The following is a 57671-nucleotide window of genomic DNA, read 5'->3' on the forward strand; positions in this document are numbered from 1 at the left end:
ACTTTGTTGATCTTCGGTTGCAGCACTCTGGTACCAGCGATGTAACCGCTGATGCCTTCCGGGAATACAAACTCGTAGTCAGCGCCAGCGCCTTCACCCGTCAGTTGCGTGGTCTGGGTATCCTGGCGAGTAGTGCGGCCATCGAGTGTGGTGCCGACCAGGGTCAGCGTATGTGCGCCAGGGTTGCCGCGCACATCGATCGCCAGCCATGTCGAACCGCTGTCCACTTCTGCAGAGGTGGAGCCGACTGGCTTGTTGTTCTCGTTGAACAGGGTCGCTTCGACGTTCATTTTGCGGTTGGACAAAATGCCGAAATCAACCTTGGCCAAGCCTTTTTCCAGCACATATTCAGCTTGCTGGGAGGCCACCGACAGACGAGCTGCAGCATCTTCCTGCATGTTCAATTGCACTTCGTAGCGGGTCACACCGCTCTCTTTTTGCGCAAACAGACGGTTATTGCCCTTGACCGGCTCGACGGTGCCGTCTTCGTCACGCACGCCCGCACGGATGAGTGTGTGAGCCTTGTTGATCGCTTCTGCCAACTTGAACGACCAGTTGTTGGGTGCACCTTCCTCGGCCGTATTGATGGAAATCTCGACACTGTAATCCGGGCTTTCGCCATTGGCGGAGAATGCACGAGCCTTGACCTTGTCACCGACCAGCAAGGTGCTCGAAGGCGCAATGCTGCCGACGGAGGTCCAGCCACCCGGCAGCTCCGGCTCAGCCAGGATGTTCACGTCGGCCGGGTTGTAGAACGCGGCGTCGGTGTCACCCACGGTCCAGATCCCCAGGATGACGTGATGACCGGATTTGTCGGCGGGAATGGTGCAGTTGTGCTTGTCGCTGTTGGATGGCTTCTGATTGCCACCGTCGATGGTGCAGAACGGTGTGCTCTCGAAGGTAGCGCGCTTGAGCGCTTCGTTCGGGTTCCAGCCGTTGCGGGTGATGAAGTATTCATGTTTGGTGGCCGGATGAACGGCCGTGTAGTGCCATTGGAAATCCAGAGTGCGATTGTGGATTTCCGTCAGGTGCCAACGGGTGGCGGACTGAGCGTCCAGTGCCGAGAACAGAGAGTGACCGCCACTTGGAATCTTGCCATCGACCGGTCCCTGCAATGGAGCGCCACCGACACCGGCGGGAAAACCCTTGAAGGTTTCGCCAACACTTTGTGGTTCGTATTGCGCGCCGCCACAGTTGGTATTCAAGCCTTTCTGACAGAGCAGTGCGCGTGATGGTGGCACTTCCAGGAAGCCATGAGCGGAAACACTTTGTGACGCCAACATTGCCGATAACAGGATCATTGAAGAAGTGCACGCAGCAAACGCACTTCCCTTGTACGAAGTATTTTTCATCAAATGAGTTCCAGACTTCTTATCGAAATTTAAGGCGCGCATTGCTGGCGCCGATGTTTGCGATATTGCTCAGCGACTGGCTGAGCAAGGGTCCGAACCTTACGTGGATGAATGAGTTTTCTATGTAGGGCAAATCTCTGCTGAATGCAGGAACAGTCTCTTCAGCTCTTTCTCCGACAATGGATGAAAGAATTCTTACAAGTTGTAGCGCCGCCACTAAACAAGAAAAAAGAACATAAAAAAAGCCTGTCCGGCGCCATGCCGGACAGGCTTTAGCAACATCAGAAATCTGTTACTCGTGATATTGCGCCGACAACTCATGCACGGCGCGCAAGAACGCACCCGCATGTTCCGGATCGACTTCCGGTGTGATGCCGTGACCCAGGTTGAACACGTGGCCGCTGCCCTTGCCATAGCTGGCGAGGATACGTCCGACCTCGGTGCGAATCGCTTCTGGCTTCGCGTAGAGCACAGTCGGGTCCATGTTGCCTTGCAGCGCGACTTTGTCGCCAACACGGGTGCGGGCGCTGCCGATGTCGCAGGTCCAGTCCAGGCCCAGAGCGTCCGCGCCAGCATCGGCGATGCTTTCCAGCCACAGCCCACCGTTCTTGGTGAACAGGATCACCGGCACCTTGCGACCTTCGTGCTCGCGGATCAGGCCGCTGACGATTTTCTTCATGTAGGCCAGGGAGAATTCCTGGTACGCCGCCGCCGAGAGGCTGCCGCCCCAGCTGTCGAAGATCTGCACCGCTTGCGCGCCGGCCATGATCTGGCCATTGAGATAGCTGGTGACCGTCTGCGCGAGCTTGTCCAGCAGCAGGTGCAAGGCTTGCGGGTTGTCGTAGAGCATGGTCTTGGTCTTGCGGTAGTCCTTCGACGAGCCGCCTTCGACCATGTAGGTCGCCAGGGTCCATGGGCTGCCGGCAAAGCCGATCAGCGGTACACGACCGTTCAGTTCACGGCGAATGGTGCTGACCGCGTCCATCACGTAGCCAAGGTCTTTGTGTGGATCAGGGATCGGCAGGGCTTCGATGTCGGCCAGGGTGCTGACGACTTTCTTGAAGCGCGGACCTTCACCGGTTTCGAAGTACAGGCCCTGGCCCATCGCGTCCGGGATGGTCAGGATGTCGGAGAAGAGGATCGCCGCATCCAGTTGTGGATAGCGGTCGAGCGGTTGCATCGTGACTTCGCAAGCGAACTCCGGGTTCATGCACAGGCTCATGAAGTCGCCGGCCTTGGCGCGGCTGGCGCGGTATTCCGGCAGGTAGCGACCGGCCTGACGCATCATCCACACGGGGGTGACGTCTACGGGTTGCTTGAGCAGGGCGCGAAGGAAACGGTCGTTCTTCAGGGCAGTCATGTCGGCATCCGGAAAAAAAGTGCGGGCATTTTCTCAGAGCCGGACGCAAAAGGCACGGTTGCAGGCCAGCCTTTTGTCTATCGGGTCAATTTGTCGCGGTGGAATGCAGTGTTTGCAACACCACAAAACACTGTGGGAGCTGGCCTGCCAGCGATGCGGCCACCTCGGTGTGTCAGATTGACCGAGGTGATGCTATCGCTGGCAAGCCAGCTCCCACAGGTATTGCATTGCAGTCAGCCGGACGGGATTAAACGCCCAGGTAATCCAGGATCCCTTCAGCGGCATTACGGCCTTCGAAGATTGCCGTCACCACCAGGTCAGAACCGCGCACCATGTCGCCACCAGCAAAGATCTTCGGGTTGCTGGTCTGGTGCTTGTACTGACCTTGTTCCGGGGCCACGACACGGCCCTGGCTGTCGGTCTGGATGCTGAACTGTTCGAACCACGGCGCCGGGCTTGGACGGAAACCGAAAGCGATGACCACGGCGTCGGCCGGGATGATTTCTTCGGAGCCCGGGATCGGCTCGGGGCTGCGACGGCCACGGGCGTCTGGCTCGCCGAGACGGGTCTCGACCACCTTCACGCCTTCGACCTTGTCCTCGCCAACGATGGCGATCGGCTGGCGGTTGTAGAGGAATTTCACGCCTTCTTCCTTGGCGTTCTTCACCTCTTTGCGCGAGCCCGGCATGTTCGCTTCGTCACGACGATAAGCGCAGGTCACCGACTTGGCACCCTGGCGGATCGAGGTGCGGTTGCAGTCCATCGCCGTGTCGCCGCCGCCGAGAACCACGACCTTCTTGCCTTTCATGTCGACGAAATCTTCCGGCGACTTTTCAAAGCCCAGGTTGCGGTTGACGTTGGCGATCAGGAAGTCCAGCGCGTCGTACACGCCCGGCAGGTCTTCACCGGCAAAGCCGCCCTTCATGTAGGTGTAGGTGCCCATGCCCATGAACACGGCATCGTATTCTTCGAGCAGTTGCTCCATGGTCACGTCCTTGCCCACCTCGGTGTTGAGGCGGAACTGGATGCCCATGCCGCTGAAGACTTCGCGACGATTGCTCAGCACGGTCTTTTCCAGCTTGAACTCGGGGATGCCGAAGGTCAGCAGACCACCGATTTCCGGGTTCTTGTCGAACACCACCGGGGTCACGCCGCCACGCACCAGCACGTCGGCACAGCCCAGGCCCGCCGGGCCCGCGCCGATGATCGCGACGCGTTTTCCGGTCGGCTTGACCTTGGACATGTCCGGGCGCCAGCCCATGGCGAACGCGGTGTCGGTGATGTACTTCTCAACCGAACCGATGGTCACCGCGCCGAAGCCGTCGTTGAGGGTGCACGCACCCTCGCACAGGCGGTCCTGTGGGCACACCCGGCCGCACACTTCCGGCAGGGTGTTGGTCTGGTGCGACAGCTCGGCGGCCTGGAGGATGTTGCCCTCGGCCACCAGCTTCAGCCAGTTGGGAATGAAGTTGTGCACCGGGCACTTCCATTCGCAATACGGGTTACCGCAACCCAGGCAGCGGTGGGCCTGGTCGGCCGACTGCTGGGGTTTGAACGGTTCGTAGATTTCCACGAACTCTTTCTTGCGTTGACGCAACAGTTTCTTCTTCGGATCCTTGCGCCCGACCTCGATGAACTGGAAGTCATTATTCAGACGTTCAGCCATTACTAAAACCTCTTAACAGCAGCTCGAAGCTACAAGCTTCAAGCTGCAAGACAATCACGGTGGCAGGCACATCGCGCACTGCATTTAACTTGCGGCTTGAAGCTTGCCGCTTGCAGCTGCCCTTATTGCGGATTGGCACGGGTGCTGGAAAGCAACGATTTCAGGGTGGCAGCCTTGGGCTTGACCAACCAGAAACGGCGCAGGTAATCATCGAGGTTTTCGGCGAGGTTACGACCCCACTCGCTGTCGGTTTCCTCGACGTACTCGTTCAGCACGCGTTGCAAATGGCTACGGTAGGCTTCCATCGCCTCGCCGCTGATCCGCTGGATTTCCACCAGTTCGTGGTTGACCCGGTCAACGAAGGTGTTGTCCTGGTCGAGCACGTAGGCGAAACCGCCGGTCATGCCAGAGCCGAAGTTGTAACCGGTCTTGCCCAGGACGCAGACGAAACCACCGGTCATGTACTCGCAGCAGTGATCGCCAGTGCCTTCCACGACGGTGTGGGCACCAGAGTTACGCACGGCGAAACGTTCGCCTGCGGTGCCGGCGGCGAACAGCTTGCCACCGGTAGCGCCGTACAGGCAGGTGTTGCCGATGATGGCACTGTCCTGAGTCTTGTAGACGCTGCCCTTCGGCGGAACGATGACCAGCTTGCCGCCGGTCATGCCCTTGCCGACGTAGTCGTTGGCGTCGCCTTCCAGGTACATGTTCAGGCCACCGGCGTTCCACACGCCGAAGCTCTGCCCGGCCGTGCCCTTGAAGCGGAAGGTGATAGGCGCATTCGCCATGCCCTGGTTGCCGTGCTTGCGCGCGATTTCACCGGAGATCCGTGCACCGATGGAGCGGTCACAGTTGCAGATGTCCAGGTCGAACTCAGCGCCGCTCTTGTCGTTGATCGCCGAGGTGGCCATGTCGACCATTTTCTCGGCCAGCAGGCCCTTGTCGAACGGTGGGTTGCGTTCCACACCGCAGAACTGCGGCTTGTCCGCCGGCACGTGGTCGCTGCCCAGCAATGGGGTCAGGTCCAGGTGATGCTGCTTGGCGGTCTGTCCTTCGAGGATTTCCAGCAGATCGGTACGGCCGATCAGCTCTTCGAGGGAGCGCACGCCCAGCTTGGCCAGCCACTCACGGGTTTCTTCGGCGACGTAGGTGAAGAAGTTCACCACCATGTCGACGGTGCCGATGTAGTGATCCTTGCGCAGCTTCTCGTTCTGAGTCGCGACGCCGGTTGCGCAGTTGTTCAGGTGGCAGATGCGCAGGTATTTGCAGCCCAGGGCGATCATTGGCGCGGTGCCGAAGCCGAAGCTTTCAGCGCCGAGGATGGCAGCCTTGATCACGTCGAGGCCGGTTTTCAGGCCGCCGTCGGTCTGTACCCGGACTTTTCCGCGTAGATCGTTGCCGCGCAGGGTCTGGTGGGTTTCGGCCAAGCCGAGTTCCCACGGAGCGCCCGCGTATTTGATCGAAGTCAGCGGCGATGCACCGGTGCCGCCGTCGTAGCCGGAGATGGTGATCAAGTCCGCATAGGCCTTGGCCACACCGGCAGCGATGGTGCCGACGCCCGCTTCCGCTACCAGCTTCACCGAGACCAGCGCCTTCGGGTTGACTTGTTTCAGGTCGAAAATCAGCTGCGACAAGTCTTCGATGGAATAGATGTCGTGGTGCGGCGGAGGCGAAATCAGGGTCACGCCCGGTACTGCGTAACGCAGCTTGGCGATCAGACCGTTCACTTTGCCGCCCGGCAGTTGACCACCTTCGCCCGGCTTGGCGCCCTGGGCGACCTTGATCTGCAGCACTTCGGCGTTGACCAGATATTCCGGGGTCACACCGAAACGGCCAGTCGCGACCTGCTTGATTTTCGAGCTCTTGATGGTGCCGTAGCGCGCCGGGTCTTCGCCGCCTTCACCGGAGTTGGAACGCGCACCGAGGCGGTTCATGGCTTCGGCCAAGGCTTCGTGAGCTTCCGGCGACAGGGCGCCCAGGGAGATACCGGCAGAGTCGAAGCGCTTGAGCACCGATTCCAGCGGTTCGATCTCGCTGATGTCCAGCGGCGTGTCGAGGGTTTTGACCTTCAGCAGGTCGCGGATCATCGACACCGGACGATTGTCCACCAGCGACGTGTATTCCTTGAACTTGCTGTAGTCGCCCTGCTGCACAGCGGCTTGCAGGGTGTTGACCACGTCCGGGTTGTACGCGTGATATTCGCCACCGTGGACGAACTTCAGCAGGCCGCCTTGCTGAATCGGCTTGCGCGGGCTCCAGGCTTCGGTGGCCAGGGCTTTCTGCTCGGCTTCGATGTCGACGAAACGCGCACCCTTGATGCGGCTTGGCACGCCACGGAAGCTCAGGTTGCAGACTTCCTCGGACAGGCCGATCGCTTCGAACAGTTGTGCTCCGCGATAAGAGGTGATGGTCGAGATGCCCATCTTCGACAGGATCTTGAGCAAGCCTTTGGTGATGCCTTTACGGTAGTTCTTGAACACCTCGTAGAGGTCGCCCAGCACTTCACCGGTACGGATCAGGTCGCCCAGCACTTCGTAGGCCAGGAACGGATAAACGGCGGAGGCGCCGAAACCGATCAACACGGCGAAGTGATGCGGATCGCGAGCGGTCGCGGTTTCCACCAGGATGTTGGAGTCGCAACGCAGGCCTTTTTCGGTCAGGCGGTGATGTACCGCGCCGGTGGCCAGGGACGCGTGGATCGGCAACTTGCCCGGTGCAATGTGACGGTCACTCAGCACAACCTGGGTACGACCGGCGCGCACGGCTTCTTCAGCCTGATCGGCAACGTTGCGGATCGCCGCTTCGAGGCCGACGCTCTCGTCGTAGTTCAGATCGATGATCGCGCGTTCGAAGCCCGGACGATCGAGGTTCATCAGCGAGCGCCACTTGGCCGGGGAAATGACCGGCGAGCTGAGGATCACGCGCGAAGCGTGTTCCGGCGACTCCTGGAAGATGTTGCGCTCGGCACCGAGGCAGATTTCCAGCGACATGACGATGGCTTCACGCAGCGGGTCGATCGGCGGGTTGGTGACCTGCGCGAACTGCTGGCGGAAATAGTCGTACGGAGTGCGCACGCGCTGAGACAGCACGGCCATCGGCGTATCGTCGCCCATCGAGCCGACGGCTTCGTAGCCTTGCTCACCGAGCGGACGCAGTACCTGATCGCGCTCTTCGAACGTGACCTGGTACATCTTCATGTATTGCTTGAGCTGATCGACGTCGTAGAACGCCGAACCGTGGTCGTTGTCTTCCATGGTCGCCTGGATGCGCAGGGCGTTCTTGCGCAACCATTGCTTGTACGGATGACGCGACTTCAGACGGTTGTCGATGGCGTCGGTGTCGAGGATCTGCCCGGTTTCGGTGTCCACGGCAAAGATCTGGCCCGGACCAACGCGGCCCTTGGCGATCACGTCTTCAGGCTGGTAGTTCCAGACACCGATTTCCGAAGCCAGGGTGATGAAACCGTTGGTGGTGGTCACCCAACGCGCCGGACGCAGACCGTTACGGTCGAGCAGGCAAACCGCGTAGCGACCGTCAGTCATTACCACGCCGGCCGGGCCGTCCCACGGCTCCATGTGCATCGAGTTGTATTCGTAGAACGCACGCAGGTCCGGGTCCATGGTTTCGACGTTCTGCCACGCTGGCGGAATGATCATCCGCACGCCACGGAACAGGTCGATACCACCGGTGACCATCAGTTCGAGCATGTTGTCCATGCTGGAAGAGTCGGAACCGACGCGGTTGACCAGTGGGCCGAGCTCTTCGAGATCGGGCATCAGGTCGTTGGCGAATTTGGTGCGACGGGCCACGGCCCAGTTGCGGTTGCCGGTGATGGTGTTGATCTCGCCGTTGTGCGCCAGGAAGCGGAACGGTTGAGCCAGCGGCCATTTCGGCAGGGTGTTGGTGGAGAAGCGCTGGTGGAACACGCAGATCGCGGTTTGCAGGCGCTCGTCGCTCAGGTCTGGATAGAAGGCGGTCAAATCCGCCGGCATCATCAGGCCTTTATAAATGATGGTCTTGTGGGAAAAGCTGCAGATGTAGTGATCGACGTCGGCGGCGTTGGCCACGGACGAGCGACGACGGGAGCTGAACAGCTTGATCGCCATGTCCTGATCGCTCAGGCCTTCACCGCCGATGAACACTTGCTCGATCTGCGGCAGGCGCTCAAGGGCCAGGCGGCCGAGGACGCTGGTGTCGATCGGCACTTTGCGCCAGCCGACCAGCTGCAGGCCGGCAGCCAAGATCTCGCGGTTCATGTTCTCGCGAGCGGCTTCGGCTTTGACCGGGTCCTGATTGAAGAAGACCATGCCCACGGCATATTGCTTGGGCAGTGCGACGCCGAAGGTTTCCTGGGCGATGGCTCGCAGGAATACGTCCGGCTTTTGAATCAGCAGACCGCAACCGTCACCGGTCTTGCCGTCGGCATTAATCCCACCGCGGTGGGTCATGCAGGTCAGGGCCTCGATGGCCGTTTGCAAAAGGGTATGACTGGGTTCGCCCTGCATATGGGCTATCAGGCCGAAACCGCAGTTATCCTTGAATTCATCTGGTTGGTACAGACCTGCTTTCATAGACACTTTCTCACCAGGCTGCCTCTTAACGAGGCAAATTTCTTTTCAATTCAACCACTTGCCATCCACGCCGAACGTACGCCAGCTTTGCGGGAGCAAAAGGGAGGTCATTGTACACACCGACACTTGGCCTCACAAATTTGACGACGAAATGTCGCAAATCTATGTCGCATTTGTGAAAGGTTTAAAGCGATCTGCTGTGCTAGTCAAAACTTTTTTAATTCTGACCGCAACGACTCAAAGACTACTGTGACGCAGACACCACAAGGCACGCGGCCTGTAGAGGCGGCATGCGCTTGTAGAAATTTTGAGGTGCCGGGAGAGGCGGCCTGGGTAAGGCCGCCGAATCTTCAGCGAGCTGTGGCGAGTTCCTGTTGGACACTGGCGACAGAGCGTGGCCAAGGTTTACCAGCCTGAACCTTCGCTGGCAAGGCCTTGATGGCGGAAACAGCTGCATCACGGTTGGTGAAACTGCCGTAGGTGATGACGTAAAGCGGCTTACCGTTGAGCACTTTCTTGAAGTAACGGTACTCGCCGCCCTGCTCCTTGACGAAGTTTTGCGCGGTCGCTTCGGAGCTGGTGCCGAGGATCTGCACCACGTAGTTACCCGGAGCCTGACCGGCGTACCAGGTGCCGCCGGCGGCTTTCGCTGGGGTGGCCGGTTTCTCGGCAGGCTTGGCAGCAGCGGCAACGGCCGGTTTGGCTGGCGCCGGGGCAGGCTTGGCGGCAGGCGCTGGAACCGGTGCTGGCTTGGCGGTGGCGACTTGGGTCGGCGCAGGCGTCGGCTTGGCCGCTGGTGTTGGTGCAGGACCAGCCGGGACACCTGCGGGCGGTGCGGTGGTGGTGACGGTCGGCGGTGTCTCGCTGGAGCCTTCCAGCGGTACGCCATCGTCACCTTCGGTGATGCCGCCAGCCGCTTCAGCCAGCGGACCGCGCATCACCGGCTGCGAATTACCGACCAACGGCAATGGCATTGGCTGCGTGTTGCCGGCGAATTCTACGGCTGGAGCACCGCCATTGGCTGTTGGTTGCCCTTGGCCCAGCGGCAGTTGTGCCTGTTCGTTGGCCGGAGCACCGGTGGTCGGCGCTTTGCTGCGACCCGGCATCAACCAGGCGGCGGCTACCGCGACCACGACGACGGCGGAAATCGCCAATACGTGTTTCTTCGGCATATTGAACCCCATACTTGGACGCTTGACCGCTGAGCGGCTGGCAATCATGGCTTCGATCATTGCATCGCGGGCAACCTGGTTGATATTGCCAGGCCAACCCTCGGAGCTTTCGTGAATATCAGAGATCTGATCCGCGGTGAAAAGTTCGATACCCCGGCCTGCGCCTTCAAGACGCTGGTCCAGATATTCGCGGGTCTCTTCTTCGGTGTACGGCTGCAGTTCGATGACGTGGAAGCGCTCTTCTTCAAGCTGCAAAGCCTCAAGCTGAGCGATCAGCGACGACTCACCGAACAGGAACACATGCGGACGACCTTCCGGGGCACCGGCGCCCAGCGCCATCAGGGCTTCGAGCGCTGATTCGTCGAGCTGCTCGGCATCATCCACCAGCAAATAGACTTCCTGACCGGTAAGCGCCAGTTGCACCACCTGAGCCAGAATCGCGTCGATCTCGGGCTGGGCAACGTCCAGCGCCTGGGCGACCTGGCGCAGCACGCCAGCCGAGTCGCCGGCACCCCGGGCGGAAACCACCACGCTCTGTACCGACTGCTTGTTGGTGCTGGCCACCAGCGCCTGACGCAGCAGGGTCTTGCCACTGCCGTGCGGGCCAGTGACCACCAGCAATAGCTGGCTGTAACGTGCCAGGTGGTGCAACTGCCCGAGCACGGGTTTGCGTTGGGCCGGGAAAAACTTGAAGCCAGGAACCCGTGGAGCAAAAGGGTCATGATTCAACTGGTAATGGCCGAGGAAAGCCTCGTCGGCATGCAAACTAGTCATCGCGTTCTTATTAACCTTTAAGCTGAGCCAGGACGCGGTAATCCGCTCCCAGCGTGGCCTGTAGAACCTCTTTCGGATAATCGTCGGTCACCACCGCTTCGCCCATGTGGCGCAGCAGCACCAGGCGCAAACGACCGTCGATCACTTTTTTATCAATTGCCATGTGTTCGAGGAAATCGGCTTCGGTCATCTCTTCCGGCGGGATGACCGGCAGGCCTGCGCGCTGGAACAGGCGAATGCCGCGATCGCGTTCCTGTTCGCTGATCCAGGCCAGGCGTGCGGACATTTCCAGAGCCATTACGGTGCCAGCAGCGACCGCTTCGCCATGCAGCCAGACACCGTAGCCCATATGGGTTTCGATGGCGTGACCAAACGTGTGGCCCAGGTTGAGCGTGGCGCGCACACCGGTCTCTTTTTCGTCGGCGCCGACCACCGCAGCCTTGGCCGCGCAGGAACGCTCGATGGCGTAGGTCAGGGCTTGCTGGTCCAGATTACGCAGGCGGTCGACGTTGTCTTCGAGCCAGGTCAGGAACGGCTCATCGCAAATCAAACCGTATTTGATGACTTCAGCCAGGCCGGCAGACAGCTCGCGGGCCGGCAAAGTATTGAGGGAAGCAGTGTCGATCAGCACCACGTTCGGCTGATAGAAAGCGCCGACCATGTTCTTGCCCATCGGGTGATTGATGCCGGTCTTGCCGCCCACCGACGAGTCGACTTGCGACAGCAACGTGGTCGGGACCTGAATGAAATCAACGCCGCGCTGGTAGCAGGCGGCCGCAAAACCGGCCATGTCACCGATCACGCCGCCACCGAGGGCGATCACTGTCGTGCGACGGTCATGCCGTGCAGTCAGCAGACCATCGAAAATCAGTTGCAGGGTTTCCCAGGTCTTGAAGGCTTCGCCGTCGGGCAGCACCACGGAAATCACCGAGAACTGCGCGAGGCTGCGGGTCAGACGTTCAAGATAGAGCGGCGCAACGGTTTCGTTGGAGATGATCGCCACTTGCCGTCCGCGAATATGCGGGGCCAGCAGCTCAGGCTGATCCAACAAACCTTCGCCAATGTGAATCGGGTAGCTGCGCTCGCCTAGATCGACCTTGAGTGTCTGCATGTGTCCCCACAATGAAGATGGAATCGGGCATCGTGCCTTGAATTAACCAATGTCCACGGCGTCTGCCGGTGTGACGCCGTTCGGTAGCCGTTCGCCACAACCTTGAGCGGTCGTGGCAGGACGCCGAGGATAGCGCATTTCGTGCGGCGCTTTAACGCGGCGGCAGCTGCTGCAAGCGTTCGAGGATATCAAGCACGACCATCCGCGGCGGCCGCTCATCGGTTTCCACCACCAGATCGGCGATTTCCCGATAAAGCGGATCACGGATCGCCAGCAGATCCCGAAGGGTCTTGGCCGGATCAGCGGTACGCAACAAGGGGCGATTGCGGTCGCGGGACGTGCGACCGACCTGCTGCTCGACAGAAGCATGCAGATAGACCACACGCCCACCGGCGTGCAATGCCCGACGATTGGCTTCGCGCATGACTGCACCGCCGCCGGTCGCCAGCACCACGCCGTCGTAATCGCACAGCTCGGCAATCATTGCCTCCTCGCGATCACGAAAGCCCGGTTCGCCTTCCCTGTCGAAGATCCATGGGATATTGGCGCCCGTGCGTAATTCAATTTCCTTATCGGAATCTTTGAATGGCAAGCGCAGCTCTTTGGCCAGCAACCGGCCGATGGTGCTTTTTCCAGCGCCCATCGGTCCTACAAGAATCAAATTTCGCACAGAATCAACGACTCACAGCAATCGCCTGGTTATTCATGATACGCGGAGTGAGAAACACCAACAGCTCGGATTTTTTCTCCGAAACCACGTCACGCCGGAAAAGGCGGCCAAGATACGGCACATCGCCAAGAAATGGCACCTTATCTACAACCTTGCTTTGAGTATTTGAGAAAACACCACCAATGACGATGGTCTCGCCATCGTTGACCAGGACCTTGGCGTTGACCTCGTTTTTCTTGATCGGCGGCACATCCTGGACCTTGTTCAGGTAGTCCGGTTCATCCTTGGTGACCTTGACCTCCATGATGATCCGGTTGTCCGGGGTGATTTGCGGCGTCACTTCCAGCGACAGCGAGGCTTCCTTGAACGACACAGAAGTCGCGCCACTGGAGCTGGCTTCCTGATAGGGAATCTCGGTGCCCTTGAGGATTTTCGCGGTTTCCTTGTCGGACGTGACCACTTTGGGTTGCGAGACGATCTCGCCGTTGCCGGTTTTCTCCATGGCCGTCAGCTCAAGGTCGAGCAAGACGTTGTCAGTGATGAACGCGATGCCGATCCCGGAGGTATTGCTGACAGCCCCCAAGTCGACGAACGGCGAATTGGTGCTGGTGCTTCCCGGCGTGCCGATGGTCGACGACGCGTTCGCACCATTGCTGACGCCTGAAGTATTCCAGTTGCCCTTGTTCTGGATCGAACCGCCCCAGCGCACGCCGAGGCTCTTGTCGTAGTCAACGTTGGCCTCGACGATCCGCGCTTCGATCATCACCTGCCGTACCGGGATATCCAGCTGCGCCACGATCCGCCGCAATTCGTCGAGCCGGTCCTGAGTCTGGTAGGCAATGATGTTGTTGGTACGTTCATCGACGGTGATCGAACCTCGTTCGTCGATTTTCGCTTCGGCGCTGGTCACCGACTGGAACAGCTTGGCGATATCGGCTGCCTTGGCATAGTTGACTTGCAGTAACTCACGACGCAGCGGCGCAAGTTCGGCGATCTGCTTCTGCGACTCCAGTTCCTGGCGCTCCCGGGCAGCGATTTCATCCGCCGGCGCCACCAGCAGGACGTTACCGATCTTGCGCTTGTCGAGGCCTTTGGTTTTCAGCACCAGATCCAGCGCCTGATCCCATGGCACGTTTTGCAACCGCAGGGTAATGCCGCCCTGCACCGTGTCGCTGGCGACCAGATTGAGGTTGGTGAAGTCGGCGATCAGTTGCAGCACCGAGCGCACATCGATGTCCTGGAAATTCAACGAGAGTTTTTCACCGCTGTAAGCGTAGCGATCAGCGTTGCGCTTTTGCAGGTCGTCGGCAGTCATCGGGCGGATGCTGACGGTCAGCTTGTTGTCGGTCTGGTAGGTCGAATAATCGAAGGCACCACTGGGCTCGATGGTGATGGTGGCCCTGTCGCCTGTAGCGATGGCATTGACGAACTGCACGGGCGTGGCGAAGTCCTTGACGTCCAGGCGCACACGTAACGGCTCGGGCAGCCGGGTTCTGGCGAAGCCGAGAATGATCTTGCCGTCGCGCTCCTGAATGTCTGGCGCGATGGACGGATCCGTCAGGTCGATCACCACATTGCCTTCACCTTGGGTGCCGCGCTGAAAATCCACCGCGCGAATAGCCTTGGCTGTTGGCGCAACCGCACGCGCCGGAGCCGGGGTAACGACAGCGGCTGGCTTCGGTGCCCGGGGTTTACCTCCCTGCCCGACCACCACAAACAGGCTGTTGCCCTCGATCCGGGTGTCATACGGGGTCAATTGCGTGAGGTTGATGATCAGCCGTGTTCGGTCCTTGGCTTCCACCACCGTTGCGCTGCGGGCATTGCCGCCGCCCAGATCGCGGGTCTTGCTCGCCAGCTGACTGACGACACCGGGCAAGTCCAGCGCAATCCGCGCAGGCGATTCGGTGGTGTACCCGTGAGGCGCCGGGGGCGGTTCATCGAACGCCAACTTCAACTCGACGCGGTCGCCCGGCAGCGCTGCGACATCCAGCGTCTTGAGGTTGGCCGCTTGTACCATCGGCGACAGCAGCGCTATCCATAGCGACACTCCGAGGGTGGAGAAAATCCTGTTCATTGTTCGAGTTCCACTATGAGTGTTCTTTCAAAGGGAGGGTCCGCGGCCGTTCCAGCCAGGCACCTTCGCCATCCGGGACGATTTCCACCACATCGACTTGCGAGGCGTTGATGGCGACGATCCGCCCATCGTTGCGCCCCAGGTAATCGCCGACTTTCAGCCGATGCACCCCACCAGCACCGCGCAACAGCGCGAAGGAGCCTGATGCATTGGAGATCGTGCCGACCATTTCAAACTGCTCGATATTGAAACCCTCGAGGTACTGCTTGACCCGATTCGGGTCGGGTTTGACATTGCGCGAGCCATGCCTCTGCCCGGTCAGGTCGACTCTGACCTGCGGGGAAAACGGACTGCGCAGGTTGGCGGCGCTGTAGGTGAATGTCGGGTAAGACCGAAATGTCGGCGTTGGTTCAATCTTGCCCGGTGCCCGCAGGCGCATTTCGTTCATGTAGGCGTCCAGGTCGCTGACATCATCGCCGCCGTTACAACCGGTCAGGACCACCAGCAACACCGCCACGGAAAAACCACGAACAAGGCTCATTGATGCAGCCCCTTGTCGTTGTAGCGGTAAGTCTTGGCCAGGATGCTCATGCGCAACTTTGTCCCGCCGTCAGGATTGACCGGCGCCAGGTCAAAATCATGCAGGGTGACGATGCGCGGAAGTCCGGCCACGCCGCTGACGAACGTCGCCAGGTCGTGATAGGCACCGGTGACGGTGATCTGGATCGGCAATTCGATGTAGAACGGCTGGGTGACCTCAGGCAACAGTTTGATTTCTTCAAACTCCAGGCCGCTGCCCAGGCCGGTGCGGGTGATGTCTTCGAGCAGGCCGGGGACTTCGGTATCACTGGGCAGTTGCCGCAGCAGCACGCCAAAGGAGTTCTCCATTTCCTTCATTTGCTGGGTGTACAACTCCAGGTTCGCCGCCATATGAGCCTTGGTGGCGAACTGCTCTTTGAGCGTCGTTTCTTCCTCGCGCTTAAGGTCAAGCTGACTCTCAAGCTCACTCGTGGAAAAGCTGTAACCGAGCGCCAGCACCAGCATCATGACCAGCACACTCACAAGCACCTTGATCGCCGGCGGCCAGGAACCGATGTTGCTGGTGTCCAGTTCGTTGATATCGATCTTGCGCAGTCCTTCGAACCATGCGGACGGACTCATTTCCCATCCTCCACGGCGGCGGGCTGAGTCTGACGAACGGTCAGCTGAAAGACGTTGGCTTGATCCAACTGACCGGCGGTGGTCGCCTTGACCTCCGTCAGGCTCGGCGCATCGAACCAGTCCGACGCATCCAGATTGCGCATCAGGTCGGAAACTCGATTGTTGGATTCCGCCGCGCCAGTGATGGACAGGGTCTTGCCATCCATTTTCACTTCCGTGAAATACACACCGTCGGGCAGGGTCCGGGCCAATTGATCAAAGATGCGCCCGCTGATCGGCCGGTTGCCTTGCAGGTCCTGGATGATGCGCATGCGCTCGACCAGTTGCTGGCGGCGGGCTTTGAGATCGCTGATCTGCTTGATCCGCTCGTCGACCACGACAATCTGCTTGCCGATGTAATCGTTGCGCGCTACCTGCCGGTCGATGGCACTGTTGATCGCCTGATTGGCAATCAATACAGCCCCTGCCGATCCCACCAGCACGCCCGCCAGAATCAATAAAAAGCGTTTGCGGCGTTGTTCGCGCAGCTCTTCGCGCCAAGGTAAAAGATTGATCCGCGCCATCAGTCGAAACTCCTGAGGGCCAGCCCGCAGGCGATCATCATGGCCGGTGCGTCGCTGCCTAGCGCCGCGGCGTTGACCTTGCTGCTCAGCGTCATCTCGGCAAACGGATTGGCCACCTGCGTCGGCGTGCCCAGTTGCTGCTCGATCAAGCGATCCAGGCCGGGAACAGACGCGGTGCCGCCGGCGAGCAAAATATGGTCGACCGAGTGGTACTGACCGGAGGCGAAGAAAAACTGCAGCGAACGCGAGACCTGCTGCACCAAGGCCTCGCGAAAGGGCTGCAACACTTCACTGACGTAATCGTCAGGCAAGCCGCCCTGCTTCTTTGCCAACCCAGCCTGTTCGACAGTCATCCCGTATCGCCGCTGAATCTCTTCAGTCAATTGCCGCCCGCCGAACAATTGTTCGCGGGTATAGATGATCCGCCCGTTCAGCAGCACGCTCAGGGTGGTCATGGTCGCACCGATGTCGACCACTGCCACCAGACGCTCCCGAGAGCTGGCCAATTGATTCGTCAGCAGGCCGAACGATCGCTCCAGGGCATAGGCCTCGACATCGACCACACGGGCGGTCAGCCCGGCCAATGTCAGGGCCGCTTCGCGCACTTCGACGTTTTCCTTGCGACAGGCCGCGAGCAGCACATTGACCCGCTCGGGGTTGCGCGCTGACGCGCCCTGGACTTCGAAGTCGATGGCGACCTCGTCCAACGGATATGGGATGTATTGATCGGCCTCGATCTTCAGCTGGCTTTCCATTTCGTCGTCGGAAAGACCGGCATCCATCTCGATGGTCTTGGTGATCACCGCCGAACCGGCCACGGCCACGGCGACGTACTTGAGGCTGGTTCTAGCCTTGATCAGTACACGAGAAAGGGCCTGGCCCACACCTTCGAGCTCGGCGATGTTTTTCTCGATCACCGCGCTGGCAGGCAGCGGCTCGACCGCGTAGGCCTCGACCCGATAGCGGTCGCCCTGGCGGCTCAGCTCAAGGAGCTTCACCGAAGTGGAGCTGATGTCGATCCCTAAAAGCGTATTGGCTTTTTTATTGAAGAGTCCTGGCACTAGCAATTCCCTATGACTATCCGTGAGTTACGGACTCTGTAATGTGTGTTGCGTTCCCTCCGCCCGTCTTGACAGCAGCCGCCAATGACGCCTGAGCCGGAAAAATGCTTATAATGCCCAGCGTTTTTTTCCGCTTATTCTCAAGCGCGGGTCGTTCGCCTTTAGCCTGAACCCTGATGCGTAATTCATTCTTTGCCCTGGATATCCAAAAGCCTTGATTCGTCTGCTGAAATTTTTCGGTTGGTCCATCGTCGCGGTTTTCTGCGGACTGCTTTTGGGTCTGAGCGGGGCGTTTCTTTACCTTAGCCCCGGATTGCCGTCCGTGGAGGCGCTGCGAAGCATCCAGTTGCAGATTCCATTGCGGGTCTACAGCAGCGACAACAAGTTGATCGCAGAATTCGGCGAAATGCGCCGCACACCGATCCGTTTCGCCGACATTCCCCCCAATTTCATTAATGCGTTACTAAGTGCTGAAGACGATAACTTCGCCAACCACTATGGCGTCGACCCAAGCAGCCTGATGCGGGCCGCCACCCAACTGGTCAAAAGCGGCCACATCCAGTCCGGCGGCAGCACCATCACCATGCAGGTGGCGAAGAACTTCTTCCTGACCAGCGAACGCAGCTTCTCGCGCAAAACCACTGAAATCCTCCTGGCGTTGCAGATCGAACGGCAACTGACCAAGGACGAAATCCTTGAGCTGTACGTCAACAAGATCTATCTGGGCAACCGTGCTTACGGCATCGAGGCGGCGGCGCAGGTCTATTACGGCAAGTCGATTCGTGACGTCAGCCTGGCGCAGATGGCAATGATCGCCGGCCTGCCAAAAGCCCCGTCGCGCTTCAACCCGCTGGCCAACCCGGCCCGCAGCAAGGAACGTCGCGACTGGATCCTGGGGCGCATGTACAAGCTCGGCAAAATCACCGAAGCCGATTACACCGCCGCGATCAACGAGCCGCTGAACGCCAGCTATCACGTGCCGACCCCGGAAGTGAACGCGCCTTACATCGCCGAAATGGCCCGTGCCGAAATGGTCGGTCGCTATGGCAGCGACGCGTACACCGAAGGTTTCCGCGTCACCACCACGGTGCCGAGCAACCTTCAGGAAATGGCCAATACCGCCGTTCATGAAGGCTTGATGACTTACGATCAGCGTCACGGCTATCGCGGCCCGGAATCGCGCTTGCCGGGCAAGACCCGTGAAGCGTGGGCCACCGAACTGACCAAGCAGCGCACTATCAGCAGCCTTGAGCCGGCCATCGTCACCCAGGTCGACAAGACCGGTCTGCAAGTGCTGACCCGCACCGGACAGGAACACGTCAACTGGGACACCATGAAGTGGGCCCGCCCGTTCCTGAACACCAACAGCATGGGCGCCAATCCGAAGCAGCCGTCGGACGTGGCCCAGGTCGGCGATCTGATCCGCGTGCAACGCCAGCCGGACAATTCGCTGAAGTTCAGCCAGATCCCGCAAGCCCAGGGCGCACTGGTTTCCCTCGACCCGCAAAATGGCGCGATCCGCTCGCTGGTCGGTGGTTTTGCCTTCGAGCAGAGCAACTACAACCGCGCGTTGCAGGCCAAGCGCCAGCCGGGTTCGAGCTTCAAGCCATTCGTCTACGCCGCCGCACTGGATAACGGCTACACCGCTGCCAGCCTGGTCAACGATGCACCGATCGTGTTCGTCGACGAGTACCTGGACAAGGTCTGGCGTCCGAAGAACGATACCAACACTTTCCTCGGCCCGATCCGTCTACGTGAGGCGCTGTACAAGTCGCGTAACCTGGTATCGATCCGCCTGTTGCAGGCGATGGGCGTTGGCAAGACCATCGACTACATCACCCGTTTCGGCTTCAACAAGCAGGACCTGCCACCCAACCTGTCCCTCGCGCTGGGCACCGCAACCCTGACGCCGATGGAAATCGCCACCGGCTGGAGCACCTTCGCCAACGGCGGCTACAAGATCACCCCGTACATCATCGACAAGGTCGAAAGCCGCAATGGCGACACGCTGTTCGTCGCCAATCCGCCGAGCGTTCCAACAGGCGGGGCAGCCACTGACGGTATCGCCGCGCCAGTCGCCGAGGCCTTTACGGTCAACGCGACACCGGCCGATGCACTGACCGCCCAACCGACGCCACAGGCACCAGCGGTGGCTGAACGAATCGTTGATGGCCGTACGACTTACATCCTCAACAGCATGCTCGAGGACGTGATCAAGCTCGGTACCGGTCGTCGTGCCTTGGCCCTGGGCCGTAGCGACATTGCCGGCAAGACCGGCACCACCAACGAATCCAAGGACGCCTGGTTCTCCGGTTACAACGCCGATTACGTGACCACGGTCTGGACCGGTTTTGACCAGCCTGAAAGCCTCGGCCGCAAGGAATTCGGCGGCACCGTCGCGCTGCCGATCTGGATGAACTACATGGGTGCTGCGCTCAAAGACTTGCCGCCTCACACGCAGCCAGAGCCGGAAGGCATCCTGAGCCTGCGCGTCGACCCGATCAGTGGCCGTGCGGCCTCCCCGAGCACGCCTGGGGCTTACTTCGAACTGTTCAAGGCCGAAGATACGCCGCCGTCGGTGAATGAACTGGGCAACGGCAATGCGCCGGGCAGCCCGCTGCCGGCGGATGAGCAGGCGCCGATCGATTTGTTCTGATTGCAGCGACAACAGAAAGCCCCGCCTTCGTTAGAAGCGTGGGGCTTTTTATTGCCTGCTGATTTATGTACTGACTGAACCGGCCCCATCGCTGGCAAGCCAGCTCCCACAGGGATTTGTGGTGTGCATGAGTTCTATGAACACCATCGCCCACTGTGGGAGCTGGCTTGCCAGCGATGGGGCCCTTCAAGGCAATCCAAAAACTTCAGGCACAAAAAAGCCCCAGCTCATTACGAGCCAGGGCTTTCAGTTGAAGCGCTACAACGACTTAGCCGTTGAACACGTCATCCACGCTTTTCAGCGGGTAGTTCTTCGGATACGGCAGGGTCGCCACACCGGTCTCGATGGCGGCTTTGGCCACAGCATCGGAGATCAGGGTGATCAGGCGGGCATCCATTGGCTTCGGAATGATGTACTCACGACCGAATTCCAGCTTGATGCCGCCGTAGGCGTCGCACACTTCCTGAGGAACCGGCAGCTTGGCCAGTTCGCGCAGGGCGTTGGCTGCGGCCACTTTCATTTCTTCGTTGATGCGCTTGGCGCGAACGTCCAGGGCACCACGGAAGATGAACGGGAAGCCCAGTACGTTGTTGACCTGGTTCGGGTAGTCCGAACGGCCGGTGGCCATGATCACGTCGTTGCGGGTGGCGTGTGCCAGTTCCGGGGAGATTTCCGGATCAGGGTTGGAGCACGCGAACACGATCGGGTTAGGCGCCATCGACAGCAGGCCTTCAGCGCTCAGCAGGTTCGGGCCGGACAGGCCGACGAACACGTCAGCACCTTGAAGGGCGTCAGCCAGGGTGCGCTTGTCGGTCGCGTGAGCGAAGACAGCTTTGTACTGGTTCAGGTCGTCACGGCCGGAGTGGATCACGCCGGTACGGTCGATCATGTAGATGTTTTCGATGTTGGCGCCCATGCTCACCAGCAATTTCATGCAGGAGATGGCGGCAGCACCGGCGCCCAGGCAGACGATCTTGGCTTGCGGCAGGGTTTTGCCGGCGATTTCCAGGGCGTTGATCATGCCGGCCGCGGTCACGATCGCAGTGCCGTGCTGGTCATCGTGGAACACCGGAATGTCGCACTGCTCGATCAGAGCGCGTTCGATCTCAAAGCACTCAGGCGCCTTGATGTCTTCCAGGTTGATGCCACCGAAAGTGATGGAAATGCGCTTGACGGTGTCGATGAAGGCTTGCGGGCTTTCGGAGTCGACTTCGATGTCGAAAACGTCGATGCCGGCGAAGCGCTTGAACAGAACGCCTTTACCTTCCATCACTGGCTTGGAGGCCAATGGGCCGAGGTTACCCAGGCCGAGAATCGCGGTGCCATCGGAAATGACTGCAACCAGGTTGCCCTTGCCGGTGTATTTGTAGGCCAGTTCAGGATCGCGGGCGATTTCGCGTACTGGTTCGGCTACGCCGGGGCTGTAGGCCAGCGACAGGTCGCGGGCGGTAGCGGTGGCCTTGGTGAGCTCGACACTCAGCTTCCCTGGACGAGGATTGGCGTGATATTCGAGAGCGGCAGTTTTCAGATCAGACATTTTGGCATTCCGCTTTTACTGTTGGACAGACTGGTCAGCGAGGATACGCGCCTCGCAAAATCCCCACAAGACTGACCGGTCACCCCTGTCAAGCGCCCGGCCTTACGACTTTGGGCCAAGAGCCGCGGAACACAAGGGACTGACTGTTCACAATCTACAGAAAAAATGTCTACAATTTTTTATCACTGCGTCACTTGCAGCATCGCCGGATCGGTCAGCGGCAACATCCAGCGCGCCTGGCCATTCTTGAGCCCGCCGCGGCGCGAACGATCCAGCACCCAGCCACGCGCCTCGATTTGCCTGCCTTTGAGCTTTTCAAGCGCAGGCGCATCGAAGCGGGCCAGCAAATTGGGTGCAACGCGCAATACAACCGAATCCTGCAATTCAATCCAAACCCCGCCACGATTACGCTGAACCTTGCTCACACGACCGCTGAGCACGGCAAAACCGGACGCGCTGATCTGATCCGCTTTCAGTACAGGTGACTGTCGCCATACGCCGAGCCCGGCCTGGCGGGCACTGCGTTCCGCCGTTTGCTGACAGTCGACCAAATCGACATTCGGAGGAACCGCCACCAGAAAACCGAGACCTTCGGCGAGCATTTGCGCTTCGAGATTGGCACCGTCGGCGCTGTAGACATGAGCCAGGGTTCGGCCGTAATGGTCTTTGCTTTCTTTTCCGGGCAGCAAACCAACCCGCCCATCGCTCGCCGCCACCAACGCTTCAAGGCGTTTGCGCGCGGCCACGGCGAACGGCTCGTCGGAGCGGCCTTTCTTGCCCAGCTCCGGCGTGTTCAAACCGATCATGCGCACGCTGCGACCGTCGTTCAGGCGTAGCGTGTCGCCATCGACCACCCGCTGCACGGTCACCGATGTCAGGCCAGTCGGGGCCGGGCAGAAAGCCTGGGCTGCGGAGAGCCAAATCGCAGACACAAAAAAGGCGCCCACAAGGGACGCCTTTTTCATCAGCATGGAAAAGCCCACCGGGCTCTTCAACCTTACTCTGCAGCAGCAGGAGCTTTGGTTTTGCCGAAAGCACCGAAACGGTCGGCGAAGCGCTGAACGCGGCCGCCAGTGTCCAGAGTCTTTTGCTTACCGGTGTAGAACGGGTGGCATTCGTTGCAAACGTCGATCGCCAGGGCTTTGCCGAAGGTCGAACGGGTTTCGAACTTGTTGCCGCAGCTGCAGGTAACAGCAACTGCTGGGTATTCTGGATGGATATCAGCTTTCATGGTGTCTTCCTCAGGCTAGCGTGCCGCCACCCAACACTATTGTTGAATACCGCACGTAATTAGGCCGCGGATTCTACCAGACAATGCCAATCACGCAAGCTGTCGCTTCTACCGACCGTCTGCTAGGCTCCCGGCCCAATACGCGATCCCCTGTAGGAGTGAGCCTGCTCGCGATAGCGGTCTGCCAGTCGCTGCAATGTTGACTGCAATATTGCTATCGCGAGCAGGCTCACTCCTACAGGTTATACGTCACACCCCCTTTGTTTGTTGATCGAGATCCCCCGCGTGCCCGACGCCATTCTGCGCCTCGCTCTGCCATCGCCTCTGCGCCGCCTGTTCGACTACCGCGCGCCGGCCGATGTCCTGCGCGCGCAATTGCATCCCGGCATGCGCCTGCGGGTGCCTTTCGGGCGTCGGGAGATGATCGGGATTCTGGTGGAAGTCACCGACACCAGCGAAGTCCCCGCCGAAAAACTCAAACCGGCGCTGGCCCTGCTCGATGCCACACCACCGCTGCCACCCGCGCTGTTCAAGCTGTGCCTGTGGACGTCCCAGTATTACCAGCACAGCCTCGGCGACACCTTGAGTTGGGCGCTTCCCGTACTGTTGCGCCAGGGCGAGTTGGCCGAACCACGCCAGGAGCGCTTCTGGTCTGCCGCGCCAGGCGCGAGCCTTGATGACCCGCGTATCGCCCGCGCCCCGCGCCAGCGTGAAGCCCTGGCGACACTGGCTCAACATCCCCACGGCGTGGCCCATCAGCTGCTGAGCAAATTGATGCTGAGCAAGGACAGCCTCGATCTGCTGCTGGCCAAGGATCTGGTGCAAGTCGAGGTCCGCAAACACGCTCCCGGTGCCCGGCACGAACACTGGCTGGCGCAGCCGGAGCTGCCGCTCAACCCGGAACAGCGAGCAGCGTATGAAGCGATCCGCGCCGGGTTCGACAGTTATCACGCGTTCCTGCTGGCCGGCGTCACCGGCAGCGGCAAGACCGAAGTGTATTTGCAGTTGATCCGCGAAACCCTGGAGGCCGGCAAGCAAGCGCTGGTGCTGATCCCGGAAATCAACCTCGGCCCGCAAACCCTGGCGCGCTTCGAGCAGCGCTTCAATGCGCGCATCGCGCTGATCCACTCGGCGGTCAACGATCGCGAACGCCTCGAAGCGTGGCTCGCCGCCCGGGACGGCGAGGCCGACATCATTATCGGCACCCGTTCGGCGCTGTTCACACCGATGAAAAACCCGGGCCTGATCATCATCGACGAGGAACACGACGGTTCCTATAAGCAGCAGGAAGGTTTGCGTTACCACGCTCGCGACCTGGCATTGGTGCGGGCCAGGCAGGAAAACATCCCGATTGTGCTCGGCTCCGCCACACCTTCACTGGAAAGCCTGCACAACGCCTACACCGGTCGTTATGGCCTCCTACGCCTGAATGAGCGCGCTGGCGGTGCCAAGCAACCGCGCTTCCTGCGCTTGGATGTGAAAAGTCGCCCGCTGGACAGCGGCATTTCCGGGCCGATGCAACAGGCCATCGGCCAGACACTCGCCGCCGGCCAGCAAGTGCTGGTGTTCCTTAATCGCAGAGGCTTCGCGCCGACGCTGCTTTGCCACGACTGCGGCTGGATGTCCGAATGCCAGCGCTGCGATGCGCGCATGACCGTGCACCAGCGCTATGGCGAATTGCGCTGCCACCATTGCGGTTATGTCGAACGCGTCCCGCGCCAGTGCCCGAAGTGCAACAAGGTCGATTTGCGTCCGGTGGGCGCCGGCACCGAACGGGCCGAAGAGCGCCTGAAAATCCTGTTCCCGGACTATCCGGTGCTACGGGTCGACCGCGACAGCACCTCGCGCAAAGACGCGATGAACCAGTTGTTCGCGACCATTCAAAAGGGTCAGCCGTGCATTTTGATCGGCACCCAGATGCTTGCCAAAGGGCACCACTTTCCGCGAGTCACGCTGGTGTCGATTCTCGACGCCGACGGCGGGCTGTTCTCCGGCGACTTCCGCGCCAGCGAGCGCATGGCGCAGTTGATCGTCCAGGTCGCTGGCCGCGCCGGCCGGGCCGAAGAGCCGGGCAAAGTGATCATCCAGACGCACCTGGCCGACCATCCGCTGCTGGTGCAATTGACCGAGCAAGGCTATTTCGCCTTCGCCGAACAGGCCTTGAGCGAGCGTCGCGCGGCGGGGCTGCCACCGTTTGCGCATCTGGCGTTGCTGCGCGCTGAAGCGCATAAGCCGGGACAGGCCGAAGGCTTTCTTGATGAGGCATGCAGCGAGGCTGAGCGTTTGCTGGCCGAGCAGAACCTGAGCGGGATTGAACTGCTGGGGCCGGTGCCGGCGCCGATGGAGCGTCGGGCCGGGCGTTATCGCGCGCAACTGTTATTGCAGGCGACCGCGCGGGCGCCGTTGCATCGGTTGCTGGCCAGTTGGTTGCTGGCGCTGGAGCAGATGCCGAGTGGGCGGGCGGTGCGTTGGTCTCTGGATGTTGATCCGGTCGATTTGTATTGACCTAGAGATCGCCGTTGAATGTGTAGGAGCAAGGCTTGCCCGCGATAGCGATCTCAAAGGCGCCATCGCGGGCAAGCCTTGCTCCTACAAACGACGGCATTTGTCACCACACATCCACAACCTGCCTGCTAAGGTTGGCAAGCCCGCCTCGGCAACGGATAATGCCCAGTTTTTCCACCAGCGCATGATGCGCCGCCGCGCCAGCGGTCGAAAGAGAAGACCATGAAAGACACCATTCGCCAGCTGATCCAACAAGCCATCACCCAACTCGTCAACGAAGGTGTGTTGCCTGAAGGCCTGTCGCCGGCGATCCAGGTGGAAAACTCTCGCGACAAGAAGAACGGCGACTTCGCCAGCAACATCGCGATGATGCTGGCCAAACCGGCCGGTATGAAGCCCCGTGACCTGGCGGAAAAAATCATCGCCGCGCTGCCGGCTGACGAAAACGTCTCCAAGGCCGAAATCGCCGGTCCTGGCTTCCTGAACTTCTTCCAGAACACCGACGCCCTGGCTTCGCGCCTGGATGCCGCGCTGGCCGATGCCAATATCGGCGTGCGCAAGGCCGGTCCGGTGCAGCGCACAGTGGTCGACCTGTCGGCCCCGAACCTCGCCAAGGAAATGCACGTCGGCCACTTGCGTTCGACCATCATTGGCGACGGCGTGGCCCGCGTTCTGGAATTCCTCGGTGACACGGTGATCCGTCAGAACCACGTCGGCGACTGGGGCACCCAGTTCGGCATGCTGATGGCGTACCTGCAGGAAAACCCGATCACCAGCGACGAGCTGTCGGACCTGGAAAACTTCTACCGCGCCGCCAAGCAACGCTTCGACGAATCCGAAGAGTTCGCCGACCGCGCCCGTGGCCTGGTGGTCAAGTTGCAGGCCGGCGATGCCGATTGCCTGGCGCTGTGGACCAAGTTCAAGGACATCTCGCTGTCGCACTGCCAGAAAATCTACGAACTGCTCAACGTCAAACTGACCATGGCCGACGTGATGGGCGAAAGCGCCTACAACGACGACCTGATCAACGTGGTCAACGACTTGAAGGCCGCGGGCATGCTGGTCGAGAGCAACGGCGCCCAGTGCGTGTTCCTCGACGAGTTCAAGAATGCCGATGGCGATCCGCTGCCGGTGATCATCGTCAAGGCTGACGGCGGCTACCTCTACGCCACCACCGACCTCGCGGCCGTGCGCTATCGCAGCGGCACGCTCAAGGCTGATCGCGCACTGTACTTCGTCGACCAGCGTCAGGCGCTGCACTTCCAGCAAGTGTTCGCCGTGGCACGCAAGGCCGGCTTCGTGACGCACCCGATGGAAATGGAACACATGGGCTTCGGCACCATGAACGGCGCCGACGGCCGTCCGTTCAAGACCCGCGATGGCGGCACCGTGAAGCTGATCGACCTGCTGACCGAAGCCCAGGAACGCGCCTACACACTGGTGAAGGACAAGAACCCGGAACTGGCCGAAGCCGACCTGCGCAACATCGCCAAGGTCGTGGGCATTGGCGCGGTGAAATACGCCGACCTGTCCAAGCACCGTACCAGCGACTACAGCTTCAACTTCGACCTGATGCTGAACTTCGAAGGCAACACCGCGCCGTACCTGCTGTACGCCTACACCCGCGTGGCCGGTGTGTTCCGCAAGCTCGGCAAGGACTTCAGCGAAGTCGAAGGCCAGATCGTGCTCGAAGCACCGCATGAACACGAGCTGGCAGCGAAACTCGCGCAGTTCGGCGAAGTGCTGAACAATGTGTCCGAGAAAGGCACGCCGCACATCCTCTGCACTTACCTGTACGACGTCGCCGGCCTGTTCTCCAGCTTCTACGAGAACTGCCCGATCCTCGCTGCCGACACCCCGGAACAAATGCAGAGCCGCCTGCGCCTCGCCGCGTTGACCGGACGCACTCTCAAGCAAGGCCTGGAACTCTTGGGTCTGGAAACTCTGGAGCGTATGTAAGTTGGCTGCCAAGAAAAAACCTGCACCCAAGCGTGGCGCCAGCCGTTACCAAGCTCCAGCGAAGCAACCGATCCCGGGTTGGCTGTGGATGGCCATCGGCCTGACGGTCGGCGCATTCATCGTATTCCTGATGAAACTGGAACCGGGCAAGGGCAGCGACACGGTCAAACGCGAGAAGGTCGAGCAGCAACAGAAAGCCACCAAGATCGCCGAGGCCAACAAGACCCCGCCGAGCCCGACACAACCGGTGAAGCCGAAGTACGACTTCTACACCCTGTTGCCGGAATCGGAAGTCATCGTGCCGCCGGATGCCGTGCCGGAAAAAACCCTGCCGACACCACAAGTGCCGGCCATCCCGACCACGCCGGTGACGCCGGCCGAAGCGGCGAAGATCGACACCGCCCGCGCCCAGGCGGCCCTTGCCGGGATCACCCCGCCACCACCGCCGCCTGTCACCAAAGCGGCGCCGGTGACCAAGTTCTTCCTGCAAGCCGGTTCGTTCCGCAAGGAGACTGACGCGGACAAGGTTCGGGCGCAGATCATCCTGCTCGGCCAGGCTGTGGCGGTTGAATCGGGCACGGTGAAGGATGAGACCTGGTATCGCGTGTTGGTCGGACCGTTCAGCAACCGTGAGCAACTGACCACCGCACAGAAGCAATTGGCTGGCGCCGGTTTCAGCAACCTGCTGTTACAACAACGCCAAAGCCGCTGATCAACTGCTAAAACAGCTCCCACAGGGAACACAACCCCCTGTAGGAGCTGCCGCAGGCTGCGATCTTTTCGAGGTTTGCACGGCCCTCAGCTTTACCACCAAAAAAGCAAGATCAAAAGATCGCAGCCTTCGGCAGCTCCTACGCGCCTCGCACCACTCGTCCCCTCTCCCGTCCTACAGTTGAAATCCACTCCACCACCCCCATATGAATGGGCATAAGGCACTTTCGCCCCGCTGCGTGGAGACTCTTCCCTTGACCACCATCGTTTCAGTTCGTCGCCACGGCAAAGTCGTCATGGGCGGCGACGGCCAGGTTTCTCTCGGCAATACCGTGATGAAAGGCAACGCCAAGAAAGTCCGTCGCCTGTACCACGGCGAAGTCCTCGCCGGTTTTGCCGGTGCCACGGCTGACGCCTTTACCCTTTTCGAACGTTTCGAAGGCCAGCTGGAAAAACACCAGGGCCATCTGGTTCGCGCCGCCGTCGAACTCGCCAAAGAATGGCGCACCGACCGCTCCCTGAGCCGCCTCGAAGCCATGCTGGCGGTGGCCAACAAAGACGCCTCGCTGATCATCACCGGCAACGGCGACGTGGTAGAGCCTGAGAACGGTCTGATCGCCATGGGCTCCGGTGGCGCCTATGCCCAGGCTGCCGCCAGCGCGCTGCTGAAAAAAACCGACCTGTCGGCCCGGGAAATCGTCGAGACCGCTCTCGGCATCGCCGGCGACATCTGCGTATTCACCAACCACACCCAGACCATTGAGGAGCAGGACTGCGCCAAAGGCGACGAGTAAGTCTGTTTCGGCCGCACGCCACGACTCACTTGTTTAAGGTCCGTCAAATATTATGTCCATGACTCCCCGTGAAATCGTCCACGAACTCAATCGCCATATAATCGGCCAGGACGATGCCAAGCGCGCCGTCGCCATTGCCCTGCGCAATCGCTGGCGCCGGATGCAGCTGCCTGAAGAGCTGCGCGTTGAAGTAACCCCGAAGAACATCCTGATGATCGGCCCTACCGGTGTCGGTAAAACCGAGATCGCCCGTCGCCTGGCCAAACTGGCCAACGCACCGTTCATCAAGGTCGAAGCGACCAAGTTCACCGAAGTCGGCTACGTCGGCCGCGACGTCGAATCGATCATTCGTGACCTGGCCGATGCCGCGATCAAGTTGCTGCGCGAACAGGAAATCACCAAGGTTCGCCACCGCGCCGAAGACGCGGCCGAAGAGCGCATCCTCGACGCACTGCTGCCTCCGGCCCGCATGGGCTTCAGCAACGACGACGCCCCGAGCTCCGATTCCAACACCCGTCAGCTGTTCCGCAAGCGCCTGCGTGAAGGCCAGCTGGACGACAAGGAAATCGAGATCGAAGTGGCCGAAATGTCCGGCGTCGATATCTCCGCGCCGCCGGGCATGGAAGAAATGACCAACCAGTTGCAGAGCCTGTTTGCCAACATGGGCAAGGGCAAAAAGAAGGCCCGCAAACTCAAGGTCAAAGAAGCGCTGAAACTGGTGCGCGACGAAGAAGCCGGCCGTCTGGTCAACGATGAAGAGTTGAAGGCCAAGGCGCTGGAAGCGGTCGAGCAGCACGGTATCGTGTTCATCGACGAAATCGACAAGGTCGCCAAACGCGGCAATGTCGGTGGCGCCGATGTGTCCCGCGAAGGTGTGCAGCGCGACTTGCTGCCGCTGATCGAAGGCTGCACCGTCAACACCAAGCTGGGCATGGTCAAAACCGACCACATCCTGTTCATCGCCTCCGGTGCTTTCCACCTGAGCAAGCCGAGCGATCTGGTGCCGGAACTGCAAGGTCGTCTGCCGATTCGTGTCGAGCTCAAGGCGCTGTCGCCACAGGACTTCGAACGCATTCTCAGCGAACCGCACGCTTCGCTCACCGAGCAATATTGCGCACTGCTGAAAACCGAAGGCCTGGGTATCGAGTTCCAGCCAAGCGGCATCAAGCGCATCGCCGAGATCGCCTGGCAGGTCAACGAGAAAACCGAGAACATCGGTGCCCGTCGCCTGCACACCCTGCTCGAGCGTCTGCTCGAAGAGGTGTCGTTCAGCGCCGGTGACCTGGCCAGCACCCATGACGGCAAGGTCATCCAGATCGACGCCGACTACGTCAACAGCCACCTCGGTGAATTGGCGCAGAACGAAGACCTGTCCCGTTATATCCTGTAGGTCACCTACTCTCCTGTGAGAACGTAACACCTGTAGGAACTGCCGCAGGCTGCGATCTTTTCCGGCCACGCCGAAGATCAAAAGATCGCAGCCTGCGGCAGCTCCTACAGATCGTTCCACATAGACGGACGACCAGCCATGACCCAAATCCCCACCGACATCAAGCTGCACAAAGCCTCGAAAACCCTGACGCTCAAATACGCGTCCGGCGAGGAATACACCCTGCCCGCCGAATTCCTGCGCGTGCACTCTCCTTCCGCCGAGGTCCAGGGCCACGGCAAACCCATCCTGCAATTTGGCAAGATCAACGTAGGCCTGAGCAAGCTGGAGCCGGCCGGTCACTACGCACTGAAACTGACCTTCGACGACGGCCACGACAGCGGCCTGTTCACTTGGGAATACCTCTACGAACTGGGGCGACGTCATGACGCACTCTGGGAGGATTATCTTGCCGAGCTCAAAGCCGCCGGAAAGACCCGCGACCCGAACGAGTCCGTCGTCAAGCTGATGCTCTAGTCCGAGCTTCTTGCTCTTTAGAGGGCATTTTCTAATTCCATCTGTTTGAATGCTCGGCTTCTGGGTCGGTTATTGGCCTGCTTGCGAAAAAAATTAAAGTCGGGTAACCAATGGAGCTGGCAAGTTCCCTGCAGTGCTCTCTGAACAAAAAGCATCGATGCAGAATTAACGGTCACCCGAGCAGTAGTACCTGGCATTTGCTGTGTGACTACACAGCAGGACCGGGTACTCGTCTCAGGACAATGGAGCGTCGTAGATGAGTAAACAGAATAACGATGACTTGAAGTATCAGGCCTCGGAAAACACCTTGGGTCTGAATCCTGTCGTTGGGCTGCGTGGAAAGGATCTACTGGCTTCTGCTCGCATGGTACTCAGGCAGGCCATCAGGCAACCGGTGCACAGCGCGAAGCATGTGGCGCATTTCGGCCTTGAACTCAAGAACGTGCTGTTCGGCAAATCCGGGCTGCAACCGACCAGCGATGACCGTCGCTTCGCGGATCCGGCCTGGAGCCAGAACCCGCTCTACAAACGTTATCTGCAAACTTATCTGGCGTGGCGCAAGGAACTCCACGAATGGATCGACGACAGTAACCTTGGGCCCAAGGATATCGCCCGCGGGCACTTCGTGATCAACCTGATGACCGAAGCCTTCGCCCCGACCAACACGGCGGCCAACCCGGCGGCAGTCAAACGCTTTTTCGAAACCGGCGGCAAAAGCCTGCTCGACGGTCTTTCGCATCTGGCCAAGGACATGGTGCACAACGGCGGCATGCCGAGCCAGGTCAACATGGGCGCGTTCGAGGTCGGCAAGAGCCTGGGCGTGACCGAAGGCGCGGTGGTGTTCCGCAACGATGTGCTGGAGCTGATCCAGTACAAGCCGATCACCGAGCAGGTCCACGAGCGCCCGTTGCTGGTGGTACCGCCGCAGATCAACAAGTTCTACGTTTTCGACCTGAGCCCGGACAAGAGCCTGGCGCGGTTCTGCCTGCGCAACAATGTGCAGACTTTCATCGTCAGCTGGCGCAACCCGACCAAGGAACAGCGCGAGTGGGGCCTGTCGACTTACATCGAGGCGCTCAAGGAAGCGGTCGACGTGGTCACCGCCATCACCGGCAGCAAAGACGTGAACATGCTCGGCGCCTGCTCCGGCGGCATCACCTGCACCGCGCTGCTAGGCCACTACGCCGCGATCGGCGAGAAAAAGGTCAATGCCCTCACCCTGCTGGTGAGCGTGCTGGACACCACTCTGGACAGCGACGTAGCCCTGTTCGTCGACGAGCAGACCCTGGAGACCGCCAAGCGTCATTCGTACCAGGCCGGCGTGCTGGAAGGCCGCGACATGGCGAAAGTCTTCGCCTGGATGCGCCCCAACGACCTGATCTGGAACTACTGGGTCAACAACTACCTGCTGGGCAACGAGCCGCCGGTGTTCGACATCCTGTTCTGGAACAACGACACCACACGACTGCCGGCAGCGTTCCACGGCGATCTGATCGAGATGTTCAAAAACAATCCACTGATCCGCTCGAATGCACTGGAAGTGTGCGGCACGCCGATTGACCTCAAGCAGGTGACTGCCGACATCTTTTCCCTGGCCGGCACCAACGACCACATCACCCCGTGGAAGTCCTGCTACAAGTCGGCGCAACTGTTCGGTGGCAACGTTGAATTCGTGCTGTCCAGCAGCGGGCATATCCAGAGCATCCTGAACCCGCCGGGCAACCCTAAATCCCGTTACATGACCAGCACTGAAAAAATGGCGACCAGTGCCGAGGAGTGGCAAGAGAACTCCACCAAGCACACTGATTCCTGGTGGCTGCACTGGCAGGCCTGGCAGGCCCAGCGTTCCGGCGAGCTGAAGAAGGCCCCGGCGAAACTGGGCAACAAGGCATATCCGGCGGGCGAAGCAGCGCCGGGCACGTATGTACATGAGCGGTAACTGACACACCCCGCCCCCTTGTAGGAGCCGAGCTTGCTCGCGATGGCGGCAGGTCAGTCGACACCAATGTTGGCTGTACCACCGCCATCGCGAGCAAGCTCGGCTCCTACAAGGATCGGGGATGAATTCATAAACAGGGCTTGAGCATGCCGCAACCGTTCATATTCCGCACCGTCGACCTGGATGGCCAGACCCTCCGCACGGCGGTGCGCCCCGGCAAGCCTCACTTGACGCCCTTGCTGATTTTCAACGGCATCGGCGCCAACCTTGAGTTGGTGTTTCCGTTTGTCGCGGCGCTGGACCCGGACCTGGAAGTCATCGCCTTCGACGTGCCCGGTGTCGGCGGTTCGTCGACGCCGAATCGTCCGTATCGATTTCCAGGCCTGGCGAAACTCACGGCACGCATGCTCGACTACCTCGATTACGGGCAGGTCAATGTGATCGGTGTGTCCTGGGGTGGCGCGCTTGCCCAGCAGTTCGCTTATGACTATCCGGAACGCTGCAAGAAACTGGTGCTGGCGGCCACGGCGGCGGGCGCAGTGATGGTGCCGGGCAAGCCGAAAGTGCTGTGGATGATGGCCAGTCCCAGACGCTATATCCAGCCGTCACACGTGATCCGCATTGCGCCGATGATCTACGGCGGCTCGTTCCGTCGCGACCCGACGCTGGCCGCCAGCCACGCGGCAAAGGTGCGTTCGGCGGGCAAGCTCGGTTACTACTGGCAACTGTTCGCCGGCCTCGGCTGGACCAGCATTCACTGGCTGCACAAGATCAACCAGCCAACCCTGGTGCTGGCCGGCGATGACGATCCGCTGATCCCGCTGGTCAACATGCGCTTGCTGGCCTGGCGGATTCCCAACGCCCAGCTGCACATTATCGATGACGGGCACCTGTTCCTGATTACCCGCGCCGAAGCGGTGGCGCCGATCATCATGAAATTCCTCGAGGAAGAACGGCAGCGTGCGGTGATGCATCCGCATCCGGCACCACAGGGCGGCTGACCGGCCCGTTTTTTGTATAGGTAAAAAGGGGTGGGCAGGATGCCGCGCCGCGCAACAACCCGTTACAGCGTCTATGGTGTTCTGGTTCGGTGAGTTTGTTTTTGGCCTGAAGACGAAGGAGTGTTGAGTCATGCGCGATAAACCAGCGAGGGAGTCACTACCCACTCCCGCCGCGTTCATCAACGCACAAAGTGCGATTACCGGCCTGCGCGGCCGGGATCTGATTTCGACTTTGCGCAGCGTTGCCGCCCATGGCCTGCGCAACCCCGTGCACACCGCCAAACATGCCTTGAAACTGGGCGGCCAATTGGGTCGCGTGCTGCTGGGCGACACCCTGCACCCGACCAACCCGCAAGACAGTCGTTTCGCCGACCCGGCGTGGGCCCTCAACCCGTTTTATCGTCGCAGCCTGCAGGCCTACCTGAGCTGGCAGAAGCAGATCAAAAGCTGGATCGACGACAGCAACATGAGCCCGGACGATCGCGCCCGCGCGCACTTTGCGTTCGCCTTGCTCAACGATGCCGTGTCGCCGTCCAACAGTTTGCTCAATCCGCTGGCGATCAAGGAAATCTTCAACTCCGGCGGCAACAGCCTGGTGCGCGGGATCAGCCACCTGGTGGACGACCTGCTGCACAACGATGGCCTGCCCCGGCAAGTCACCAAACAGGCATTCGAGGTCGGCAAGACCGTCGCCACCACCACCGGTGCGGTGGTGTTTCGCAACGAACTGCTGGAGCTGATCCAGTACAAGCCGATGAGCGAAAGGCAGTATTCAAAACCGCTGCTGGTGGTGCCGCCGCAGATCAACAAGTACTACATTTTCGACCTGAGCCCGCACAACAGCTTCGTTCAGTTCGCGCTCAAGAATGGCCTGCAAACCTTCATGATCAGCTGGCGCAACCCGGATGTGCGCCACCGCGAATGGGGCCTGTCGACCTACGTCGAAGCGGTGGAAGAAGCCATGAACGTCTGCCGGGCGATCACCGGCGCGCGCGAGGTCAACCTGATGGGCGCCTGCGCCGGCGGCCTGACCATCGCTGCGCTGCAAGGTCACCTGCAAGCCAAGCGACAACTGCGCCGCGTCTCCAGTGCGACTTATCTGGTGAGCCTGCTCGACAGCCAACTGGATTCGCCGGCCACCCTCTTCGCCGACGAACAGACTCTGGAAGCCGCCAAGCGTCGTTCCTATCAAAAGGGCGTGCTGGACGGCCGCGACATGGCCAAAGTCTTCGCCTGGATGCGCCCCAACGATTTGGTCTGGAGCTACTTCGTCAACAACTACCTGCTGGGCAAGGAGCCGCCCGCGTTCGACATCCTCTACTGGAACAACGACAACACGCGTCTGCCGGCCGCCCTGCATGGTGACTTGCTGGACTTCTTCAAGCACAACCCGCTGAGCCATCCGGGCGGCCTCGAAGTGTGCGGCACACCCATCGACTTGCAGAAGGTCACCGTCGACAGCTTCAGCGTCGCCGGCATCAATGATCACATCACGCCATGGGATGCGGTGTATCGCTCGACGCTGCTGCTGGGTGGCGAGCGGCGCTTTGTGCTGTCCAACAGCGGGCACGTGCAGAGCATTCTCAATCCGCCGAGCAACCCGAAAGCCAACTACGTGGAAGGTGCAAAACTGAGTAGCGACCCACGTGCCTGGTATTACGACGCCAAGCAGGTCGACGGCAGTTGGTGGACGCAATGGCTGAGCTGGATTCAGGAACGCTCGGGCGCGCAGAAGGAAACCCTGATGACCCTCGGCAACCAGAACTATCCACCGATGGAGGCGGCGCCCGGTACTTACGTGCGTGTGCGCTGACGCTCAAACGACCCACGGCCGCTGCCGGCCGTGGCATGACTCGATCACTAAGAAGACTGGATGAAAACCCGCGACCGCATCCTCGAATGTGCCCTGCAGTTGTTCAATCAGAAGGGCGAACCGAACGTCTCCACCATGGAAGTTGCCAACGAAATGGGGATCAGCCCGGGCAACCTCTACTACCACTTCCACGGCAAGGAACCGCTGATACTCGGGCTGTTCGAGCGCTTTCAGGCCGAACTGGCCCCGTTGCTCGATCCACCGGCCGACGTCGAACTGGCTCCTGAAGACTACTGGCTGTTCCTGCACCTGATCGTCGAACGCCTGGCCCACTACCGGTTTCTGTTCCAGGACCTGTCGAACCTGGCCGGGCGCCTGCCGAAACTGGCCAAGGGCATTCGCAACCTGCTCAATGCCCTCAAGCGCACGCTGGCTTCGTTGTTGGCCCGATTGCAGGCGCAGGGTTTATTGGTCAGCGATACGCAAGCGTTGGGGCAATTGGTGGAGCAGATCACCATGACCCTGCTGTTCTCGCTGGACTATCAGCGGATTCTCGACCGTGAGGGTGAGGTGCGCCTGGTGGTGTACCAGATCATGATGCTGGTGGCGCCGCATCTGCTGCCGCCGATCAAGGCTGCGACCGAGCAGATGGCGATGCAGTATCTGGAAGATCACGAGTAAACCTGTGGGAGCGAGCTTGCTCGCGATGAGGCCATCACATTCAACATCGATGCCGGCTGACACGCCGCCATCGCGAGCAAGCTCGCTCCCACAGTGGTTTGGTGTCCAAAGATTCCTGCACAAACAAAAACGCCCGACCTTGGCAGGCCGGGCGTTTTCTTGAGCCCTGAAGAATCAGGACTGACTGGTTGGCGTCGATGGAGCTGGCGCGACAGTCGGGGTGACAGCAGGGGTCGGCGCGGTCGCGGAGTTCGATGCGCTCACCGGTGCTGCTGCCGGGGCTGCCGGCTTTGCAGCTGCCACCGCTGGCTTCGCGGCGGCTTTTGGAGCGGCCGGTTTTTTCACCGCTGGCTTCTTCGCAGCAGCAGGTTTTGCTGCTGGCTTGGCGGCAGGTTTTGCTGCGGCGGTTTTTGCAGCAGGTTTGGCGGCTGGCTTAGCCGCTGGTTTGGCTGCCGGCTTGGCGGCTGCTTTAGCGGCAACCGGTTTGGCCGCTGCCTTGGCGGCAGCAGGTTTCGCTGCTGCAGTTTTGGCGGCTGGTTTAGCAGCAGGTTTGGCTGCCGCTTTTACCAGTGGTTTAGCCGCAGTTTTTGCGGCCGGTTTGGCAGCAGGTTTGGCCGCTGCGGTTTTCGCCGCAACAGGCGCAACCTTGGCACCGGTCAGTTTTTCGATTTGCTTGGTCAGGGTATCGACCTTGCTGTGCAATGCTTTTACTTCATTGCGGCTCGGTACGCCCAGACGCGAAATGGCGCTGTTCAGACGCTTGTCGAAAGCGCCTTCGAGCTCATCCCACTTGCCCAGTGCGCGATCTTTCACGCCGCTGATGCGCGACTTGGCCGAAGAAGCGGAGTCCTTGGCGGCGTCGACTTTCTTGCCAACGGCGCTCTTGGTGAGCTTCTCGGCTTTCTCGCCGTCCTTAACCAATGCATCGAAGAGTTTGCTGCCGTCAGTGTCGATCTTCGAGTACACGCCTAAACCAGCCAGCCAGATTTTCCGGGAGTAGTCTTCGACCTTCCCGATCCACGAGCTGCCTTCTTTCTCGGTGTTCTTTTTAACAGCCATCCCGTTCTCCTTAAGATTTACGCGCGACACGTTCGAGCAATGCCGTCAGCTCATCGAGCTTAGCAGAGAGTGTCTCAACGTCATGTTTAGACGGAATGCCGATACGATTCAAGGCACTTGCGACACGCGTGTCGAACGCCTTCTCGACCTTGTCGAGTTGAAGCTCGACCTTACCCTTGAAAGTGCTCACTTCGTTCTTGGCTTCGTCGATCTCGGCATTCGCCGCTTCGAGTCTCTCAGCGACTACTTTTTTGCCTTTCTTTTCAACAGTTTGACCGGCTTTTACCAACTCTTGAAAGTACTCGCTGCCCTCTTGCCCGACCTTGGCGTAGGCGCCCAGGCCTGCCAGCCAGACTTTGCGGGCATAGGATTTGACGTCGCCCAGAGCACTGGTCGATGCGTCGATTTTTTTCTTCAGAATCACTTTGGCCATGGTCCACCTCACGCGCAGAAGGTTTGAGGAACTGCCCGCGAAAGTGTCGGGCACTGGCACAAAGTAGGGAGAAAAATTAGAAACGGCACCCTAACAAATGACATAAACCGGTGGTGCCTGGAAGAGATCGCAGCCTCGTTTCACTCGACAGCTCCTACAGAAGCGGCGGCGTACACCTGTAGGAGCTGTCGAGTGAAACGAGGCTGCGATCTTTTCGGGATCACACCAGCGCTTTATCCAGCGCCTTCTCGATTTCCGCTTTGATCATGCCGCTCATGGCCGACATCATCAGGCCCAGCTCCACATCGACCTTGATCGAATCGTCACTGACATGCACGGCGCCTTTCACACCCGAACGCTTGAGGTTCAAGGTGTCGCCGGACCACTGCGGCTCCAGGCCATATTGCTCGGAAAGTTTCTGCGCCAGCTTGTCGGCCTTCTCCCGCGCCGCTTCCTTACCCAGGCCGTGGGTACGCTCAACACTGATATGGGCCATCGATTGACTCCTGCTTTTTGAATACAGCCATGAATGCTTGTTCGGTGAATCTTGACCGCTGCTGCGGCAAAACGTCCCGACGGTGATCCATCTTACCTTCAGCCTTGCCAAGACAAAGCATCCCTTGGGGATTAGAATGTCGCGCATTCTCTTTTGGTGACAGCGATATGACTGATCAGCGCAAAGGCAGCGATGCCGAACCCACCACTCACTTCGGCTTCAAAAACGTTCCGGAAAGCCAGAAAGCGGAAAAAGTCGCTGAAGTTTTCCACTCGGTAGCCGCCAAGTACGACTTGATGAACGACCTCCTGTCGGGCGGCATGCACCGTCTGTGGAAGCGTTTCGCGATCGAGCTGTCGGGCGTTCGCACCGGCAACCGCGTGCTCGACATTGCCGGCGGCACCGGTGACCTGACCAAAAAATTCTCGCACCTCGTCGGCCCTACCGGCCAGGTCGTGCTGGCCGACATCAACGAATCCATGCTCAAGGTCGGTCGTGACCGCCTGCTGGACCTGGGTGTGGCCGGCAACGTCGAATTCGTCCAGGCCGATGCGGAAAAGCTGCCGTTCCCGGACAACCATTTCGACTGCGTGACCATCGCCTTCGGCCTGCGCAACGTGACGCACAAGGAAGACGCCCTGCGTTCCATGTTGCGCGTGCTCAAGCCCGGCGGCCGTCTGCTGGTACTGGAATTTTCCAAGCCGACCAACGCGCTGATGTCCAAGGCCTATGACGCCTACTCGTTCGCCTTCATGCCGCTGATGGGCAAGCTGATCACCAACGACTCGGAAAGCTATCGCTACCTGGCCGAATCGATCCGCATGCACCCGAATCAGGAAACCCTGAAGTCGATGATGGTCGAGGCCGGTTTTGACCGCGTGACCTATCACAACATGACCGCAGGCATCGTTGCCCTGCACCGCGGCATCAAGCCCTGATGCTGCTCGCCGGACTGCTCGCCAGCGTTGAACTCGGCCTGAACCGGGTGCTGCGCCTCGACAGCACGGCGCTGCCGCGGCTCGCGCATTTGAGCGGCAGAGTGATCGCCGTCGACTGCCGCAGCCCGGCGCTGCAACTGTTCATCCTGCCCAGCAATGAAGGCCTGATGCTCGCCTCCCAGTGGGAAACCGGCGCCGATTGCACCTTGCGTGCACCGGCCTCGAGCCTGTTGAAACTGGCGATGAGCAAGGACAAGACTTCCGTTCTGCATGGTCCTGAAGTCGAACTCGATGGCGACAGCGGCGTGCTGCTGGAACTGGCGGCGATCCTTCAGGACCTCGAACTGGACTGGGAGTACGAACTCTCGCGCTGGCTCGGCCCCGTCGCAACGCAACTGGTCGGCGGTCACGTGCGCAGCCGCGCACGCTGGTATCAGCAAGGATTTGCCAGCCTGGGCCAGAACCTGGGCGAATACCTGGCCGAAGAATCGCGCACCCTCGTCGGTCAGCGTGAAGCCGAAGCCCGATTCAGTGAACTGGACCAGATCAAACTCGATCTGGAACGTCTTGAGGCGCGTTTCGAGCGCCTTTCCCGATCCCTCGACCCAAGCGATAACGCATGAAGCTGCTTGCCGTCCGCCGTCTGTTGCGCATCCAGCGCGTCGTGATCCGCTACCGCCTCGATGACCTGCTCTTCGCCCTGCCGCTGCCCTGGTTCTTGCGGGCGCTGCGCTATGCCTTGCCGTGGCGCTGGTTCCCGCGCAAGACCCTCGACCTGAGCCGTGGCGCACGATTGCGCCTGGCGTTGCAGGACCTGGGACCGATTTTCATCAAGTTCGGACAGATCCTGTCTACTCGCCGCGATTTGCTGCCGGAAGACATCGCCGATGAGTTGATGAAGTTGCAGGACCGCGTGCCGCCGTTCGATTCGCAAGTGTCGGTCAAGCTGATCGAAGAACAGCTCGGCAAGAAAATCAGCGAAGTGTTCAGCCGTTTCGACGTCGAACCGCTGGCCTCGGCCTCGGTGGCGCAGGTGCACGCCGCACAGTTGAAAACCGGTGAAGAAGTCGTCGTCAAAGTGATCCGCCCGGGCCTCAAGCCGATCATCGCCCAAGACCTCGCGTGGCTGTTCATCCTGGCCCGCGCCGCCGAAAAACTTTCGGCCGATGCGCGCCTGCTGCATCCGGTGGACGTGGTCAGCGACTACGAAAAAACCATCTATGACGAACTCGACCTGCTGCGCGAGGCGGCCAACGCCAGCCAGCTGAAGCGCAACTTCGAAGGCTCGCAGCTACTGTATGTGCCGCAAGTCTATTGGGACTGGTGCCGGCCGAAAGTGCTGGTGATGGAGCGCATCTACGGCATCCAGGTCACGGATCTCGCGACCCTGGCCGACCAGCGCACCGACATGAAAATGCTCGCCGAACGCGGCGTGGAGATTTTCTTCACCCAAGTGTTCCGCGACAGCTTTTTCCACGCCGACATGCACCCCGGCAACATCTTCGTCAGCACCGTGAACCCGTGGAGTCCGCAATACATCGCGATCGACTGCGGCATCGTCGGCAGCCTGACCCCGGAAGACCAGGATTATCTGGCGCGCAACCTCTTCGCGTTCTTCAAGCGTGATTACCGTCGTGTGGCGCAGTTGCACATCGATTCGGGCTGGGTGCCGGCGGAAACCAAGCTCAACGAATTCGAAGCGGCGATTCGTACCGTGTGCGAGCCGATCTTCGAAAAACCGTTAAAAGATATTTCATTTGGCCAGGTTCTGATGCGCCTGTTCCAGACCGCACGCCGCTTCAACATGGAAGTACAGCCGCAGCTGGTTCTGTTGCAGAAAACCCTGCTGAACATCGAAGGCCTGGGCCGTCAGCTGTACCCGGACCTCGACTTGTGGAACACCGCTCAGCCGTTCCTCGAGCGCTGGATGCGTGAACGCGTCAGCCCCAAAGCCTTGATCGGCAACGTGCAGAGCCAGTTCGAACAGCTCCCGCACCTGGCCAACATGGCCCGCGACCTGCTCGAACGCATGTCCCAGCCTCATGCCTACGACCCGCCGCCACCGTGGCACCGACGCCGTGACGACTGGTTCCTGCGCCTGCTCGGAACGGCTCATCTGGCCGGTGGCGCGATCCTCGCCGCGGGTGGGCCGCTGAATCAGTTGGCCTATTGGCCAGCGGGTATCATGATGGCCGTCGGTTTGTATCTGGTCGTGCGCCGATAGCCAGTTGTGCGAACGACTGGCACACTGTTTCAACGCTTGAGCTCGACTATTGAAGTGTCGAGCCCGCTGTCGGAGTCGAAGATGAAAAACTGGCTGGACGAGATCAAATGGGATGCCGACGGCCTGGTGCCGGCGATTGCCCAGGATCACAAGACCGGGCGCGTCCTGATGATGGCCTGGATGAACCGTGAAGCGCTGGAACTGACCGCAGCCGAGAATCGCGCGATCTACTGGTCCCGCTCGCGTGGCAAGCTGTGGCGCAAGGGCGAAGAGTCCGGCCACGTGCAAACCTTGCATGAGATGCGCCTGGACTGCGACGCCGACGTGATCATCCTGATGGTCGAGCAGATCGGCGACATCGCTTGCCATACCGGCCGCCAAAGCTGCTTCTATCGTGTCTATGAGAACGGCGACTGGACAACCGTCGACCCGGTTCTGAAAGATCCGCACGCCATCTATTCCGCAGGACACAAACATGAGTGACACTCTGACCCGTCTGGCCGCAGTGCTGGAAGAGCGCAAAGGCGCCGCCGCCGATAGCTCGTATGTCGCCAGCCTGTACCACAAGGGCTTGAACAAGATTCTGGAAAAAGTCGGCGAAGAGTCGGTCGAAACCATCATTGCCGCCAAGGATGCCGCCGTCAGCGGTGACTGCAGCGATGTGATCTACGAAACCGCCGATTTGTGGTTCCACAGCATGGTCATGCTCGCCCAATTGGGGCAGCATCCACAGGCTGTACTCGATGAACTGGACCGTCGTTTCGGTCTCTCCGGACACGCCGAGAAAGCCTCGCGCCCGTCCGCCTGAATAACGATTAGAGAGGAGCAGCAACATGGGCATTTTTGACTGGAAACACTGGATCGTCATCCTGGTTGTTGTCGTGCTGGTATTCGGCACCAAGAAACTGAAAAACCTCGGCACCGACGTCGGCGAATCGATCAAGGGCTTCAAGAAAGCCATGAACGACGACGAAAAACCGGCCGACCCGACTGCGACCCCGGCCCAACCGGTGCCACCGGTCCAGCCGCAGGCCTCTGTAAACCAGCCGCACACCATCGACGTGCAGGCGCAGAAAGTCGAAGAGCCGATCCGCAAAGACGTGTGAGCACTGACTAATGTTTGGTATCAGCTTCTCTGAACTGCTGCTCGTCGGCCTCGTCGCCCTGCTGGTGCTGGGCCCCGAGCGCTTGCCGGGCGCTGCGCGCACCGCCGGCCTGTGGGTCGGGCGCTTGAAGCGCAGCTTCAACGCGATCAAACAGGAAGTTGAACGTGAAATCGGTGCCGACGAAATTCGTCGGCAACTGCACAACGAACACATCCTGTCGCTTGAGCAGGAGGCGCGGAAGATCTTCACGCCGACCCAGCAGGAGCCGACGCCGGTGGAGCATGTGGGAGCGCAGACCATTGATGCACCTGCCGCTCCAGTCGCAACCACCACTGCACCTGCCGTAGCGGCTACGGAGCCAGCGCCCGTTGTGGCAGCAACTCCGGTTGAACCCGTTGCTCCAGCCGCCGCGCCGACCACGCCAGCGCCCAATGACACCACTTTGCCGCCGCGAGCCCCATGAGCGATCTCCCTGAAAACGACCAGCACATGCCGCTGGTTTCGCACCTCACCGAGTTGCGTACCCGACTGCTGCGCTGCGTAGCGGCGATCTTCATCATTTTTGCCGGGTTGTTCGCTTTCACCCAGCAGATCTACACCTTCGTCTCGACGCCGTTGCGCGCGTACCTGCCGGCCGGGGCGACGATGATCGCCACCGACGTTTCGTCGCCGTTCCTGACGCCGTTGAAGCTGACGATGATGGTCTCGCTGTTCCTGGCGATCCCGGTGATCCTGCATCAGATCTGGGGTTTCATCGCGCCAGGCCTGTACAAGCATGAAAAGCGCATCGCCGTGCCTTTGCTGTGCTCCAGCATCGTGCTGTTCTATGCCGGCATGGCGTTCGCCTATTTCCTGGTGTTCCCGCTGATCTTCAAGTTCTTCGCCGCCGCCACTCCGGCCGGCGTGGAAATGATGACCGACATCACCAGCTACCTCGACTTCGTCATGACGCTGTTCTTCGCCTTCGGCGTAGCGTTCGAAATCCCGGTAGCCGTGGTACTGCTGGTGTGGATCGGCGTGGTCGACGTCAAATATCTGAAGAAAATCCGCCCGTACGTGATCATCGGCTGCTTCGTGGTCGGCATGATCCTGACCCCGCCGGACATCTTCTCGCAGACCCTGCTCGCCGTGCCGATGTGGTTGCTGTTCGAAATCGGCATCCTGTTCGGCAGCCTGATCAGCAAACGTGGCGAGCACCCGGACGACCAACCGGCTGACGATCACAACGACCAGCCGCCAGCGACCCAAGCGTGAACCTGCTGCTCCTCGAAGAGGCCGATTTCATTGCGGCCGACCGGGTGATCCTGCGTGATCGCCGGTTGACGCACATGCAGGAAGTCCACCGCTGCGAAGTCGGCGACAACATGCGCGTCGGGCGGATTGGCGGATTGATGGGTGCGGCCGAGGTGCTGCGCCTGGACGCTGCTGAAGCTGAATTGCGCGTCACCCTCGACCAGACTCCACCGGCCAAGCTGCCACTGACCCTGGTATTGGCCCTGCCACGGCCCAAAATGCTCCGTAGGGTATTCCAGACCGTGGCGGCCATGGGTGTGCCGCGCGTTGTGCTGGTGAACAGCTATCGCGTCGAGAAGAGCTTCTGGCAAACACCATTCCTTGAACCGGAAGCAATTCGCGAGCAACTGATCCTCGGCCTCGAACAGGCCCGGGACAGCGTGCTGCCGGAAGTGGTGATCGAGAAGCGCTTCAAGCCCTTCGTCGAAGACCGCCTGCCTGCCATCACCGAGGGCACCCTCGGTCTCGTTGGCCATCCAGGCAACTACCCGCCCTGCCCCCGTGCGCTGAGCGAACCGGTGACCCTGGCGATCGGCCCCGAAGGTGGCTGGATTCCTTACGAAATCGATTTGCTCGGCAAATCCGGCCTGCAACCGGTGCAACTTGGCGAGCGCATCCTGCGCGTCGAAACCGCCGTTACTGCGCTGTTGGCTCGACTTTTCTAAACCCGCTCCGACCCGCTTGTCAGACCGCACCTATAGATTGCCTGCCCACGGCCGATACAACTCCCATAAAACCAATGTGTGGTCCGAGGGAGTTTCAGCATGTACCAATGGCTGGCCGATAAGCTGGGAAACGTAGGTGTAAACCGCAAACTGGGCGTCGGTTTCGGACTGGTGTTGCTGCTGACATTGCTGATCACCGTCACAGGCTGGACCGGCCTGAGCGATGTCACCAGCCGCGGCGATAAACTGGGTGTCATTTCCGAAATCAACGGGCTGACCAAAGACCTGCGCATCGCCCGCCTGGACTACGAAATGCGTCGCGGCGAACAAGGCCCCGGTGCGGTCAACGACCTGTTGGGCAAGCTCGACACTGGTTTGCAAGCCGCTCGCCAGATGCTCGAGCAGCCCGCCGACGTGGCCAAAATCGACCAGCAACTGGCTGCCGTCAGCCAATATAAGCAAGCCTTCGCCGCCATGACCCAGGCCGGCGCCAACCGTGAAGATGCCCGCAGTAAACTGGGTGCCACCGCCGACAACGCCGTGGCCAAGGTCGCTGAAGTCGAAAAATCGATGCTGCAAGGCGACAGCGTGACCGCGTTCAACAGCGTGATCGACCTGAGCAAACTGCTTCAGCAAGCGCGCTTCCAGGTGCGTGGCTACACCTACAGCGGTAAAAGTGAGGCCGAACAACCGGCCCTCGACGCGATCGACAACGCCCTGAAAAACCTCGAAAGCCTGTCGGCCAAACTGCCTGAAGAACACATAGCCAACCTGCAACAGGCGTCCGACTCGCTCAAAGCCTACCGCGCTGCGGTCAGTCAGTACCGCGATTCCCAGGTCGCCAGCGCCGAAGCCCTCAAACGCATGGCCGCCCAAGGGGAAATCCTGCTCGACGTCAGCTCCAAGCTCACCATCTCGCAAACCCTCGTGCGCGATACCGACGTGGCGCACGCCAAGAACATGCTGTTGCTGGCCACCGTCCTTGCGCTGACCTTCGGTCTATTTGCCGCATGGGCCATCACCCGGCAGATCGTGATCCCGTTGAACCAGACGCTTAAAGTCGCCGAGCGCATTGCTGCCGGCGACTTGACCCACAACCTGACTTCCAATCGCCAGGATGAGTTGGGCCAGTTGCAACGTGCCATTCAGAGCATGACCCAGGGCCTGCGAGAACTAATCGGCGGCATCAGCGATGGCGTCACGCAAATCGCCAGCGCCGCCGAAGAGCTGTCGGCAGTCACCGAACAGACCAGCGCCGGGGTCAACAGCCAGAAGGTCGAGACCGACCAGGTGGCCACCGCCATGAACGAAATGACCGCCACCGTGCAGGAAGTCGCGCGCAACGCGGAAGAAGCCTCCGAAGCCGCGGTCGCCGCCGACCAGCAGGCCCGCGAGGGCGACAAAGTGGTCGGCGAAGCCATTGCCCAGATCGAACGCCTGGCCAAGGAAGTCGGCAACTCTACCGAAGCCATGGGCGAACTCAAGCGCGAAAGCGACAAGATCGGCAGCGTCCTCGACGTGATCAAGTCCGTGGCCCAGCAAACCAACCTGCTGGCGCTCAATGCGGCAATTGAAGCGGCCCGTGCCGGTGAAGCCGGTCGCGGTTTTGCCGTGGTCGCCGATGAAGTCCGCAGCCTGGCCCAGCGCACCCAGAAGTCCACGGAAGAGATCGAAGAGCTGATCGTCGGTCTGCAAAACGGCACCCAGCAAGTCGCGACCATCATGGACAACAGCCGCAGCCTGACCGACAGCAGCGTCGAACTAACCCGCCGTGCCGGTGGCTCACTGGCGAGCATCACTCGCACAGTGTCGGCGATCCAGGCGATGAACCAGCAGATCGCCGCCGCCGCCGAACAGCAAAGCGCCGTGGCTGAAGAGATCAACCGTAGCGTGCTGAACGTGCGGGATGTATCGGATCAGACTTCGGCAGCCAGTGAAGAAACCGCGGCTTCCAGCGTTGAGCTGGCGCGGCTGGGGACGCATCTTCAGACGCTGGTGAGGAAATTTAAAGTTTAAAAAACCAATTGAAATTATGGGGTGGAAAATTTAAGAACCACTCGTAGAAATACTGGTTGGAGGGATTGCTGATATTTAAACTCTCAAGCGCCAGATATCAGCTCAAACAAAATTCCAAGTACAGTTCAACCGCCAATACTGTCGAAGCGGTTGAACTGACCACGAACAATTTTGATGACAAAAAAGGACGTAATGCTTACGACAAGAAGAAAAATAAAAACTAACTGAGTCAGTCCGTTATGCAATGCATCCAACGCGACCGACGCAAACACTATCATCGGAAAAGCCGTGAGTAAAAAATACAACACAGTTTTTGAGTAAAAAGTTGCTGGCAGTAGTGAGAAGGTAGAAATGGATGAATAAATATAATCCACAGGCATCTGACGCTGGGTAATGAAAGAAAACGAATTAAAAACCAAAATAAATGCAACGTTTGCCATCACTCCAGCTATCAATACGAGCAAATAAAGAAAAGCATTGACTGGACTGGCGAGAAACGGTTCTAAATCAATTGTATTTAAAATCATACAGATAGCTATCAAGAACAAGGCAACCAGAAGATAGTATGTTTGGCACCATCTGAATAAAACCAACACAAAAAAATTAATTGGACGTACCAGTAGGGTGTCTAGTTTGCCCTGAGTCAAGTGCCGAAAGAATCCTGCGATCGCCGAGCTAAAAAAATTTACAATCAAGCCACCCAATGCATATGTCATAAAAAAGATCACAAGCCAATTGGTGTTGATATCGTCACTGGTAACCAGCAAGCTTATAACATCAAAAAAAACCAACTGCAGACTGTAAAGAATTAGCAACGCCAATATCCCGCCTATCAAATTAATCTTGTATCGAGCCTCCTCTTTAACCGCATTAACAAACAGTTCAAATATATGCATATTAACCGCCTACCCCAGAATATTTATTAGTTGCGACCTTAAATACATTTCTGCAAGCAACCAACATGATAAAAAACCAAACAAAATACAAACACAATAACTCCATCAGCAACACACTACTTGGACGCAGCAAAAACTCAGCAGGGCCACTGATAATCAATCGAAATGGATTATATTTCATTAAAGGCTGAAGGTACTCCGGCCAGTAAGCAATAGGTAAAAGGGTACCTCCCATAACGCTTGCCAAAACAACTTGGAAACTAAGGATCATATCGGGCCGCGTGAGCCAGAACGTTGATAACGACATCAAAAAGCCCAACAAAAAACAAAAAAGCAAATTTGCCACACTCAACACTATAAAACCCGAAACACCGACCCAACTTCCTCCTGAAACCACCACAAAAAGCGCAATGCATAATACAGGAATGTAATAGAGCGCACTCTCTCCAAAAAAAATGAATAAATTGTATTTAAAATATCCTATCGGCTTAATAAAAATCCCCTCCAACTGACCCTCGTGAACATTGGTGGAGACCCTTGATATAAGGTCGTAGGCGTTATTTAAACGATTTAGTGCTAACACCGCAACATAATAAAGATAGGTCTCTTCAAGAGTATACTCTAACAACCCCCCTGTTCCGGCGTGCCCATAAACAAAGCGCCAGATAACAAACTGGATGATAAAAGGTACGCCCGTCGCGATCACCAGATCCGTGATCAGCATAGACCGATCCTTGTAAACCGAGAGCAACCCGGTTTGTATAAGCTTAAAATATCCAGCGATCATCACAAGTTTTCACCGGACCAGTTTTTGAAAAGGTTTACGACATTATTTTCAAAATCTACGGGCGACACCTCTAAATTGTACACACCCTCTGGAAATAGATTAAAAACCGAACGCAACGACGCTTTGGGCAAAAGATAGGTAAGATAATTGCTCCCATCGTTCAGAATATTTACATCCTCAACACCGAACATGGCATTTTTGAAAGCTAGAAGACTGAGCTCACTTAGAGTTGGATTTTTTACGCTGACAGACAATTTCACGTTGGATGTGAAACGTTCACTCAATTCGCGCATGGAACCATCAAATCGAATTTTTCCTCTATCAATAATAATAGCGTCATCACAGCAAGATTCAATATCACCCAGATCATGACTCGTGAGAAACACTGAAAGGTCATCCGACTTTCTTTTGAAGTTCAGGTACTTCCGTATCTCATACTTTGACGTAACATCCAGACCTACAGTCGGCTCATCTAGAAAAATGAGACTAGGGGAGTGCAAAAGATTTAATGTAAGCTCACATTTTACCCGTTCACCCAAGCTAAGATTACGTACGGGCTTATGGAGTACCTTGCCAAGATTCAATGCCCCAGACAGCTCGCACAACCGTTCTTGATAATCGCGATCTGAAATACCGTAAATTTTTTGATATGTATCAAAACTAGTCTTTACTGGGAGATCCCACCACAGCGATGTTTTATGTCCAAACACAACTCCGATTTTCTTCAAAAATCCTTTTTCCCGAAGACTGGGATCATATCCAAGAACTCTTACGCTGCCTGAAGTAGGCTTTTGAATTCCACATAAAATTTTTATCAAGCTCGACTTACCAGCCCCATTAGGCCCGATAAATCCAACCGCTGCGCCCTTGGGGACAGTAAAACATATCGAATCCAAGGCCTGAAAAGTATCATATTGCGGATTGATTAGTTGCTTACACCAGTCCACCGCCCCCGTTGTCCCTCTTGCTAGATAATAGTTTTTACTGACCGATTTCAAACTAATCAAAGTACCCATAAAAATCTAAAATTCCCTCATGATACTGCTGCGCCACTATTCAACCGATATAATAAACAAGAACATCAATTTAGGAGCCAAACTCTTTCAGTAATCCGCCACCTATTTCAAAAAAGCGACTTGCCGTATTCTTGACAAACCGAGTGTCATGAGAAACTATTATCGCCGCAGGATTCAAGCGCAGTATTTCATCTTCCAATGCCTCTTGAGAAGTTATATCCAAATGGTTGGTTGGCTCGTCCAAAATCAAAAAATTCGGATTGGTCAAACGTAGAACCAACAATGCAAGTCGTGTGCGTTCACCTTGACTAATTTGTGTGACTGTTTTTCTGGTATCTAGAAAGGAAAATCCTGCAGATGCGAGTTTGTTTACAGCTTGATGCTGATCGAGTTTAAATCGAGTAGCGATAAACTCCACAATCTCAGCGTCGAGCGGCAATAAGGAAAGTTCTTGATCCAGAATGCCTAATTTGACAGAAGGTCCAATTTTGATTCCAGGATCAGTATTATCGATAATGGCTTTGAGCAAAGTACTTTTGCCTGAGCCGTTTGCTCCTGAAATCACAACTCGGTCACCTCTATTTATCACCAGGTGTTTAATATGGAGTAATAAGAAGCCATCAGTTGAATACAACTTCAAATTGTCTATTTCCAAGATCTTCCTTGCATGAAACTCTTCTACATCCAAGGCGATCTCTTTTTTTCTGGAGATTTTTCGAGCGGGCAGTACGGCTTCAAGTATCTTGATTCTTTTTTCGATTCTCTTGGCTTTCTGCAACGCCTTATCACTATGGTTATTCACCCCTAATTGGCGTTGGAAATGAGCGCCTTTCTTTAAGCGTTCTATTTCATTTACAGTTTCAATTCTAGAACTAAATATCGCCTGTTCTTTCTCCAAAAAAATATCACGAGATCTTGAAAAAGAAAAATTGAAGTAAGAAAACTTTCTATCATGAAGAATTAATGTACTGCTCGTAACCGAGTCTAAAAAGTCTCGATTATGGCTAACCACAACATGTGTAGATGATAAGTTGCTATCGTTAAGCAAACGAATCAGATTCGCAATGTGGATCTGATCTAAATGGTTTGTAGGCTCATCCAATAACAACAGATCTGGCTCTGAAAGAACGGCTCTGCAAATCAACAATATTTTTTTCCAGCCGCCACTCAACTGGTTAAAAAATAATGATCGGTACTTCTTTGGAAACCCACAAAATTCAAATACATAGTCCACCTTCCATTTGTCACACTCCGGATCGGATAAGGTATTCTCCAGCATCCGAAATGCGGTGACCCCCTTCCATGCGTCGGGAAACCCTTGCTCAACATAAAAACAGTGCATTCCGCGGGAGTGAATAATGTTTCCTTCATGCTCATTCAGGTTTTTTGCAATTGTACGTAACAAGGAACTTTTTCCAGAACCGTTATCACCCACAACCCCTATTTTATCCCCACTATTTATGGATAGATTCAGATTTGAGAAAAGCGACCTCGAGTTAAGACGCAAAGAAACATCCTCCATCTTTACAAGAGACAATTACTCCACCCTCCACTCCCTTACAATACTTCTACGCTTATACGACTTTAGCTCCGGTAAAGCTTCAACTGCTTGGTGTGACAATGTAATAGAATAACCAAACAGGACAGAGAGCCGCGTCGTTAACTGGGCGAGTATTTCAACCATAGGCATGTGAGGTTGGCCCTTATAGTGAGTAACCAACTCCAACTCATCCGCGCTTTTCTGAATCATACGAAAAGCTCCCAATGTTTTATCAGGGGTAACCAATATATCGTCAATAGCTGCAAGAATGGACGCACTCGGAACAAGTTGATGGTCATAAGTTCTGAATGCATCATCTCGCCTACCATTTATCTCAAGTAGAGCTGTACAAGGACTACCGCAATCACAGCGTTTCAAATCTGGTCTTTTTCTTGCAATATCGCCATGATCAAATCTGATTAATGGCATTAATTCATTATTTAGATCAGTACAAATAACGCTGCCAAAACCGCCCTTATCTGCGTTCACAATCTCAAGATATACGCCATCCTCAACGGCGTGATACGTACCATAAGAGCATTGAGTCGCAATCAATCCAATTTCCTCAGAGCTATACTCGTCAAAAACTGGGATACCTAACGCCTTTGAGTAATAAGTTCGTTCAAACTGTGTGCTACTCTCAGAGTTAGTTAAAATTGCCTCAACCCCGCTCAACTGTAGCTCCGCCTTATGCTTAAGTATTAAAGGCAAATAACTTGGCAGAGTAATTAACAGTCGAGGCCTTAAGTGAAGTAAGTGCTCGCCCAGCGGCGTATCCGCTAGTAAATCCGGCAATTGAAACGTTTTATATTTGCCTTGAAGCGACGAAAAAGCCAATCCAGAGTGGTGAATGACATAGATCCAATCTGACTCTTGCAGCGGATATTGCAAACATGAATTATAAAACCGCAGTACTTCAAGGTGATCCAGAACTATATCTTCGTCGTCGGTATATACTGTAAACGGCTTTCCGCTTGAGCCTGATGTTCTGAAAGTATTAGCAAACTCCAGAACGTCTGGAGAATTTACTCTGATGCTAGGGCAGAAATCATTCAAAAGGGTTTTTGTTACGATGGGCAGCGTCTCAAAATCGGAAAAGCTAGAAATGCTTCCTTCTTCGTACCCGCACGCGCCATAAAAGTCTCGGTAAAACGGAACGTTTTTATAAGCATTGTCAACCAGATTTTTTATTCTCGATAATTGAAACTTCTTTATATCAGCGGCCGACTGGCGTAAAAATTCATTCATAGGCCCACTGTTTACTGACCATGACCGAAGTGCCGTGCATTGGAGATCATAATTATCGGTTCGAGGCCTAATAGCCTGTCGTGCCAGATTTTTAATTTGAGTTAAATTACCGCATTGCATCTGGGAGGCATAAATTGTTTCAGAAGTAAGAATGTTTTCCATGAGAGCTCTCCTATGCCGGGATAAACTTAATGCTATCTTCCAGCTCGAATACCGTGACGTCTTATAAATATGTGCTTACTAAGTTAACACCCACGCAAACAGCAACAACAAAAAACGTCGTTAACTATAAACTTTCTCGACTTGGAATAACTTTACGAAACCGTTAAAAATATGTAAAGCAGGAATAGAATAATGAATATGTCAGCCAAATATTGAAACAATAAAATTTATTCAAATACCCGAACAATGATGCCTGACAGAATGTGGCCATACATTTAACATCTAGATTATCTTCCTCTCTAAATCCATGTGATACTGATTATGCTTCAAATACAAATCTTACTACTTCACGGATGAAGGTGATTTCATGGTTGATTTCAACAAGCTAGTTCCAGAACTTATCGTTTCAGATATTAAACGCAGTCTGAAATTTTATTGCAAAGTGATAGGGTTTCATATCGAATATGAAAGACATAATGATGGCTTTGCATTCATTTCATATCACGGTAGCCAGTTGATGTTGGAGCAGGATCGTTTCAAGACATCACCTTGGCGCATAGAACCTCTGGAACAACCCTTCGGACGCGGGATAAACTTATCTATCGAGTGCCCGAATGTATCTGTACTGGCAAGAACACTGAAAAAATCGGGGTATGCGCTGCAAAAGCCAATAGAGGAATTCTGGTATAAGGAAAACGATAGCCTCTTGGGCGAAAGTAATTTCCTGGTACAGGATCCAGACGGTTACCTGCTTCGCTTTGCTCAGGATTTAGGCTCCAAAGATATGGTTCGTGATGAACTCTGATGCCTTAGCGAAATATCTAGACTGAATAACAATTTCAAAGATTCACCGACTTCTGAATTCGTTGATGATACGCGTTCAAAAGTCGGTATCTGGCTAATATCAACGTAAAAGATTTTTGTATGCGCTAATTTTTGTGGCGATATGAAGTCAAATTGAATCCTGCATACGTATCACTTTAGGAGCGATCACGGATCTTGCTAGCGACAACTCATCGATATGTCGGGGATTGTATTTACTTGCCGTTAATTTATCTTGCATCTGCTCAATTGATAATTCAACCTCCCCGGCGTGACCTACCAACCAAACCCAGTCCTGCTCATCAACTTCAAAATAAGTTACATGATGAAAAATTTTGTTCATTCTGTCGTACGCGTTTTTAAGTGACTTACAGCGCCACAGGCACGAATTTCCTGCTTGTGTAATATACGCGCCACCAGGAGTGAGTGAAAGTTTCACTTTATTCCAAAATGACTCATCATAAAGAGCTTCTGTTTCAGGGCCCTCATCTGGAATATCCATCACTATGAGATCGTATCGAACAGCACTGTCTAGCAGGCTTTCAATGTACGCTTTTCCATCGCCAATTATGATTCTTAGAGGATCATTACTTGAGGCGTCAATATAATTATTTACTTCATCTAATGTATACCCGTAAGGTAAATATTTCGCACAGGCACTCATACACTCTTTATCAATATCTACATGTGTTATACGCTCTACACCGGCCGCTTGTAATATTTTTACAGCCACACCTTCGGATGAACCAATTACTAGAGCCCTTTTGGGAAAATCAGGCATACTCAGAAGAGCAGGCATCACTTGACCTTCATGATAAGCCAGTTGACTGAGTTCAGAGCTTTGCCTTTCATTATTACAGAACAAGGTTCTACCGTGAGCGGTTTCCGCTATTAACAACTCCTGAAATTCAGTTTTGCATTGATAATAGGTTCTATATATTTCCCATGAACGACTTACGCCTAAGGAAATTGGCTCTTGCAAAATTATGGATTCTGGATTTTTTGTCACTCGCGGTATTCTCCTCATAACATATACCTTTAGGTACTTGCTCAATTGCCAGTGTTTGATGCGGCTTATTAAGCTGTATGAATGCTAGACGTGAGCCTTATAACTTGCCTCATTGCGCAAGAAAAAATGCTGTCTATGGTTTGTTGCTCTTGTCCTGCTAGATGAGAGGTTGCAATTAGGTTGGGTAAGCAAAGCAAGTCGTATGGGTCATTATATTGACCTTTATTTTCTGCCCACTCATTATAATATCCATCAATGAAACACAACGATTCCAAATTATACTGGAGATGGGTTTTTAGTGCGGACGGGCAAATGATGCGAGGATTGGACATATTAAAAATCATCAGTTTTGGATTTGCCCTTGCCAATACAAACTTATCAATTAGGCTGCGTGTTTTGGAACCACCTGATAGATGAATACACAATATATCAACATCACCAACAAGGTTTATCAAGGAGCTGTATTTCAAATTCAAATTTTTTTCAAGCTCTAACTTCCTGGTTCTAGACCAGTAGTAAAGATTCGTACACTCTTGCAGGTGTAGCTGACGCGCCATTTCAGAGCCAATAGCGCCCATGCCCACAATACCGATATTCAAGCTCGACAATGTACGTCTCGGTGTTTGAGTCCAGTGGGTACCCTTTTTTACGCCTTCAATGCTTTCAAATATATTTGACAAACTGACAGTTATCATTGCCAGCGTAAACTCTGCAACCGCACGAACATTCATATACGGAGTGTTAGTCAAACGAATACCTTTGTTGGTCGCGTGTTCGACATCCACGAAACTTGGTATTCCTGTGCCCATTACAACTATATTTTCTAAACTACTAGCAACATCGATTAACGGGGCAGACATGTACTCGGGCCCACCAAGGATATAGTCATGAATACCCGGTAAGATCTCCATAATTTGCTGCTCATCCTTAGGGCATCGTATGTGGTGAAGCTCTACGTTATCCGGAAGAACGTCTTTAGGTATTTCGAAGTCCCCTGTGACAAGTAGCTTCCTCATTTACAGGGCCTCTACCAGATATTTTTCTTTTATAACTGATGAACCTTCAAGTTCTACAAGCGCTTGTTTCAGCCGCATTATAGATAGTCGAAACTGATCATCCGGCTTCATTAGGGCAATCCTGATGCGGTAATGCCCTGCTACATGATGGCTATTCCAGTAAAAGTACCGACCCGGAAGAACGGCCACGCCATATCCTGCAAGATACTCAGTTAACTCGAGGTCAGTGAGCCCTGTCCTCTCGATATTAAGCCACATGACAGACATTGCCGCGTCTGATTGGAGAGACTCGATACTTACCAGAGTACCAGCAAGCGCAGCCCGGGCGATTTCCGTATTTTCATCAATGATTGTACGTATATAAGAAATCCCGCCTTTTTTCAAGGTCTCATCTACAAATGCAATGATCAACCTTAGTGTGAAATTCGAACAGCAAAGATAGACCTCCTCGTAAATCTGTCTTATGTCATCTGCCAAGTCTTGGCTATAAGAAAGCAGGCTAGCCTTAGCGTCCAATGTCGGCCACTGCTTACCGGTATCTTCCAGTATTATAAATGACGCATCTTTTTCTTTAAGAAGCGCGTATTCATCGAATTGAACCTGATGGCAGAATCGAAAAGATGCATCTATTATCAGCACAACATTGAGTCGGCAGCATATATCAATTATGTCCGTCATCATAACGGAATCGATTACGACGCCAGTTGGGTTATTTGGATTAACCAAAAATAAAGCATCCAAATTTTTAAGTTGTATCAACTCTTTCAATAAAGTCAGATCAGCCAGTGCAGTTTCCGGAACGGCCTCGAGTGTAACCTCTCTACGTCGAAGCAATAGAGCAAGGTTGTCAAATGTCGGCTCAACGAGACCGATTTTCAGACTCTTTGAGCGCGCCCAGGCACCTATTATGTCAATGCTATTAGAAGCAGTCGGACAAATAGAACAATACTCGTGATGCTTCAACCCATCCAGGGTGAAGTATTCCGCAAATATTTCCTTAAAGGCCGTCTCCATCTGTTGAACTGGAGTCTCGGCCGCTGAATCCCATAATCCTGGCAGACCACACAATACTGAACTGTAATGGGTCTTCGCTGAAACATAACTATGGCCATCCGCTAGGTTATATTGCGCCGACAAGCCAAATACCTCGAGTTCCGTCAGATTATTATTTTTACCAGCAAGAATTTTCATCGAGGATCACCTCTGCAGACAATTGCATTCAGACAGGTGTCCAAATACTCCTTTCAAAGGCTATTCATCTGCTTTCCATCTGTAAACCACCTGAAAACCGATTACTCCTTTCTGGATATTTCACACTCTGTTTTATGAAATTACGGCGATGTAACTTCCAGTTTCCGCACTAAGCAGATATAAACGTCTTTGCCCATCACCAAGCTGCTTTATGTTTCACCTCGTCTCCCGGGACGACAAACCCTAGGAAAATCAAATATAAAAGCTCACGAATTAGCGTCTAAATTTCTCATGTCATCTAAGCGCTGAAACATCTCATTGCTTTTTCGGCCAGGCTATTCGTTGGGATAACCAGTGCATTAGCAACACCAACAGCGGATAACTTTGTAACAGCCTCGTAGCGTTTCTCAAAAAATACGAGGCATCATCCGGGATTGGTAACGGACGTCACTATCAGTTCTGCTAGGTTGACGGTATCGATACACGGTCCAATACTTTGAATCGGCCCGACGTTGGAAACCCACTCCATGAACGACTCCAAACGAAACATTCTCACATACTATGCATATGATGCACTTGATCGATTAACCCGCTGCGCGCCTGCAAGGCAGTTTCAACAAGATCGGTTTTATCAATCCAAAAAGCTGACGACAGAAATCCAAGGCGTCGTTACTCACCAAATTCTTCAACATTCCGGCATCTTGTTAGCAGAGACACATAGTGGCCCAACTGATCATATGTGTTTGCTAGCAGTTGATAACCAACGCTCTGTGTTGATGAGCGATGCCACAAACATAGCCTATACACCTTATGGTCATCGCAATGAGGCGAAGGACGTTTTCGGCCGTCTGGGTTTCAACGGTGAACGTCGCGAAACAATCACTGGATATTACTTGCTAGGAAACGGGCACCGCGCTTTCAATCCAGTTCTCATGCGCTTCAACAGCCCTGACAGCTTGAGCCCCTTTGGAGAAGGTGGCCTGAACTGTTATGCGTATTGCGAGGGAGACCCCATCAACTATAGGGATCCCACTGGCAAATGGAATGTACATGGCTGGTTTGCGAACGCTCTCTTGGAGGTTGTCGGTGACTACGTGGTCCCTTACATCCCCAAACGAGCGGTAGCATGGATTCCCGGAGTGGGAAATCGCACGTTCGGACGAGTTGCCAAAAGAGCTAGCAAAATTGGCGGTGTTCTTGCGGGAGGGTATTACTTGTCTTTGAATCGTTATGATGCCTACTTATATGAAGAAGAACTCTATAACAAACTCTTCGCCGGTTATTTGGCGGTTTCTACTTTTAGCACTATCAGTGCGGCTGCTTCGACGCTGCACAAAATAGCTCGAAAGGGGGCGGAAACGGGAGCCCCCCTCCTCGCGAGATATCGAACCCGCCGTCTGTCCACTATTTCAGAGGCGGTCGAAAGTCCTGTCCCGTTCGGCAATTCGAATACTCCTGATTTATCCCAGACATCATTTAACGCGGC

Annotated in this window: 49 protein-coding genes and 1 pseudogene (2 of these 50 cut by a window edge); 24 read left to right on the plus strand and 26 right to left on the minus strand. The window is 56.7% G+C overall.

What is annotated here, in order from left to right; all coding sequences use genetic code 11:
- The 12 genes from gbpA to ACM110_RS07980 all read right to left on the minus strand — a co-directional run.
- A protein-coding gene (gbpA, locus tag ACM110_RS07925; protein WP_416127344.1) for an N-acetylglucosamine-binding protein GbpA crosses the window boundary here: on the minus strand, positions 1 to 1352 show its 5' portion. Its footprint begins 115 nt before the window's first position; only the first 1352 of its 1467 coding nucleotides appear in the window; the start codon lies at positions 1350 to 1352; the stop codon falls past the left edge of the window.
- A 292-nt stretch (positions 1353 to 1644) separates the two neighbouring features.
- Positions 1645 to 2712, minus strand: a complete 1068-nt coding sequence (hemE, locus tag ACM110_RS07930) for a uroporphyrinogen decarboxylase (protein ID WP_338584314.1) — start codon at positions 2710 to 2712, stop codon at positions 1645 to 1647.
- 247 nt (positions 2713 to 2959) lie between these two features.
- A complete protein-coding gene (locus tag ACM110_RS07935; RefSeq protein WP_218439012.1) occupies positions 2960 to 4378 on the minus strand; it encodes an FAD-dependent oxidoreductase in 1419 nt (472 codons plus the stop codon).
- Positions 4379 to 4500: 122 nt separating this feature from the next.
- Positions 4501 to 8949 carry a glutamate synthase large subunit gene (gltB, locus tag ACM110_RS07940; protein ID WP_416127345.1) on the minus strand — a complete coding sequence of 1483 codons (4449 nt, stop codon included), beginning with the start codon at positions 8947 to 8949 and terminating at the stop codon, positions 4501 to 4503.
- Positions 8950 to 9299: 350 nt separating this feature from the next.
- Positions 9300 to 10895 carry an AAA family ATPase gene (locus ACM110_RS07945; protein WP_416127346.1) on the minus strand — a complete coding sequence of 532 codons (1596 nt, stop codon included), beginning with the start codon at positions 10893 to 10895 and terminating at the stop codon, positions 9300 to 9302.
- Between the two features lie 10 nt (positions 10896 to 10905).
- Positions 10906 to 12006 carry a 3-dehydroquinate synthase gene (gene aroB / locus ACM110_RS07950; protein ID WP_416127347.1) on the minus strand — a complete coding sequence of 367 codons (1101 nt, stop codon included), beginning with the start codon at positions 12004 to 12006 and terminating at the stop codon, positions 10906 to 10908.
- 151 nt (positions 12007 to 12157) lie between these two features.
- Positions 12158 to 12676 (minus strand): shikimate kinase AroK, encoded by a 519-nt coding sequence (aroK, locus tag ACM110_RS07955; protein ID WP_416127348.1) that lies wholly within the window; start codon positions 12674 to 12676, stop codon positions 12158 to 12160.
- Between the two features lie 4 nt (positions 12677 to 12680).
- Positions 12681 to 14750 carry a type IV pilus secretin PilQ gene (gene pilQ, locus ACM110_RS07960; RefSeq protein ID WP_416127349.1) on the minus strand — a complete coding sequence of 690 codons (2070 nt, stop codon included), beginning with the start codon at positions 14748 to 14750 and terminating at the stop codon, positions 12681 to 12683.
- A 13-nt stretch (positions 14751 to 14763) separates the two neighbouring features.
- Positions 14764 to 15291 carry a pilus assembly protein PilP gene (locus ACM110_RS07965; RefSeq protein WP_416127350.1) on the minus strand — a complete coding sequence of 176 codons (528 nt, stop codon included), beginning with the start codon at positions 15289 to 15291 and terminating at the stop codon, positions 14764 to 14766.
- Positions 15288 to 15911 carry a type 4a pilus biogenesis protein PilO gene (gene pilO / locus ACM110_RS07970; RefSeq protein ID WP_338584307.1) on the minus strand — a complete coding sequence of 208 codons (624 nt, stop codon included), beginning with the start codon at positions 15909 to 15911 and terminating at the stop codon, positions 15288 to 15290. Before pilO ends, ACM110_RS07965 begins: the two co-directional genes overlap by 4 nt.
- Positions 15908 to 16474 carry a PilN domain-containing protein gene (locus ACM110_RS07975; protein ID WP_338584306.1) on the minus strand — a complete coding sequence of 189 codons (567 nt, stop codon included), beginning with the start codon at positions 16472 to 16474 and terminating at the stop codon, positions 15908 to 15910. Before ACM110_RS07975 ends, pilO begins: the two co-directional genes overlap by 4 nt.
- Positions 16474 to 17535, minus strand: coding sequence for a pilus assembly protein PilM (locus tag ACM110_RS07980; protein WP_416127351.1), 1062 nt, complete (start codon positions 17533 to 17535; stop codon positions 16474 to 16476). The genes ACM110_RS07975 and ACM110_RS07980 overlap by 1 nt, the downstream gene beginning before the upstream one ends.
- A 217-nt stretch (positions 17536 to 17752) precedes the next feature.
- Here ACM110_RS07980 and ACM110_RS07985 point away from each other — a divergent pair, with 217 nt between their 5' ends.
- Positions 17753 to 20191 carry a penicillin-binding protein 1A gene (locus ACM110_RS07985; protein ID WP_416127515.1) on the plus strand — a complete coding sequence of 813 codons (2439 nt, stop codon included), beginning with the start codon at positions 17753 to 17755 and terminating at the stop codon, positions 20189 to 20191.
- Positions 20192 to 20459: 268 nt separating this feature from the next.
- On the opposite strand, the gene ACM110_RS07990 is transcribed toward ACM110_RS07985, so the two are convergent.
- The 3 genes from ACM110_RS07990 to rpmE form a co-directional block, all read right to left on the minus strand.
- The gene (locus ACM110_RS07990; protein ID WP_416127352.1) at positions 20460 to 21728 is read right to left on the minus strand and encodes a malic enzyme-like NAD(P)-binding protein; all 1269 of its coding nucleotides are present in this window, start codon (positions 21726 to 21728) and stop codon (positions 20460 to 20462) included.
- Between the two features lie 182 nt (positions 21729 to 21910).
- A complete protein-coding gene (locus tag ACM110_RS07995; RefSeq protein WP_416127353.1) occupies positions 21911 to 22699 on the minus strand; it encodes a thermonuclease family protein in 789 nt (262 codons plus the stop codon).
- A 26-nt stretch (positions 22700 to 22725) separates the two neighbouring features.
- The gene (rpmE, locus tag ACM110_RS08000) at positions 22726 to 22959 is read right to left on the minus strand and encodes a 50S ribosomal protein L31 (protein WP_128606293.1); all 234 of its coding nucleotides are present in this window, start codon (positions 22957 to 22959) and stop codon (positions 22726 to 22728) included.
- 285 nt (positions 22960 to 23244) lie between these two features.
- On the opposite strand from rpmE, the gene ACM110_RS08005 reads away from it, so the two are divergent.
- From ACM110_RS08005 to ACM110_RS08050, 10 genes are all read left to right on the plus strand, one after another.
- Positions 23245 to 25464 carry a primosomal protein N' gene (locus ACM110_RS08005; RefSeq protein ID WP_416127354.1) on the plus strand — a complete coding sequence of 740 codons (2220 nt, stop codon included), beginning with the start codon at positions 23245 to 23247 and terminating at the stop codon, positions 25462 to 25464.
- A gap of 222 nt (positions 25465 to 25686) precedes the next feature.
- Positions 25687 to 27423: an arginine--tRNA ligase gene (argS, locus tag ACM110_RS08010; RefSeq protein ID WP_416127355.1), complete on the plus strand. Its 1737-nt coding sequence runs from the start codon at positions 25687 to 25689 to the stop codon at positions 27421 to 27423.
- 1 nt (position 27424) lies between these two features.
- Entirely contained in the window at positions 27425 to 28135 is a 711-nt protein-coding gene (locus ACM110_RS08015; RefSeq protein ID WP_338584299.1) for an SPOR domain-containing protein, read from the plus strand.
- A gap of 253 nt (positions 28136 to 28388) precedes the next feature.
- Positions 28389 to 28928, plus strand: coding sequence for an ATP-dependent protease subunit HslV (gene hslV / locus ACM110_RS08020; RefSeq protein ID WP_077045027.1), 540 nt, complete (start codon positions 28389 to 28391; stop codon positions 28926 to 28928).
- Between the two features lie 52 nt (positions 28929 to 28980).
- On the plus strand, positions 28981 to 30318 hold the full coding sequence (gene hslU / locus ACM110_RS08025) for an HslU--HslV peptidase ATPase subunit (protein WP_416127356.1): 1338 nt from the start codon (positions 28981 to 28983) through the stop codon (positions 30316 to 30318).
- Between the two features lie 138 nt (positions 30319 to 30456).
- A complete protein-coding gene (locus ACM110_RS08030) occupies positions 30457 to 30834 on the plus strand; it encodes a gamma-butyrobetaine hydroxylase-like domain-containing protein (RefSeq protein ID WP_416127357.1) in 378 nt (125 codons plus the stop codon).
- Between the two features lie 256 nt (positions 30835 to 31090).
- Positions 31091 to 32773: a class II poly(R)-hydroxyalkanoic acid synthase gene (gene phaC, locus ACM110_RS08035; RefSeq protein ID WP_416127358.1), complete on the plus strand. Its 1683-nt coding sequence runs from the start codon at positions 31091 to 31093 to the stop codon at positions 32771 to 32773.
- 146 nt (positions 32774 to 32919) lie between these two features.
- Positions 32920 to 33774, plus strand: coding sequence for a poly(3-hydroxyalkanoate) depolymerase (gene phaZ / locus ACM110_RS08040; protein ID WP_338584296.1), 855 nt, complete (start codon positions 32920 to 32922; stop codon positions 33772 to 33774).
- A gap of 130 nt (positions 33775 to 33904) precedes the next feature.
- Complete coding sequence (phaC, locus tag ACM110_RS08045; protein WP_416127359.1) at positions 33905 to 35587, plus strand: class II poly(R)-hydroxyalkanoic acid synthase; 1683 nt, start codon at positions 33905 to 33907, stop codon at positions 35585 to 35587.
- A gap of 60 nt (positions 35588 to 35647) precedes the next feature.
- Entirely contained in the window at positions 35648 to 36268 is a 621-nt protein-coding gene (locus tag ACM110_RS08050; protein WP_338584294.1) for a TetR/AcrR family transcriptional regulator, read from the plus strand.
- 174 nt (positions 36269 to 36442) lie between these two features.
- Here ACM110_RS08050 and ACM110_RS08055 read toward each other — a convergent pair whose 3' ends face one another.
- The 3 genes from ACM110_RS08055 to ACM110_RS08065 form a co-directional block, all read right to left on the minus strand.
- On the minus strand, positions 36443 to 37327 hold the full coding sequence (locus ACM110_RS08055) for a phasin family protein (RefSeq protein WP_416127360.1): 885 nt from the start codon (positions 37325 to 37327) through the stop codon (positions 36443 to 36445).
- 10 nt (positions 37328 to 37337) lie between these two features.
- Positions 37338 to 37760 (minus strand): phasin family protein, encoded by a 423-nt coding sequence (locus ACM110_RS08060; RefSeq protein WP_416127361.1) that lies wholly within the window; start codon positions 37758 to 37760, stop codon positions 37338 to 37340.
- Between the two features lie 220 nt (positions 37761 to 37980).
- Entirely contained in the window at positions 37981 to 38256 is a 276-nt protein-coding gene (locus ACM110_RS08065; RefSeq protein WP_416127362.1) for a polyhydroxyalkanoic acid system family protein, read from the minus strand.
- A gap of 167 nt (positions 38257 to 38423) precedes the next feature.
- On the opposite strand from ACM110_RS08065, the gene ubiE reads away from it, so the two are divergent.
- From ubiE to ACM110_RS08120, 11 genes and pseudogenes are all read left to right on the plus strand, one after another.
- Positions 38424 to 39194, plus strand: a complete 771-nt coding sequence (gene ubiE / locus ACM110_RS08070; RefSeq protein ID WP_007948968.1) for a bifunctional demethylmenaquinone methyltransferase/2-methoxy-6-polyprenyl-1,4-benzoquinol methylase UbiE — start codon at positions 38424 to 38426, stop codon at positions 39192 to 39194.
- A complete protein-coding gene (locus tag ACM110_RS08075) occupies positions 39194 to 39817 on the plus strand; it encodes an SCP2 domain-containing protein (protein WP_416127363.1) in 624 nt (207 codons plus the stop codon). The genes ubiE and ACM110_RS08075 overlap by 1 nt, the downstream gene beginning before the upstream one ends.
- A complete protein-coding gene (gene ubiB / locus ACM110_RS08080; protein WP_416127364.1) occupies positions 39814 to 41418 on the plus strand; it encodes a ubiquinone biosynthesis regulatory protein kinase UbiB in 1605 nt (534 codons plus the stop codon). The genes ACM110_RS08075 and ubiB overlap by 4 nt, the downstream gene beginning before the upstream one ends.
- Before the next feature lie 81 nt (positions 41419 to 41499).
- Entirely contained in the window at positions 41500 to 41901 is a 402-nt protein-coding gene (hisI, locus tag ACM110_RS08085) for a phosphoribosyl-AMP cyclohydrolase (RefSeq protein ID WP_007989281.1), read from the plus strand.
- Positions 41894 to 42226, plus strand: coding sequence for a phosphoribosyl-ATP diphosphatase (locus ACM110_RS08090; protein WP_090328169.1), 333 nt, complete (start codon positions 41894 to 41896; stop codon positions 42224 to 42226). Before hisI ends, ACM110_RS08090 begins: the two co-directional genes overlap by 8 nt.
- Positions 42227 to 42251: 25 nt before the next feature.
- Positions 42252 to 42524: a twin-arginine translocase TatA/TatE family subunit gene (locus ACM110_RS08095; protein WP_218439040.1), complete on the plus strand. Its 273-nt coding sequence runs from the start codon at positions 42252 to 42254 to the stop codon at positions 42522 to 42524.
- Positions 42525 to 42534: 10 nt separating this feature from the next.
- Positions 42535 to 42987: a Sec-independent protein translocase protein TatB gene (gene tatB / locus ACM110_RS08100; protein WP_416127365.1), complete on the plus strand. Its 453-nt coding sequence runs from the start codon at positions 42535 to 42537 to the stop codon at positions 42985 to 42987.
- On the plus strand, positions 42984 to 43778 hold the full coding sequence (tatC, locus tag ACM110_RS08105; protein WP_085725460.1) for a twin-arginine translocase subunit TatC: 795 nt from the start codon (positions 42984 to 42986) through the stop codon (positions 43776 to 43778). Before tatB ends, tatC begins: the two co-directional genes overlap by 4 nt.
- Positions 43775 to 44482 (plus strand): 16S rRNA (uracil(1498)-N(3))-methyltransferase, encoded by a 708-nt coding sequence (locus ACM110_RS08110; protein WP_416127366.1) that lies wholly within the window; start codon positions 43775 to 43777, stop codon positions 44480 to 44482. The genes tatC and ACM110_RS08110 overlap by 4 nt, the downstream gene beginning before the upstream one ends.
- Before the next feature lie 99 nt (positions 44483 to 44581).
- Positions 44582 to 45643 (plus strand): annotated as a pseudogene (locus ACM110_RS08115) (methyl-accepting chemotaxis protein); the annotation flags it as partial.
- A gap of 141 nt (positions 45644 to 45784) precedes the next feature.
- A complete protein-coding gene (locus ACM110_RS08120; protein ID WP_416127516.1) occupies positions 45785 to 46498 on the plus strand; it encodes a methyl-accepting chemotaxis protein in 714 nt (237 codons plus the stop codon).
- 125 nt (positions 46499 to 46623) lie between these two features.
- Here ACM110_RS08120 and ACM110_RS08125 read toward each other — a convergent pair whose 3' ends face one another.
- The 5 genes from ACM110_RS08125 to ACM110_RS08145 all read right to left on the minus strand — a co-directional run bounded on the left by ACM110_RS08125 (position 46624) and on the right by ACM110_RS08145 (position 52147).
- Positions 46624 to 47394, minus strand: a complete 771-nt coding sequence (locus ACM110_RS08125; RefSeq protein ID WP_416127367.1) for an ABC-2 family transporter protein — start codon at positions 47392 to 47394, stop codon at positions 46624 to 46626.
- A gap of 1 nt (position 47395) precedes the next feature.
- The gene (locus ACM110_RS08130; protein WP_416127368.1) at positions 47396 to 48118 is read right to left on the minus strand and encodes an ABC-2 family transporter protein; all 723 of its coding nucleotides are present in this window, start codon (positions 48116 to 48118) and stop codon (positions 47396 to 47398) included.
- Positions 48119 to 48180: 62 nt separating this feature from the next.
- Entirely contained in the window at positions 48181 to 49197 is a 1017-nt protein-coding gene (locus tag ACM110_RS08135) for an ABC transporter ATP-binding protein (protein ID WP_416127369.1), read from the minus strand.
- Between the two features lie 70 nt (positions 49198 to 49267).
- Positions 49268 to 50734 carry an ABC-F family ATP-binding cassette domain-containing protein gene (locus tag ACM110_RS08140; protein WP_416127370.1) on the minus strand — a complete coding sequence of 489 codons (1467 nt, stop codon included), beginning with the start codon at positions 50732 to 50734 and terminating at the stop codon, positions 49268 to 49270.
- The gene (locus ACM110_RS08145) at positions 50735 to 52147 is read right to left on the minus strand and encodes a phenylacetate--CoA ligase family protein (RefSeq protein WP_416127371.1); all 1413 of its coding nucleotides are present in this window, start codon (positions 52145 to 52147) and stop codon (positions 50735 to 50737) included. It lies immediately after the preceding gene.
- A 367-nt stretch (positions 52148 to 52514) separates the two neighbouring features.
- On the opposite strand from ACM110_RS08145, the gene ACM110_RS08150 reads away from it, so the two are divergent.
- Positions 52515 to 52952, plus strand: a complete 438-nt coding sequence (locus ACM110_RS08150; RefSeq protein ID WP_416127372.1) for a bleomycin resistance protein — start codon at positions 52515 to 52517, stop codon at positions 52950 to 52952.
- A 147-nt stretch (positions 52953 to 53099) separates the two neighbouring features.
- Here ACM110_RS08150 and ACM110_RS08155 read toward each other — a convergent pair whose 3' ends face one another.
- The 3 genes from ACM110_RS08155 to ACM110_RS08165 all read right to left on the minus strand — a co-directional run bounded on the left by ACM110_RS08155 (position 53100) and on the right by ACM110_RS08165 (position 56185).
- Entirely contained in the window at positions 53100 to 53978 is an 879-nt protein-coding gene (locus tag ACM110_RS08155) for a spermidine synthase (protein WP_416127373.1), read from the minus strand.
- A 68-nt stretch (positions 53979 to 54046) separates the two neighbouring features.
- Positions 54047 to 54994 (minus strand): 2-hydroxyacid dehydrogenase, encoded by a 948-nt coding sequence (locus tag ACM110_RS08160; RefSeq protein WP_416127374.1) that lies wholly within the window; start codon positions 54992 to 54994, stop codon positions 54047 to 54049.
- The gene (locus ACM110_RS08165) at positions 54995 to 56185 is read right to left on the minus strand and encodes an aminotransferase class I/II-fold pyridoxal phosphate-dependent enzyme (protein WP_416127375.1); all 1191 of its coding nucleotides are present in this window, start codon (positions 56183 to 56185) and stop codon (positions 54995 to 54997) included.
- Positions 56186 to 56712: 527 nt separating this feature from the next.
- On the opposite strand from ACM110_RS08165, the gene ACM110_RS08170 reads away from it, so the two are divergent.
- Positions 56713 to 57671: the 5' portion of an RHS repeat-associated core domain-containing protein gene (locus tag ACM110_RS08170; RefSeq protein ID WP_416127376.1), read on the plus strand. 67 nt of this gene lie beyond the right edge of the window; only the first 959 of its 1026 coding nucleotides appear in the window; its start codon is at positions 56713 to 56715; its stop codon lies beyond the right edge, outside the window.

The organism is Pseudomonas sp. NFX98 (assembly GCF_047784845.1).
Classification (GTDB): Bacteria; Pseudomonadota; Gammaproteobacteria; order Pseudomonadales; family Pseudomonadaceae; genus Aquipseudomonas.

Bases quoted from the DNA above. Each gene is read 5' to 3' on its own strand.
- hemE (WP_338584314.1), bottom strand. From the start codon at position 2,712: ATGACTGCCCTGAAGAACGACCGTTTCCTTCGCGCCCTGCTCAAGCAA.
- ACM110_RS07935 (WP_218439012.1), bottom strand. From the start codon at position 4,378: ATGGCTGAACGTCTGAATAATGACTTCCAGTTCATCGAGGTCGGGCGC.
- gltB (WP_416127345.1), bottom strand. From the start codon at position 8,949: ATGAAAGCAGGTCTGTACCAACCAGATGAATTCAAGGATAACTGCGGT.
- ACM110_RS07945 (WP_416127346.1), bottom strand. From the start codon at position 10,895: ATGACTAGTTTGCATGCCGACGAGGCTTTCCTCGGCCATTACCAGTTG.
- aroB (WP_416127347.1), bottom strand. From the start codon at position 12,006: ATGCAGACACTCAAGGTCGATCTAGGCGAGCGCAGCTACCCGATTCAC.
- pilQ (WP_416127349.1), bottom strand. From the start codon at position 14,750: ATGAACAGGATTTTCTCCACCCTCGGAGTGTCGCTATGGATAGCGCTG.
- ACM110_RS07965 (WP_416127350.1), bottom strand. From the start codon at position 15,291: ATGAGCCTTGTTCGTGGTTTTTCCGTGGCGGTGTTGCTGGTGGTCCTG.
- pilO (WP_338584307.1), bottom strand. From the start codon at position 15,911: ATGAGTCCGTCCGCATGGTTCGAAGGACTGCGCAAGATCGATATCAAC.
- ACM110_RS07975 (WP_338584306.1), bottom strand. From the start codon at position 16,474: ATGGCGCGGATCAATCTTTTACCTTGGCGCGAAGAGCTGCGCGAACAA.
- ACM110_RS07990 (WP_416127352.1), bottom strand. From the start codon at position 21,728: ATGTCTGATCTGAAAACTGCCGCTCTCGAATATCACGCCAATCCTCGT.
- ACM110_RS07995 (WP_416127353.1), bottom strand. From the start codon at position 22,699: ATGCTGATGAAAAAGGCGTCCCTTGTGGGCGCCTTTTTTGTGTCTGCG.
- rpmE (WP_128606293.1), bottom strand. From the start codon at position 22,959: ATGAAAGCTGATATCCATCCAGAATACCCAGCAGTTGCTGTTACCTGC.
- argS (WP_416127355.1), top strand. From the start codon at position 25,687: ATGAAAGACACCATTCGCCAGCTGATCCAACAAGCCATCACCCAACTC.
- hslU (WP_416127356.1), top strand. From the start codon at position 28,981: ATGTCCATGACTCCCCGTGAAATCGTCCACGAACTCAATCGCCATATA.
- ACM110_RS08030 (WP_416127357.1), top strand. From the start codon at position 30,457: ATGACCCAAATCCCCACCGACATCAAGCTGCACAAAGCCTCGAAAACC.
- phaC (WP_416127358.1), top strand. From the start codon at position 31,091: ATGAGTAAACAGAATAACGATGACTTGAAGTATCAGGCCTCGGAAAAC.
- phaZ (WP_338584296.1), top strand. From the start codon at position 32,920: ATGCCGCAACCGTTCATATTCCGCACCGTCGACCTGGATGGCCAGACC.
- phaC (WP_416127359.1), top strand. From the start codon at position 33,905: ATGCGCGATAAACCAGCGAGGGAGTCACTACCCACTCCCGCCGCGTTC.
- ACM110_RS08050 (WP_338584294.1), top strand. From the start codon at position 35,648: ATGAAAACCCGCGACCGCATCCTCGAATGTGCCCTGCAGTTGTTCAAT.
- ACM110_RS08055 (WP_416127360.1), bottom strand. From the start codon at position 37,327: ATGGCTGTTAAAAAGAACACCGAGAAAGAAGGCAGCTCGTGGATCGGG.
- ACM110_RS08060 (WP_416127361.1), bottom strand. From the start codon at position 37,760: ATGGCCAAAGTGATTCTGAAGAAAAAAATCGACGCATCGACCAGTGCT.
- ACM110_RS08065 (WP_416127362.1), bottom strand. From the start codon at position 38,256: ATGGCCCATATCAGTGTTGAGCGTACCCACGGCCTGGGTAAGGAAGCG.
- ubiE (WP_007948968.1), top strand. From the start codon at position 38,424: ATGACTGATCAGCGCAAAGGCAGCGATGCCGAACCCACCACTCACTTC.
- ACM110_RS08075 (WP_416127363.1), top strand. From the start codon at position 39,194: ATGCTGCTCGCCGGACTGCTCGCCAGCGTTGAACTCGGCCTGAACCGG.
- ubiB (WP_416127364.1), top strand. From the start codon at position 39,814: ATGAAGCTGCTTGCCGTCCGCCGTCTGTTGCGCATCCAGCGCGTCGTG.
- hisI (WP_007989281.1), top strand. From the start codon at position 41,500: ATGAAAAACTGGCTGGACGAGATCAAATGGGATGCCGACGGCCTGGTG.
- ACM110_RS08090 (WP_090328169.1), top strand. From the start codon at position 41,894: ATGAGTGACACTCTGACCCGTCTGGCCGCAGTGCTGGAAGAGCGCAAA.
- ACM110_RS08095 (WP_218439040.1), top strand. From the start codon at position 42,252: ATGGGCATTTTTGACTGGAAACACTGGATCGTCATCCTGGTTGTTGTC.
- tatB (WP_416127365.1), top strand. From the start codon at position 42,535: ATGTTTGGTATCAGCTTCTCTGAACTGCTGCTCGTCGGCCTCGTCGCC.
- tatC (WP_085725460.1), top strand. From the start codon at position 42,984: ATGAGCGATCTCCCTGAAAACGACCAGCACATGCCGCTGGTTTCGCAC.
- ACM110_RS08120 (WP_416127516.1), top strand. From the start codon at position 45,785: ATGAACGAAATGACCGCCACCGTGCAGGAAGTCGCGCGCAACGCGGAA.
- ACM110_RS08125 (WP_416127367.1), bottom strand. From the start codon at position 47,394: ATGCATATATTTGAACTGTTTGTTAATGCGGTTAAAGAGGAGGCTCGA.
- ACM110_RS08130 (WP_416127368.1), bottom strand. From the start codon at position 48,118: ATGCTGATCACGGATCTGGTGATCGCGACGGGCGTACCTTTTATCATC.
- ACM110_RS08135 (WP_416127369.1), bottom strand. From the start codon at position 49,197: ATGGGTACTTTGATTAGTTTGAAATCGGTCAGTAAAAACTATTATCTA.
- ACM110_RS08145 (WP_416127371.1), bottom strand. From the start codon at position 52,147: ATGGAAAACATTCTTACTTCTGAAACAATTTATGCCTCCCAGATGCAA.
- ACM110_RS08150 (WP_416127372.1), top strand. From the start codon at position 52,515: ATGGTTGATTTCAACAAGCTAGTTCCAGAACTTATCGTTTCAGATATT.
- ACM110_RS08160 (WP_416127374.1), bottom strand. From the start codon at position 54,994: ATGAGGAAGCTACTTGTCACAGGGGACTTCGAAATACCTAAAGACGTT.
- ACM110_RS08165 (WP_416127375.1), bottom strand. From the start codon at position 56,185: ATGAAAATTCTTGCTGGTAAAAATAATAATCTGACGGAACTCGAGGTA.